The following is a 57671-nucleotide window of genomic DNA, read 5'->3' as shown; positions in this document are numbered from 1 at the left end:
TGCTGCTGGCCGATCGCTGGCTGGCCGGCGGCAACGGCAGCGCCGGCCTCGCCGCCTCCAGCACCGCCGGCGCGGCGGTGGCCACGCCCGCGCTGGTGGCGGCGGTGGCGCCGCAGTTCCGGGCCACCGCGCCGGCCGCGACCGCACTGGTGGCGACCTCGGTGGTGGTGACGGCGCTGCTGGTGCCGCCGCTCACCGCCGCCTATGCGCGCAGGATGGCGCGGAACGCGTCGCCGCCGGTGCCAGACGCCTGACCCGTGTGGCGATCCGCGACCGTGGCGGCGCGCTTTGCGCGACAATACGCGGATGCCGATGCACCCCACCACCAAAGCCCAGCTGCAAATCCATTTCTGCGTCCTGCTGTGGGGAATCACCGCGATTCTCGGCAAGCTGATCACCCTGCCCGCGCTGCCGCTGGTGTGGTGGCGGATGCTGATGGTGGTGGCCGCGCTGGCGCTGCTGCCGCGGGTGTGGCGCGGACTGGCGGCGCTGACGCCGAAACTGGCGCTGGGCTATGCCATCGTCGGCGCCCTGGTCGGCCTGCACTGGCTCACGTTCTACGGCGCGATCAAGCTGGCCAACGCCTCGGTCGCGGCGACCTGCATCGCGCTGGCGCCGGTGTTCACCGCGGTGATCGAACCCTGGGTGGCGAAAAGGCCGTTCCGCCCCAGCGAACTGGCCTTCGGCCTGGCGGTGCTGCCTGGCGTGGCCTTGGTGGTCGGCGGGGTACCGCACGGGATGCGCGCCGGTGTCGCCGTCGGCGCGGCGTCGGCGCTGCTGGTAGCGGCCTTCGGCTCGCTCAACAAGCGCCTGGTCGACCATGCCGATCCGCTGACCGTGACCGCGCTGGAACTGGGCGCCGGCACCCTGACCCTGACCGCGCTGGCGCCGTTGCTGCCGTTCGTGCTGCCGGCGTTGAGCGGGCCCTTGCTGGTGCTGCCCAGCCTGCACGACACCGCGCTGCTGCTGGCGCTGGCGCTGCTGTGCACGCTGCTGCCGTTCGCCCTGGCCCTGGTCGCATTGCGCCGGCTCAGCGCCTACGCGGTGCAACTGGTCACCAACCTGGAACCGGTCTACGCGATCGTGTTCGCGATCGTGCTGCTGGACGAGCAGCGCCAGCTCACCGGGCTGTTCTACCTCGGCGTGGCAGTGATCCTGGGCGCGGTGTTCCTGCATCCGCTGCTGACCCGCACGCGTCCGGTGCAGCACCCGGAGCTGCTGGCCACCTGCGAAGCGAAGAACGTGGTGGAGTGAGCGCGGGGGCGCTCACTTCGGGATTGGGGATTGCGGAGTCGGGATTGGCCCGGTCCTGCGCATTTGCGGCATGACCGCAGGCCCAACGCGAAAGGCGCAGCATGCTCGGGAACTAGCCCCTCTCCCCCCGGGAGAGGGGTTGGGGTGAGGGTACGGCGCGAAAGCATCTGCGTCGTCTGCGTTCGCGAGGCGACGCGCCTACCCCTGTGGGGGAATTTTTCCCGTAGAACAAGGAGGAACCTGAGGATCGTCCCGGAATGACGTGGCGTACTTACGCCGCCAGCGACACGCAGTCGCGGCCGGCACGCTTGGCCTGGTACAGGCCCTGGTCGGCACGCTTGAGCAGGTCCTCGGCGCTTTCGCGTCCCTGCAGCGTGGCCACGCCGATGCTGGCGGTGAGCGGCACGCCGAGCTGCAGCAGACTGGTGTCCTGGCGCAGGCGCTCGCAGGCGCGCATGGCCTGCGCCGCGTCCATCGCCGGCAGCAACAGCGCGAACTCGCCGCCGCCGTAGCGCGCCACGACGCTCTCGGGCGGCAGGCGCGCGCGCAGCATGTCGGCCAGCGCCAGCAGCGCCTCATCGCCCTTGTCGTGACCATGCAGGTCGTTGACGCTCTTGAAGTAGTCCAGATCCAGGATCGCCACGCTGAGCGGCGCCGAACCCGGCTGCGCTGCCTCGGCATGGATCATCAACGCGGTGGCGAAGGCGCGGCGGTTGAGCAGGCCGGTCAGCGGATCGGTGCGCGCCTGTTCCAGCAGTTCGGCGTTGAGCGATTCCAGCGATTCCTGGTACTGCAGCAGCTGTTGCTCGTACCAGGCGCGTTCGCGCAACTGCAGCGCCAGCGCATGGCTGCTGCGGCGCAGTTCGATCAGCTGCATCACCTGCCGCGACAGCGCCTGCAGCGCCGCCAGTTGTTCCGGCTGCAGGGTGCGCGGACGGTTGTCGAGCACGCACACCGTGCCGACCGGCAGGCCCTCGCGGGTCAGCAGCGGCGCGCCGGCGTAGAAGCGCACCCCGCCCTCGGTGACCAGCGGATTGTGCTGGAAGCGCGCATCGGCGGTGGCGTCGGCGACCACCATGACCTGCTCCGGGGTCAGGATGGTGTGCCCGCAGAACGACTCGTCGCGCGCATTGCTCAACAGGCAGACATTGCGCTGCGCCTTCAGCCACTGGCGCTCGTCGTCCACCAGCGAGATCAGCGCCGAGGGCGTGTCGCACAGCTTGGCGGCGATGCCGACCAGATCGTCGTAGGACGCTTCCGGTTCGGTGTCCAGGATCTGCAATGCGTGCAACGCCTGCAGGCGTGCGGCTTCGTTGTCGGGCTTGCGGGGCTTGATCACGGAATACCCGGCGGCGGCGATGGTTCGCATTGCGCAGTATGGCCAAATCCGCGACGGACGCCAGCCCTGGCGGGCGCGCCGCCTGTACGGTTGGGCCGCGCGGCGTCAGCCGAACGCCGACACTGCGACGTGGTTACCACTCCTGGCGCTGCGGCAGCAGGCCGCGCAGTTCCTGCTCGGTGAGATTGCGCCACTGGCCCGGCTTCAGCGCGCCGAGCTTGATGTTGTCGATGCGCACGCGGCGCAACTGGGTGACGCGGTAGTCGAACGCCGCGGCCATCAAGCGGATCTGCCGGTTGAGTCCCTGCTCCAGCACGATGCGGAAGCCGAACTTGGCGATCCGCGCGGTGCGGCACGGCAGGGTCATCTGGTCGTGCACGCGCACCCCGCGCGCCATGCCGCGCAGGAATTCGTCGGTGACCGGCTTGTTCACCGCCACCAGGTATTCCTTCTGATGGCGGTTCTCCGCGCGCAGGATCTCGTTGACGATGTCGCCGTTGCTGGTCATCAGGATCAGCCCCTCGGACTCCTTGTCCAGGCGCCCGATCGGGAAGATGCGCTGCTCGTGGCCGACGAAGTCGACGATGTTGCCCTTGACCGCGCTCTCGGTGGTGCAGGTCACCCCGACCGGCTTGTTCAGCGCGATGTAGACGTGGCGGCGCCCGCTCTTGGCCTTGGCCCGCGCGCGCAGCGGCTGCCCGTCGACCTTGACCTCGTCGCCCTCGCCCACCACCGAACCGACCCCACCCGGCTGGCCGTTGACGGTGACCCGGCGCGCGGCGATCAGCCGATCGGCCTCCCGGCGCGAGCAAAAACCGGTCTCGGCGATGTGCTTGTTGAGGCGGACGGACATGGGCTGGGAGCTGGGAATGGGGAATGGGGAATGGCAACAGCGGGCTGCTGCCGGCTGGGCCATGGCTAGCGTCGGGAACGACAGCAGGGAGCGGCAGCGGGGACGCCCCCCATTCCCGATTCCCTACTCCCTATTCCCGGCCTCTCAGCGCTTCGGCGGCCCCTTGCGCGGCGGCCGGTCGGCGGCGAAGCGGCCGGCCGGGCGCGGTCCGGCGGCGTTGGGCTTGCCGCCGGGCTTGCCGGTACGGGCGAACTTCGGCTTGAACGGCGCGCCGCCGGCATCGTCGCCCTCGAGCTTGCGCATCTGCAGTTGCTGGCCGGACACCCAGACCTTCTTCAGGTGCGTCAGCAATTCGCGCGGCATGTCCGCCGGCAGGTCCAGCACCGAATGGTCGTCGTGGATGTCGATGCGGCCGATGTACTTGCTCTCCAGCCCGGCTTCGTTGGCGATCGCGCCGACGATGTTGGCCGGCTTGACCCCATGCTGGTGGCCGACCTCGATGCGGTAGGTCTCCATGCCCACTTCCGGCGCGCCGCGCGGCGCTTTCGGCGCCTTGTCGCGGCGCGGCGCCTCGAAGCTGCCGACGTCGCGGTGGTAGTCGAAATCCTCGCCACGCGCGGCCGGGGCCGGACGCGCCGGGCGCTCGCCGTCGTCGCGACGCGGCGCACGCGGCTCGCGCTCGAACTTCGGCTCGAACCGGGGACGGTCCGGGCGCTCGCCCCGCTCGGGCCGCTCGCGGCGCTCGAAACGCTCGCCCTGCGGCGGACGCGGACGGTCCGGGGCCAGCAGCAGCGGCGTCTCGCCCTGCAGCAGGCGCGCCAGCGCCGCGGCCACTTCCACCATCGGCACGTTCTTCTCGGCCTCGAACTTCTGCAGCAGGTCGCGGTACATGTCGATGCCGCCGGCGGCGATGGTCTCGCTGATCTTCTCCATGAAGCGGCTCACGCGCTGGTCGTTGACCGCGTCGACGCTGGGCAGCTGCATTTCCTCGATCGGCTGGCGGGTGGCGCGCTCGATCGCGCGCAGCATGCCGCGCTCGCGCGGGCTGACGAACAGGATCGCTTCGCCGCTGCGCCCGGCCCGGCCGGTGCGGCCGATACGGTGCACGTAGCTTTCGGTGTCGTAGGGGATGTCGTAGTTCAGCACGTGGCTGATCCGCTCCACGTCCAGGCCGCGCGCGGCCACGTCGGTGGCGACCAGAACGTCGAGCTTGCCGTCCTTGAGCTGCTGGATCACCCGCTCGCGCTGCGCCTGCTGGATGTCGCCGTTGATCGCCGCCGCGGCCAGGCCGCGCGCCTGCAGCTTCTGCGCCAGCTCGTCGGTGCCGGCCTTGGTACGGGCGAAGATGATCATCGCGTCGAACGGTTCGACCTCCAGGATCCGGGTCAGCGCGTCGAGCTTGTGCAGCCCGCTCACCGCCCAGTAGCGCTGGCGGATGTTGGCCGAGGTGGTGGTCTTGGAGGCGATGATCACCTCGGCCGGGTCGTTCAGATAGGTCTGCGCGATGCGCTTGATCGCCGGCGGCATGGTCGCCGAGAACAGCGCCACCTGGCGCGATTCCGGCAGCTTCTTCAGCACCGCCTCGACGTCGTCGATGAAGCCCATGCGCAGCATCTCATCGGCCTCGTCGAGCACCAGCGTCTTCAGCTCGGACAGGTCCAGGGTGCCGCGGTCCAGGTGATCGATCACCCGCCCCGGGGTGCCCACCACCACGTGCACGCCGCGCTTGAGCGCCGACAGCTGCTGCACGTAGGGCTGGCCGCCGTACACCGGCAGCACCTGGAAGCCGGGGATCGCCGCGGCGTAGCGGTGGAACGCCTCGGCCACCTGGATCGCCAGTTCGCGCGTGGGCGCCAGCACCAGCGCCTGCGGCTTGCGCTGGGCGAAATCCAGCCGCGACAGGATCGGCAGCGCGAACGCGGCGGTCTTGCCGGTGCCGGTCTGCGCCTGGCCGAGCAGGTCGCGGCCGGTCAGCAGCGCCGGGATGGTGGCGGCCTGGATCGGCGACGGCGACTCGTAGCCGACGTCGGCGACCGCCTTCATCACAGCAGGGGAGAGGCCGAGATCTGCGAACAGCAGCGGCGCGGGGGTATCTTGGGACATGGGAGACTCCGGGGGCGCCGCAGAGAACCGGCAGGCGCAAAGAAGCCCCTATTGTGCGCCCTGCCGGGCCGCATGTCGAAAGCAGGTGAACGACACCGTTCAGGCGTGACCCTCTGCGCACTGCCGGACGCCGGCCACCGCGGCCGCCTCCAGCAGGCACGGCGCCGCGGGCTGCGGCAGCGGCGACAGCCCCCAGCCGCCGACATGGCGGGCGTTTTGCCCGCGAATGACCGACAATGGGCGCCGATTTCCGAGCAAGCCCCTAATGCAGACCATCGATCTCCAGCTAGAAAGCGACTACGTGGAACTCAAGCACCTGTTGAAACTGACCGGCCTGTGCGACAGCGGCGGCGCGGCCAAGGCCGTGATCAGCGAAGGCCAGGTGCGCGTGGATGGCGAGGTCGAACTGCGCAAGGCCTGCAAGGTGCGCGCGGGCCAGGTGGTACAGCTGGGCGACGTGCAGGTGCAGGTGCTCGGCAAGGCATGACCGCCATCGGCGCCCCTGGCCTGCCACTCGCCGGCCGGTGGCGCCGGACAGCGCGGATCGCCGCACGATGCTGATCACGCTGGGCATCCGCAACATCGCGCCATCTGCGGAAGATCCGCACCACGACGTGTACATCGCGCAGCTCGACCCCGACGCAGCGCAGCCGTTCCGCCTGGGCCAGTCCATCCGCGGCGGCCACGCGGAGCGCGGCGGCTCCATCTCCCTGGCGCTGGACGAACTGGAGGGCTGGACCGGCGACTGGCGCCAGCACCTGCGCCACGCCGGCTGCGCCTGGGCCATCGCCCCGATCGAAGCGGCGCAGCGCAGCGGCGACCTGCAGAGCGCCCTCGACGCGCTGGTCGCCGGTGCGGAACAGCGGCACGCCGACGCCAGCTAGCCGCCGCTGATATCGGGATTCGGGATTCGGGATTCGGGATTCGGAATTGAAAGCAAGCCGCGCCGAGCACCGATAGACACGCACGCATGCATCGGCACGACCGCCGCCTCAGCGCGCCATGGCCGCCACGCGCTGGGTCAGGTGCGCCGCGATGGCACGCTTGAACGGCGCGACCCGGTCGGCCACGCGCAGCGCGGCGCTGCGCAGCGCGCGCGCCGGCAGGCGGTCGTCGGTGTACAGCGCGGCAATCGCGTTGGTCGCTTCGTACAGCGGCCGCGTGGCCAGGCGGTGCCCGCGCTGGTAACCGGCCAGCAAGGCCGGCGCGGCGATGTCGCCGCCGCGCGCGACCGCGTCGTGCAGCGCACGCGCCAGCCGCGCCTGGCTCTGCAGGCCGAAGTTGAACCCATGCGCGGTCACCGGATGCATGCCCACCGCGGCGTCGCCGATCAAGGCATAGCGCTCGGCGACGAAGCGCTGCGCATAGACGGCCACCAACGGATACGCCTGCGGCCGCACCAGTGGCGTCATCGCGCCCAGGCGATGCTCGAAGCAGCTACTGATCTCCGCCCCCAACGCCGCCTCGTCCATCTGCAGCAGCGCCTGCGCGCGTTCCGGCGGCAGGGTCAGCACTGCCGAGGCCTCGTTGCCGTGCAGCGGCAGCAGCGCCATGGTGCGGCCGTAACCGAACCACTCCCAGGCGGTCTGATGGTGCGGGCGCTCGTGGCGCACCCGACACACCAGCATGGTTCGGCCGAAATCGCGCAACTGCGCGCCGATCCCGCTCATGCGCCGCGTGCTGGAAAAACGGCTGTCGGCCGCCACCACCAGCCGCGCCGCCACGCTGCGCCCGTCGGAGAGCTGCAACTGCGCCTGGCGCGCGTCGCGGCGCAATGCCTGCACCGAGACACCATCGAGCAAGGTCAGACCGGGCTGGTCCTGCACCGCGGCGAACGCGGCGCGGCGGATCAGATGATTGGGCACCAGCCAGCCGAGATCGCCACGGCCGCCCTCGCCCGCCGCGAAGGTCAGTGCGAACGGCGAGGAACCGTTCATCACCCGCGCATCGCGCAGCGGCGCGATCGCCTGCGGGTCGATCCGCGGCCACAGGTCCAACTGATCCAGCAATGCTCGCGAGGCATGGGTCAGGGCGATCTCGCGGCCGTCGAAGGCGGCCTCCGCCAGCGCCGCGCGCGGCTGCGGCTCGATCAGCGCCAGCGACAGGCCGCTGCCGGCCAGCGAGCGGGCGAAGCACAGGCCGGCAGGGCCGGCCCCGACGATGGCGATATCCACTTGCATGCGGCGACTCCGTGATCGGACCCGGCCAGGATACGACCGCCGCGCACCGCGTCCTTGATCTGGATCAGCGCTGCGACGATCGGTCGCAGCCCGCGGGGCTCAGAACAGCGCCCACACCAGCTGCAGGATCGCCCACAGCGACACCACCCACACCAGGCTGCGCACGTACGGCACGCCCGCCGCGTACAGCGGCACGTACGCCACACGCGCCCACAGGTAAATCTGCGCCGACAGCGCGGTGTGCGCATCGCCCTTGCCCAGCGCCGCCACCGCCACCGCCGCGGCGGCGAAGAAGGGGAAGGTTTCCAGGAAGTTGCGCAGCGCGCGGTCCAGGCGCCCGGCCACGCCGGCCGGCGGCGGTTGCGGCGCATCGCGCGCGCCGGCGTTCCACTTCAGCCCGCGCTGCGCGGTGACGAAGGCGGAGGCGAGCAGCAGTTGCGCGATCCCCAGCAGGATCGCCCAGGCCAGCATGCGGATTTCGATGGGCATCGGAGCCTCGGAGGAAAGGAAGACGGCGCGCAGCATGCCGCTCAATCGGGCATGGCCACGTGATAACCGACCAGGCGCCAGGTCTTGTCCTCGTCCAGCCGCAACGACACCAGCTCGCGCACCGGCTGCGGCGCATTGGCGAAGCGGCTGGGGAAGCTGATGTTGACGTAGGTGCCCGGCGGCACCTGCGAGCCGGCGGCGTACTGCACCCGCGCCACGCTGGCGACGCCGCGGCCGAGCAGCGCGCCCAGCCGCGCACGTGCGGCGTCGATCTCGCGCACGAACACCGCACGCGTCACCGCCTTCTTCGCCACAACAGAGGCGCCTTCCCACAGCTCGCCGGTGCGTCCGGCATCGACCAGTTGCGCGGCGCGCAGGCCGGCCTGCGCCATCTGCGCATCCTGCTTGGCCAGCGGCCCGGGTGCGGGTGCGGCAGCGGCGGCATGGCGCGGCGCCGGTTTCGGTGCCGCCGCAGGCGCGGCAGCAGGTGCGGCAGGTGCCGCTGGCGGGGCAGTCGTCGGCGCGGGCGCGGACGATGCCGGGGGCGCGGTCTGCGCGGAAGCTGCGCCAGCGACGAGGGCCAGCAGGACGAGCGTGAGGCGGAACGGGACGGAGATGGACAAGGACATCGCTCGGCAGCGGCGGTGGCAAGGGCCGCAGTCTACGCGGCCTGCGCGGGCCAGCGCAGCGGCCCTATGGCGTCTCCTCGCTCGCCACTACCGTATTCTCGCTCGCCACTCCCGCGGCCGCGGCTGGGGCGGCATAGCGCTGCCTGTGCCAGGCACGCCAGCTCGCCCACAGCGCCCACGCGGTCGCCGCCAGCAGGGCGAGCAGACTCAGCAGCGAGGCGGTCCGCGCCAGCCACGGCGCATGCAGGCCGTTGGCGAGGTGCAGCAGCACTTCGGCGATCGCGAAGCCGCCCAACGCCAGCAACGCCGGGGGCAGGTACAGCCGCAGCATCAAGCGGGTTCCGGCGGCCATGCGCGCGCTCCGGGATGGGATGCGGCGACGCTAGCCCCGCGTCCATGCCCGCCACGTGAATGGGCGGCACACGCCGCAGCGGCCGTTCAGGCGCCGGGCGAGGCCAGCGGCAGCGTCGCCACGTCGATCTCCGACAGCGGGCTTTCCGCCGGACAGGCCTGGTCCGGGAACCCGAAGCGCTGCTTCAGCGCCTGGCCGCAGGCGGTCAGGCTCTCAAGGTCCACGTCTTTTTTGGTCTTGCACTCCTGGTCGAAGGCGACCAGGAACGCATCCTTGCGCCGCACGAAATCGTCGCCGCACTTGCGCAACTGCTTGATCCGCTCCAGGTCGTCCTGCACCGCGTTGGTACCGTCGAGCCCGTACTGCTTGAGCTCGTCGCTGCTGAGCAGGCGCAGGCTACGGTTGGGCACGGTCATCATCAGGTCGGCCACCGCCACCGCCACGCCGTTGCGCTCCAGGTAGTCCTTGACGTTGCCATAGACCTCCTGCAACTCGCGGTTGAGTTCGGCGCGCGAGGTCGCGGTGGAGCTGATCCGCATCATCCGGTGGATGCCGACCTTGCCGGAGATCAGCCGGTTGTCGCCGGCGGCCAGCACGAATACGCAGGCGCTGTGGCAGACCGAGCCTTCGCGCACCCACACGGTCCAGCCAGACTCGCCGATCGCATCGCCGGCGCGGATCGCCGCCTCGACCTGGCCGCCGCTGGAATCCAGGTCGAGCACGCGCTTGCCGATGCCGGTCTGCCTGGCCACTTCGGCCAGGCGCCGCACCATCTCGGCGAAGCCGGCGTTGATCTTGCCGACATAGCGCACCCGCATCAGCCCGCGCTCGCGGCACGGCGCCAGCGCCGCTTCCACCGCTGGCCGATCCAGTCCAGCCAGCGGCTGGCCGTCGCCGGCCTCGGCGGCGTAGTCGGTGTCGCAACTGATGAAGGCCTCGCCGTTTTCCAGGGTGGCCTCGTCCCAGGCTTGCGGATCGCGCTTGGGGACGGCCGCGCGTGGTGGCGGTGCCGGCGGCGCGCCGATCGAGACCATGTGCTCGCCGTCGGCCGAAGGGCTGTCGGCGACGGTGCGCGGTGCCGACGCCGGCTGCTGCCCGCAGGCCAACAGGCCCAGGCAACACAGCGACAACCAGCAGAGTCTGAATGGAGCGGCCAAACGGGGATCCATTGGGAACATGAAAAAGACAGGCGCCAGGCGCCTGTGGACCTAGTCTAGTGCCGCCGCGCGGAACCTCCCCAACTGCGCCTAAATCGCGGGCACCGCGGCCACGCGACAGCCGCGGCATTGCTGTCCGAAAACGGCCAGTGCGCCGCGCCGGGGCCGACTAGACTGGCGCCATGCCTGCCCTCGCCGCCACCGACCACGCCCTCTACGACCGCGCCCGCCAGTCCCGCGACGCGCGCTTCGACGGCGTGTTCTTCACCGCCGTGCGCAGCACCGGCATCTACTGCCGGCCGGTGTGCCCGGCGCCGCCGCCCAAGCGCAGCAACGTGCGCTACTACCCCAGCGCCGCCGCGGCCGCGGCAGCCGGCTACCGGCCGTGCCTGCGCTGCCGCCCCGAACTCTCGCCGGAGGCGCAGCAGCACCTGGGCGAAGAAGTCGTGCGGCGCGCACTGGCGCTGATCGCCGAGGGCGCGCTGCAGGCCGCCAGCGTCGCCGCGCTGGCGGCCGAACTGGGCATCAGCGCGCGCCAGCTGCAGCGCCTGTTCGTGGCCCAGCTCGGCGCCACCCCGGCGGCAGTGCATGCGACCCGGCGCCTGTTGCTGGCCAAGCAACTGCTCACCGAAACCGCCTTGCCGATCACCCAGGTGGCGCTGGCGGCCGGCTTCAACAGCCTGCGCCGCTTCAACGCCGCGTTCCTCGACGGCTGCGGCATGCCACCCTCGGCGATCCGCAAGCAGCGCACCGACAGCCCCGGTGGCGATCTGGTGCTGCGCCTGGGCTACCGGCCGCCACTGGACTTCCCGGCGATGCTGGCGTTCCTGCGCAAGCGCGCGATCCCCGGCATCGAGCGCATCGGCGAGGCCAGCTACGAGCGCGTGCTCGGCCCCTGCGAGGCCTCCACCCGCATCCGTGTCGAGGCCGATCCGCAGCGCCACGAACTGCGCCTGCACATCGCCGCGGCCGATCCGCGCGCCATTCCCGACATCGTGCGCCGGGTGCGCCGCGTGTTCGACCTGGATGCCGACCTGCGCGCGGTGCACGCCACGCTCGGCGAGGATCCGCTGCTGGCGCGCGCCATCGCGCGGCGCCCCGGGCTGCGCGTGCCGGGCGGCTGGGACGGCTTCGAAGTGGCGGTGCGCGCGGTGCTCGGCCAGCAGGTCAGCGTGGCCGGCGCGGCGACCCTGGCCGCGCGCCTGGTGGATCGGCACGGCGCCGTGCGGCCCGGCCAGCCGCCGGGGCTGGACCGCGCCTTCCCGACCCCGCAGGCGCTGCGCGACGCACCGCTGGAAGCCATCGGCCTGCCGCGCTCGCGGGCGGCGACGATCCGTGCGCTGGCGCAGGCGGTGCTGGACGGCCGTCTGTCGTTCCGTGCCGGCCAGCGCCTGGACGACTTCGTCGCCCACGCCATCACCTTGCCCGGCATCGGCGCCTGGACCGCGCAGTACATCGCCCTGCGCGCGCTCGGCCAGCCCGACGCCTTCCCCGCCGGCGACCTGGTCCTGCAGCGCATGCTCGGCGCGGACGGCGCACGCCTGAGCGAACGCGCCACCGAGGCACGCGGGCAGGCCTGGCGTCCCTGGCGCGCCTACGCGGTGCTGCACCTGTGGCACCTGGCCAACGACCCTCCCGAGGAGACCCGCGCATGACCGCGCCCCCGCTGTCCTACGACCGTTTCGACACCCCGATCGGCCTACTCACCGTCGCTGTCGGCAGCGATGGCGTGCGTCACATCCTGTTCCCCGAGAACCGCTACGACGCCCGCGGCCGTGCCGACTGGGTGCACGATCCGGCCCCGGTGCGTGCCGCGCGCGAGCAGTTGCTGGCCTACTTCGCCGGCGAGCGCGAGCACTTCGACCTGCCGCTGGCGCCGCACGGCACCGACTTCCAGAAGCGGGTGTGGCTGGCATTGGCCGAGATCCCGTTCGGCGCGACCTGGAGCTACGCGCAACTGGCGCAGCATGTGGGCCAGCCGCGTGCGGTGCGCGCGGTCGGCGCCGCCAATGGCCGCAACCCGTTGCCGATCGTGCTGCCCTGCCACCGGGTGATCGGCGCCAACGGCGCGCTCACCGGCTTCGGTGGCGGCCTGCCGACCAAGGCCGCGCTGCTGGCGCTGGAGCGACGCGAGGGCGGCGACGCGGCCGCCGGCACCATGGCCCCGCTGTTCGGCTGAGCGTCGCAGCCTGCGGCGGCGACGCCGCGAGCGCTGCGGCATCGCGCGCCCCGGATAACGATGCACGCGCGCGGCAGGCGCTGTCTTCGCCACGTCACCGTCCGCGCCTTATGATGCCGCGATGATGTCCTCCGTCCTGCGCTCCACGCTCGTCTGCGCCACCCTGCTGCTCGGTGCCTGCGCCTCCGCCCCCTCCACGTCGCCGCACGCGACCGCCGCGGCCGCCGCACCCAGCGCCGCCGCACCGGCGAGGCTGCCCACGCCGGTGCTGCTGATCTCGATCGACGGCCTGCGCGCGGACATGCTCGATCGCGGCATCACCCCCAACCTGAGCCGCATGGTCCACGACGGCGTGCGCGCGCAGTGGATGACGCCCTCCTATCCGTCGCTGACCTTCCCCAACCACTACACCATCGCCACCGGCCTGCGCCCGGACCATCACGGCATCGTCCACAACAGCATGCAGGACCCGCTGCTGGGCACGTTCCAGCTCAGCGATCGCGCCGCGGTCAGCGATGGCCGCTGGTGGGGCGGCGAGCCGATCTGGGTCGGCGTCGAGAAGGCCGGCCTGCACGCGGCGACGTGGGCCTGGCCGGGCAGCGAGGCGGCCATCCAGGGCGTGCGCCCCAGCCGCCGCCAGGCCTTCGACGCGGACATGCCGCCGAACGCGCGGGTCGACCAGGTGCTGGGCTGGCTCGACGATCCCAGCGCGCCACGTCCGCAGCTGCTGACGCTGTACTTCGAACAGGTGGACGAAGCCGGCCACGAGCATGGCCCGGAGTCGCGGGAATACGCGCAGGCCGTCGCCAGGATCGATGCGGCGATCGGACATCTGCTCGACGGCCTGGCGCAGCGCGGCGAACTGGACCGGATCAACCTGGTGCTGGTCTCCGACCACGGCATGGCCGCGGTGCCGCCCAAGCAGGTGCTGGCGGTCGAGGAGATGGTCCCGCCGCAACAGGTCACGGTGATCAGCTACGGGCAGTCGGTGGGCATCGCCCCGCGCCCGGGCCAGGAGGCCGCGGCCGAGGCGCGCCTGCTCGGCGCGCATCCGCAGTACGACTGCTGGCGCAAGGGCGAACTGCCGGCGCGCTGGCACTACGGCAGCAATCCGCGCATCCCGCCGATCGTGTGCCAGATGCACGAGGGCTGGGATGCGCTGCCGCGTGCGCGCATCGCCGAGAAGCCGCGCAGCCTGCGCGGCTCCCACGGCTACGACCCGGCACTGCCGTCGATGCGCGCGGTGTTCGTCGCCCGCGGCCCGGCGTTCCGCCAGGGCGTCACCCTGGCGCCGATCGACAACGTCGACGTCTACCCGCTGCTGACCCGCCTGCTCGGCATTCCCGCCGCCCCCAACGACGGCGATCCGCAGGCGCTGCTGCCGGCGCTGCGCTAAGGCGGGCCACCACTCCCCGAGCATGCCGCGCCACGATTGCGCGTGCCTGTGGCAAGCGTCCACGCCCGCGCGATGACGCGACCACGGGCGCGCGCAAGCGCGGCCCTTCGGGTTGGGTCTGGCAGGCGCGCGGCATACTCGGGAATGGGTGACACGCCCTGAGCGCCACGACAACGGTCGCGGCGCGGCGACGCCCGCCCATGGCAACGCGTGCGACAATGGCGGCATGCATTCGCCCGACTCCGCGCAACCGCCGCGCCTGCGCCATCGTCTGCGCCCGCTGATCTCGCAGGAGAGCTGGAAGCAGCGCGCCGTGCTGTGGGGCGGCGCAGTAGCGGTGGCCCTGGTCTCCATCGTCTTCGCCAAGGCCAGCGACGCCGCCTTCCACGTGTTCCAGCGCATCACCGCGCATTCGCCATGGTGGGCGCTGCTGCTGACCCCGAGCGTGTTCGCCCTGCTGGCCTGGCTGACCAACGGCGCGCTGCGCCCCACCCGCGGCAGCGGCATCCCGCAGGTGATCGCCGCGCTGGAACGTCCCGACGACGGCTTCCGCCAGGCCAACCTGTCGCTGCGCGTGTCCGCGGGCAAGCTGATGCTGACCACCATGGCCCTGTTCGGCGGCGCCTCGATCGGCCGCGAAGGCCCCACCGTGCACGTCGGCGCCAGCCTGATGTACGTGTTCGGGCGCTGGTTCGGCTTTCGCGATGCGCGCCAGGCCAGCCATTTCCTGCTGGCCGGCGGCGCCGCCGGCATCGCCGCGGCGTTCAACACACCGCTGGCCGGCGTGGTGTTCGCCATCGAGGAACTGAGCGGACGCTTCGAGCACCACTTCTCCGGCACCTTGCTGACCGCGGTGATCGTCGGCGGCGTGATTTCGCTGGGCCTGCTCGGCGACTACACCTACTTCGGCCGGGTCGCCACCGCCGGCCTGCCGCTGGGCAAGGCGTGGCTGGCGATCCTGCTGTGCGGCGTGGTCGCCGGCCTGCTCGGCGGCGCCTTCGCGCGCATGGTGCTGCTCACCGTCGCCGGCAAGCCGCGCTGGCTGGGCGAGCTGCGCCGGCGCCAGCCGGTGCTGCTGGCCGCACTGTGTGGTCTGGCGCTGGTGCTGCTGGGCCTGATCTTCGGCGCCGGCGCGTTCGGCACCGGCTACGAGCAGGCGCGCAGCCTGGTGCAGGGGCACGCCAGCGTCGGCCATGAATTCGGCCTGATGAAGCTGCTGGCGAACCTGGTGTCCTACGTGGCCGGCATCCCCGGCGGCCTGTTCTCGCCGGCCCTGGCGGTCGGCGCAGGACTCGGCCACAACCTGGCCGTGCTGATGCCGGGCGTGGACCCGCGCATCTTCGTGCTGCTGGGCATGTGCGCCTATCTCACCGGGGTGACCCAGGCGCCGCTGACCTCGGCGGTGATCTCGCTGGAACTCACCGACAGCAGCGACATGCTGCTGCCGATCCTGGCCACGGTGCTGATCGCCCGCGGCGCTTCGGCGCTGGTGTGCCGCACGCCGATCTACCGCGGCCTGGCCGAACTGTTGCTGGTGGCGCCGCCGCCGGCACCCACGCCGCCCGCCGAAGAGGAAACGCCGACCTCGCTGGTGGCCGACCTGGCCGGCAGCGACCACGACGACCGCGACGACGGCCCCAGCGCGCCGCGTCCGCACTGAGCGGCGGCTCGCCCCGAGCGGCCGCGTGTCCTGAGCGACGAACGAACGACCGGGGAGTGCGCTTCCCGCTCCACCCTCCTCGCTGCAGGGCCATCTCTCTCCGCCTCACGGCGACCTCCAGGCATGGACGCCAGGCATAAAAAAACGCGGCGCAAGCGCCGCGTTCTTCGTCGCAACCGGTGGCTGGCTCAGCCGGCCTTGGCGACCGTCTTCTTGGCCACGGCCTTCTTCACCGCCGGCGCCTTGACCACCGACTTCTTCGCGGCCGGCGATGCAGCGCCCACGGCCACCTTGCTCACGCTGTGCGAGCGCGAATTGCCGTAGCTGGCGTTGTAGCGCTTGCCCTTGGCGGTCTTGCGGTCACCCTTACCCATGCTCATCGACTCCTGAATGTGTTTGCGAAAACCCCCGCGAGATGCACGGGGTTTGGCGAGGCCAACGCGGTCAGCGCCCTCGCGCAAGGGCGGCAAGCCTACCACGTGCGCTCAATGGGCGCAGCTTGCGTCGTGCACGTGGCCGTGGTTCAAGCGCAGGTTGAGCAGGTGCGCCAGGCCGACCAGGGTGCCGCCGAAGGTCATGATCGCCGCGTGCGGCGCCACCGCATGATGCAGCGCCGGCACCAGCAGCCCGGCCCATAGCGCCAGCAGGCCGAGGATGAGCAATCCCAGCGCCTGCCACACGCGGTGCCGGCGATACCCGAGCACCAGACTGAACAGGCCCAGGCAGGTCACGAACAGGACCAGGGTGCGCTCCACGCCCTCGCCCAGCCACATCGCCAGACCCAGCGAGGGCAGCACCGCCAACGCCAGCGGCAACACCGCGCAATGCACCGCGCACAACAGCGAACCGGTGGCGCCGAGGCGGTCGAGCGCGGCACGCAGATCGAACGATGAGGACATGACGGTCGGCACGGGTTGAAAGTGTTACGGAATAATATAACATTCGGCCGCCGGCGACCAGCGCGTCCCGCGCCCCTTCCCCGACCGTCCACCGCCGCTGTGCGGTGCCGGCAGCGCGCACGTCGCCCCCGACTGTCCCTCCTGATGGAATGCCCATGCCCTCTCCCCGTCCCGTCCTGCTCCGCCGTTCCGCCCTGTCCCTGGCCCTGCTTGGCCTGCTGAGCCCGTCGCTGGCCCTGGCCGCCGACCCGACCACCGCGACGACCGCGACCGACGCCACGCCGCCGGCCAGCGACAGCCGCCACGGCGCAGGCCACAGGCAGGACCGGCACGTGAAGGACATGGACCAGGTGGTGGTCACCGCCAGCCCGCTGCGCGATGCCGCCGGTGCACTGAGCCAGCCGGTGGACGTGCTGGCCGGCGAGCGCCTGGACGAGAACCGCGGCGCCAGCATCGGCGAGACCGTGGCCAGCCTGCCGGGCGTGCAGAGCTCCAACTTCGGCCCCGGCGTGGGCCGGCCGATCATCCGCGGCCTCGACGGCCCGCGCGTGGCGGTGCTCAACGACGGCCTGTCCTCGCAGGACGTGTCCACGGTCAGCCAGGATCATTCGCCTGCCGTTGAGCCGTTCCTGGCCGACCAGATCGAAGTGCTGAAGGGCCCGTCCACCCTGCTGTACGGCTCCGGCGCCATCGGCGGCGTGGTCAACGTGGTCGACGGGCGCATCGCCGAGACCCCGGTCGACGGCGTGCACGGTCGTGCCGAAGCGCGCTGGGAAGGCGGCGACAAGAGCGGCAACACCGACATGTTCCGCGTCGATGCCGGCAACGGCAGCGGCCTGTCGATCCATGCCGACGGCGTGTACCGCAACCTGAAGGACTACGACACGCCGCAGGGTCCGCAGCTCAACTCGTTCGTCAAGTCCAAGGTCGGCTCGATCGGCAGTTCGCTGGCCGGCGACTGGGGCTTCGTCGGCGTGTCGATCTCGCGCTTCCGCGACAACTACGGCAACCCCGGCGAGCCCGGCGATCCGGCCGCCGGAGAGCGCGGCGTGTCGCTGCAGCTGCACCAGGACCGTTTCGAGCTCAAGGGTGCGCTGAACGACCCGTGGGGCGACGGCAGCGCACTGCGCTACAGCTTCGGCCACACCGCCTACACCCACACCGAGTTCGAAGGCGCGGAAGTGGGCACCAAGTTCGACAAGCGCGCCAACGAAGGCCGCGTGGAGGCCTCCTTCGGCCTGGGCGGCGGCTGGCAGACCGCGGTCGGCGTACAGGGCAGCGACTCGACCTTCCAGGCCACCGGCGAAGAAGCCTTCGTGCCGAAGACCGACACCCGCGCCGTCGGCGTGTTCGCGCTGGCGCGCAACACCTGGGACCGCGTGCAGGCCGAGGTCGGCGCGCGCGTGGACAGGACCAAGTACGAGACCGACACCGGCGTGGACCGCGATTTCACTCCGAAGAGCCTGTCGCTGAGCGGCGGCTTCCGCTTCAACGAACAGTGGCGCCTGACCGCCAACCTCGACCACGCCGAGCGCGCCCCGGCCGAAGAAGAACTGTTCGCCAACGGTCCGCACATCGCCACCCTCGCCTACGAGATCGGCAACCCCGACCTGAAGACCGAGAAGGCCAACCAGGCCGAACTGGGCCTGATCTTCAAGAACGACTGGGTCGACGCCAAGGTGGCCGGCTACTACAACCGCTACGACGACTTCATCTACATCGTCGACACCGGCGGCCAGTGGTTCCACGAGGAGGACAACGATTTCCTGCCGATCCGCCAGTGGACCCAGGCCGATGCGGTGTTCCATGGTTTCGAGGGCGAGGCCACCTTCCACCTGGCCGACAACGACAGCGGCGCCTGGGACCTGCGCGTGTTCGGCGACACCGTGCGCGCACGCCTGAAGGACGGCGGCAACCTGCCGCGCATCGCGCCGGCGCGCTACGGCGCGCAGCTGCGCTGGGACGCGAGCAACTGGCGCGCCGCGCTGGGCGCCACCCGCTACCAGAAGCAGGACAAGGTGGCGGTCAACGAGACGCCCACCGCCGGCTACACCCTGGTCGATGCACATCTGGCCTATCACGTCGATGCCGGCAGCACCGCCTGGGAAGTGTTCCTGGACGGCAACAACCTGACCAACCAGGATGCGCGCGTGCATACCTCGTTCCTCAAGGACGACGTCATGCTGCCCGGCCGCAGCGCTTCCTTCGGCGTGCGCCTGTTCTTCTGATCGGGCAGGTTCGCTGCAGCATGACGAGGCCGCCTTCGGGCGGCCTCTTTTTTTGCTAATGCGGGGCACTGCGCGAGAACACGTTGATCACCACCACGCCGGCGACGATCAGCGCCATGCCGACGATCGCCGGCGGGTCCAGCGCCTGGCCGAACCGCCACCACGCCAGCAGCGAGATCAACACGATGCCGATGCCCGACCAGAGCGCATAGGCCACACCCACCGGCACGCTGCGCAGGGTCAGCGACAGCAGATAGAAGGCGATGCCATAGCCACACAGCGCCAGCAGCGTCGGCCACAGCCGGGTGAAGCCTTCGCTGGCCTTCAGCGCCGAGGTCGCGACCACCTCGGCGAGGATGGCCACCAGCAGGAACAGCCAGTTCCTCATTGCAGGACACTCCTGGACGCGCAGCGCGCCACGATAGCAAGCGGCGCGTGGCGACGATGGCGACGGCCCTTGTCCCGGATACATGCTGCGCAGGAGCGCGTCCCTCCTGCGACGCCACGCATGCCCACACGCATGACCAATCGAAGCGACGCCGCCCTGCGCAGCGCACGCCATAGGTTGCGGTGCAAGGCGACCTGCCTGGGCAACCTGTCACGCAAACGCGGCCGGTACCGCGCTGCACAACGCTCCGATCGCCCGACGGCGTTACAAAGGGCGCCGCGCGTCGCCCCCTGCTTCGCGCCGTACCGGCCGATGCGACGCGGCCGCGCGCTGCACGCGCGTGCCGCATCCCGGCCGATCGTTCCGAATGAAGAAAGGAGAGATTCTTCATGCATCTTGCGCCGCTTCGCCATCTGCTGCCCCTGTCCATCGCCGCCGTCCTGCTCGCGCCCCCCGCGCTGGCGCAGACCGCCGACGCACCCACCGCGCCGGCCACGCAACCCGACGCCACCACCCTGGATACCGTGGTCGTCAGCGGCACTGCGCGCTTCAAGGGCCTGCGCAAGCGCGACGCCAGCTTCTCGATCACCACCGCCACACCCGAGCAGATCCAGCAGGCGGTGCCGCAGAGCAGCGCCGACCTGCTGAAGATCGTGCCGGGCGTGTGGGCCGAGCCGAGCGGCGGCGGCACCGGCGCCAACATCTTCGTGCGCGGCATGCCCTCCGAAGGCGATGCGCCGTTCGTCACCTTCCAGCTCGATGGCGCGCCGCTGTTCCCGCCGCCAACCCTGTCGTTCCTGGAAAACTCCACGCTGTTCCGCACCGACGACACCATCGAACGCATGGAAGTGCTGCGCGGCGGTTCCAGCCCGATCTTCTCCAACGGCCAGGCCGGCATCACCGTCAACTTCATCCAGAAGAAAGGCCAGGACGAGCCGGAAGGCAGCGTACGCCTCACCGGCGGCAGCGATGCACTGCGCCGCATCGATCTGTTCGACAGCGGGCCGATGGGCAACGGCTGGTACTACAGCGTCGGCGGCTTCTTCCGCGAGACCGACGGCGTGCGCGACCCGCAGTTCCCCGCCGACAAGGGCGGCCAGTTCAGCGCCACCCTGAGCAAGCGCTGGGACAGCGGCGAACTGTCGTTCTATGCGCGCCATACCGACGACAACAACGCCTTCTACACCGCGATCCCGTTGCTGTCGCGCAACAACGGCAACGACCTGTCCAGCTTCCCCGGCCTCAATGCTCAGCGCGGCACGCTGCTGAGCGACGACTTCCGCAACGTCACCCTGCCGGTCGGCCCCAACGGCCAGACCATCCGGCGCGACCTCGGCGACGGCCGCGGCGTCAACATCGACGTGTTCGGCGGCGAACTGAACTGGGAGGTGGGCGACTGGACCGTCGCCGACCGTTTCAACGTGATGGGCGGCACCGCACCGACCTATGCGCTGTTCACCGGCGACGCGCCGCAGCGGCTGGGCGACTTCATCGCCGGCTACGGCAGCACCGGCAGCGCGCGCTATACCAACGGCGGCGGCGCGGTCGACCCGAACCAGCAGGTGCTGGAAGCCGGCTGGTGGTCGGTGGACAAGCGCCTGAACTCCTTCACCAACGATCTGCGCCTGAGCCGCGCGCTGTTCGCCGGCAATACGCTGACCGTGGGCAGCTATTACGCCAGGTACACCTCCCACGACACCTGGTACCTCGGCAATACCATGCTGCTGACCGCGCAGAACCATGCGCGGCGCATCGACGTGACCCTGGACGACGGCCGCCAGCCGACGCGCGACGGCTTCACCAGCACCGCCTTCCTGGCGCTGCGCGCGCATTACGAGGGCGAGAACGCCGCGGTGTTCGTCGCCGACGAATGGGAACTGGACGAGCGCCTGCGCCTGGACCTGGGCGTGCGCTACGAACGCCAGCACGTCACCGGCACCGTGCACGACACCGCCACGGTGGACCTGGACGGCAACCCGGCCACGCTCTACGACAACGCCACCTCGATCTCGCTGCCGAGCGCGCGGCGCATCGACCAGGACGACAACGCGCTGTCGTGGACGGCCGGACTGAACGTCAAGCTCGATGCGCACAACAGCGTGTTCGCTCGGGTCAATTCCGGGGTCAAGTTTCCCGGCTTCGACAATCTGCGCGACGGCCAGACCAAGGTGCAGGACATCCGGCAATACGAACTGGGATTGAAGTCCGGCGCGGCCAACTACGATCTGTACCTCACCGCGTTCTACAACACCTTCAAGAATTCGCCGTTCCAGGCCTTCCTGGCCAACGGCAGCAACTTCACCACGGTCGGCGATTCGCGTGCCTACGGCCTGGAGGTGGAAGGCGCGATCCGCCCGTTCGGCGGCTTCGAACTGGCCGGCACAGGGGTGTGGCTGGACGCCAAGTATCGCAACTACCGCGAATACACCGGCAACCAGGTCATGCGCCAGCCCAAGCGCCAGTTCCGGCTGACGCCGAGCTACTACTGGATGCTGCCGTTCGGCGACCTGCGCGTGTTCGCGACCTATTCCTACATCGGCGAACGCTACGCCGACCTGGCCAACAGCCAGCGCCTGCCGTCCTACGACATGCTCGACGTCGGCGCCAGCCTGCACAGCGGCGAGCACTGGGAGTTCACCGTCAGCGGCAGCAACGTGACCGACACGCTGGGCCTGACCGAAGGCAATGTACGCGTGCCCGGCGCGGCGACCGGCGGCGTGTTCATGGGCCGCCCGATCGCCGGCCGCCAGTATCAGGCGTCGGTGGCGTATCGCTGGTAGCGCCTGCCGCATCGCAGACGCACGCGGCGCCATCGCTGCACTGGCGTCGCGTGGCGCCGACCATGACAGGCGCAATCGCGCGCCTGTCGTGGCGGCGACGGCATCTGCGGGAGCGCATGCACGCGCATGCCGAGCCAGTACGGCCGCCCGTCCGTATCACTGCCTCGACACCCTCCCTTCGCGCCCTCTTCGCAGTCCCTTCGCGGTCCCGCCGCGATGCTCGCGCTCGGGTGCCGATGCGTGCCCGCACGTCGGCGTCGCGATGGCAGCGCCGCTACCCAGGTCGACTCGCTCCCTGCTGCGCCCCGGCGCGCGCGGTAGCGGTCCCCAGGCAGGAGAGACCGATGCAGCATGAGCCCCACCGTATCGATGACGCGTCCGGCGCTGCCGACAGCGCGCGCGACACCCCATTGAGCGAGGACGAAGCCGCACTGGCGCGCCGGCTCGGCATCAACGGCCTCTCGCGCCGCGAATTCCTCGCCCTGCTCTCGGCCGCCGGCCTCAGCAGCGCGGGCGGACAGATCCTCTTCAGCGAGGCCGCATTTGCCGCAACGGCCGCCAAGGCCGCGCCACCGCAGAACGCCTTGCCCGTGGTCCTGGAGGTCAACGGTCAGCGCCATGCCCTGCAGCTGGATCCACGCACCACGCTGCTGGACGCGCTGCGCGAACATCTGGCACTGACCGGCACCAAGAAGGGCTGCGACCACGGCCAGTGCGGTGCCTGCACGGTGATCGTCGACGGCGAGCGCCGCCTCTCCTGCCTGACCCTGGCCGCACAGGCCGAAGACACGCAGATCACCACCATCGAGGGCCTGGCCGACGGCGAGCGACTGCACCCGATGCAGGCCGCGTTCGTGCAGCACGATGGGTTCCAGTGCGGCTACTGCACGCCTGGGCAGATCTGCTCGGCGGTGGCGCTGTTGAACGAGATCAGGCGCGGCGATGCCAGCCACGTCAGCGCCGACGTCAGCCGGCCGGTCACCGAACTCAGCGACGCCGAGGTGCGCGAGCGGATGAGCGGCAACATCTGCCGCTGCGGCGCCTACCCGAAGATCGTCGCCGCCATCCAGGACGTGCACAGCGGTGGTGCGCCGCGGCCGCTGACCTGGCGCTATGTCGACCAGTCCGAACTGACCGCCCTGAAGATGGCGAAGGAGGTGGCCGATGACGCCGTTTAAGTACCAGCGCGCGACCTCGCCGGAGGACGCGGTGCGCCGTGTCGCCGCCAACCCGAACGCACGCTTCCTCGGCGGCGGCACCAACCTGCTCGACCTGATGAAGGAAGGGGTGACCGGTGCCGACGAGATCGTCGACCTGACCCGGCTCAAGGGCCTGGCCGAGATCGCCGAAACCGCCGACGGCGGCCTGCGCCTGGGCGCGCTCGCCAACAACACGCAGACCGCCAACCATCCGCTGGTGCGTCAACGCTATCCGTTGCTGAGCCAGGCGATCCTGGCCGGGGCCACGATGCAGTTGCGCAACATGGCCAGCAACGGCGGCAACCTGCTGCAGCGCACGCGCTGCGGCTACTTCTACGACACCGCCCTGCCCTGCAACAAGCGCGAACCCGGCAGCGGTTGCGGCGCGCGCGAGGGGCTCAACCGCACCCACGCGATCTTCGGCCACAGCGCGCATTGCGTGGCGGTGCATCCGTCGGACATGTGCGTGGCGCTGGCCGCGCTGGACGCGACGGTGCAGGTGCGTACGCCGGCCGGCACCCAGCGCGAGATCCCGTTCCCCGAATTCCACCTGCTGCCCGAGGCGCGCGCCGATGTCGACAACCAGCTTGCGCATGGCGAACTGATCGAGTCCATCACCCTGCCGGCGCAGAGCTTCGCCGCGCACAGCCACTATCTGAAGGTGCGCGACCGGGCCAGCTACGCGTTCGCACTGATCTCGGTGGCCGCGGCGCTGGCGCTGGAACCGGACGGGCGTATCCGCGACGCGCGCATCGCCATGGGCGGGGTGGCGCACAAACCCTGGCGCGCGCGTGCCGCCGAACGTGCGCTGGTCGGGCAGCGGGTCGGTGAAGACGCCTTCGCTGCCGCCGCGCAGGCCGAGATGGCCGCGGCGCGGCCACTGGCGCACAACGCCTACAAGATCCCGATGGGCACGCACGCGATGATCCGCGCCCTGCACCGCGCCAGCGGCAGCGACGCCGCGTGAGCGGCCAACCGGAGAACCGGCAATGAACTACATCGGCAAGGAAATGCGCCGCGTCGACGGCTACGCCAAGGTCACCGGCAAGGCGCGCTATGCGGCAGAGTTCCAGATCCCGCATCTGGTCCACGGCTACATCCTCACCAGCACCATCGCCAAGGGCCGCATCGTGCGCCTCGACACCCGCGCCGCCGAAGCCGCGCCGGGCGTGATCAAGGTGCTGACCCATCTCAATGCGATCAAGCCGGTCTCCGACGCGGTCAAGAAGAAAGGCGAGGATCTGTCGTTCCGTGCCCTGGTCGACGACCGCATCCATTTCAATGCGCAGCCGATCGCCGTGGTGGTGGCCGCCACCTTCGAGCAGGCGCGGCATGCGTCGCGGCTGATCCAGGTGGAGTACGCCACCGAAGCCGCGCACACCGATTTCGACGCGCTGCTCGACCAGGCGCACGATCCGACCCCGGAAGACTCGCCGAAGCCGCGCGGCAACCCAGCCGCCGCGTTCGCCGCCGCGCCGGTGAAGCTGGAGGCCGCGTACACGATGCCGGTCGAGCACCACAATCCGATGGAGCCGCACGGCGGCATCGGCTACTGGATCGGCGACACCCTGACCGTGGTCAACAAGAGCCAGAACGTCTACCAGGACCGCGAACAGCTGGCCGGCTACTTCGGCATTCCGGTGGACAAGGTCAATGTGGTCTCGCTGTTCGTCGGCGGCGCGTTCGGCTCCTGCCTGCGTCCCAACTACTACACCTTCCTGCTCGGCGCGGTGTCCAAGGCGGTCGGCCTGCCGGTGAAGATCGTCTACACCCGGCGGCAGATGTTCAGCGGCCATGGCTACCGCCCCTACTACCGCGTGGAACTGGGGCTGGGCGCCGACGCCGCCGGCACGCTGCAGGCGATCCGCTACCGGCACGTGCTCAACACCTCGCGCATCGAGGCGTTCAACGAGGCCTTCTTCCGCAACGCGCGCTCGCTGTACGCCTGCCCCAACGTGGAGGATCGCTTCGAGGTGGTGGAGACCGACCTGCCGACGCCGCAGGCGATGCGCGCGCCCGGCACCATCAGCCAGATGTTCGGCATCGAGTGCGCGATGGACGAACTGGCCTACGCGCTGAAGATGGATCCGCTGGAACTGCGCCTGGCCAACTACGCCGAGACCGATCCGGAGAGCGGCAAGCCGTTCTCGAGCAAGGCGCTGCGCGAATGCTACGCGCTCGCCGCCGAGACCTTCGGCTGGAGCAAGCGCACGCCCGAGCCGCGCTCCATGCGCGACGGCCGCCTGCTGGTCGGCTGGGGCATGGCTACCGGCACCTGGGCGTCGATGCAGATGCCGGCGCTGGCTCGGGTGGTGCTGAAGGCCGACGGCAGCGCCCGCGTCGGCAGCGCCACCTCCGACATCGGCCCCGGCACCTACACGGTGATGACCCTGATCGCCGCCGAGTACCTGGGCATCGACGCCAAGCGCGTGCAGTTCGAACTCGGCGATACGCGTCTGCCCAAGGCGCCCGCGCAGGGCGGCTCGTGGACCACCGCCAGCGTCGGCAGCGCGATCCACGGCGCGGCGCGCGAGATCCGCGGCAAGCTGCTGGAACTGGCCAGGCAGGATGGGCAGGCCGCATTCAGCGGGCTGGATATGGATGCGGTGGAACTGGTCGATGGCCAATTGCGCCCGACCGGCAAGCCCGACGCCGGCCTGGACGTCGCCAAGCTGATGCGCCAGCACGGCCTGCAGGAGCTGGAGGTGGTGCACGAATCCAAGCCCTCGGCAGAGCGCAAGCAGTACGCCACCGCCGCGCACGGCGCGCAGTTCATCGAGGTCAAGGTCGATCCGGACACCGGCATGGTGAAGGTGACGCGGGTCATCGAAGCCACCGCCTGCGGCAAGATCATGAATCCGCTGACCTCGCACAGCCAGGAAATCGGCGGCGTGGTGATGGGCATCGGCATGGCGCTCAGCGAAGGCACCGAGATCGACCACCGCTACGGGCGCATGCTCAACGCCTCGCTGGCCGACTATCACGTGCCGGTCAACGCCGACGTGCACGAGATCCAGACCATGTTCGTCGAAGAGGACGACACCATCGTCAACCCGCTCGGGGTCAAGGGCATGGGCGAACTGGGCATGGTCGGTATTCCCGCTGCCATCGCCAACGCGGTATTCCACGCCACCGGCAAGCGCATCCGCGACCTTCCGATCACCCCGGACAAGTTGATCGGCTGAGCACGAGCGCCGCTTGCCGCGCCGTTCGCCCTATCCCTCGTGGGAGCCGCTTCAGCCGCGACAGACGTCACCCATAGCGCCTGTCGCGGCTGAAGCGGCTCCTACGACATCGCTTCCGTAGTCATCAGAGGTGGCATTCCGTTGCAAAGAGCAAAGTAGGACGCATCCAACGTCGACCGTTGTCTGACGGAAGCCTTCGCTGCATCTATCGCATCCCGCAGCAAGTCCTGCAGGAACCATCGCTACGTCGCGCCCTGTGGCGACCGCTATGGATCCAGCCACCCTTTCGCCACCGCCGCCTGTACATCCTCCGGCGTGTCCAGGTCCAGCGCCAACGCCGGCGCGACGATGCAACCGAGGCTGTCCGGTGCCAGCGTCGCGAACAGCGTGCGCAAGCCCTGGTCGCCGCCCAATGGCAGCGCGCGCCAGCGGTGCTGCGCCACCACCGCGGGCATGCCACGCACGCCGGCGTAGGCGCTCACCGCGCAACCGGACGCCGCCCGTGAGGCCGCCGCCAGCAGATCCTGCAGATGCGCCGCGGCCAACGCCGGCTGGTCGCAACCGAGCACCAGGCTGTGGGTGATCGCGGCATCGTCGCCTACCGCCGCACGCAGGCAGTCCAGGCTGCCGCCCATGCCGGTGGACCAGTCCGGATTGCGCACGCATTCCACCGGCAATCCCTCCAGCAACGGGCGCAGCGCCTCGGCCTGCGCACCCAGCACCACCACGCAACGCGCCGGCGCCGTGGACAGCGCCAGGCGCACGACCTTGCGCAGCAGCGGCTCGCCGTCGCTGGTCAGCGTCTGCTTGGGACGGCCGAGGCGGCGGCTGCCACCCGCGGCCAGGATCAGCGCCGCGTGCGCCTGCGCCATCACCTGGCACCCTCAGCCAGCAATCGCGGCGCTGCCGTGAGCGTATCGCGGTGCGATCGCCGCGGCCTGTCGCTCGCCTGCGCGACCGCACTCAGCCGCGGCGGCGCCGCCCGGCTGGCCTGCAACTGCGCGGCGATGCTCAGCGCGATCGCTTCTGCGCCATTGCCTCCCAGGCGCAGCCCGATCGGCGAATGCAGGCGCGGCGACAACTGCGCGCGTTGCGTCGGGCTCAGCAAACGGAACAGGTCCTCGCGCCGCCGCACCGGTCCCAGCAGGCCGAGGAACGGGATCGCGCTGCCGGCCAGCGCGTCCAGCGCTTCACGATCCAGTTCGAAATTGTGGTGCATCACCAGTGCCGCGTCGCTGCCGTCACAGTCGGCCATTGCGCGGGTCGGCGTACATGCCAGGGCGCGGTCGGCCAGCGCCGCCAACGCAGACCAGCGCGGCCGCTGCTCGACCAGGGTGGTCATCCAGCCCAATTGACGTAGCAGCGGCAGCAACACGGTGGTTTCCGGGCCGGCACCGAAGACGCTGACCCTCGGCGGCGGCGGCACCTGCACTTCGCCGGCGCGCGGCGGCGGCGCAGACAGCGTGTGCCAAGGCAGGCACCACCGCAACGCCTGCGCGGCCACGCTGGCGGCGATGCGACCGTCGGCCTCCAGCACCAGGGTCAATCCACCGCGCCCCTGCAGCCAGGCCTGGGCCAGCCCGTCGAAGCCCGGCAAGGCGAGCAGCGGCAGCAAGGCCAGGTGCAGGCGGCCCCGGCAACCGGCTGCCGAACCCGACAGCAGGTCCTCGTCCTCGCGCGTATCGATCTCCATCCACACCGGCATGCCGGCGACGGCGGCCTCCGTGGCGCAGCGCGCGATCTCCGGCTCCAGGCACCCGCCGCTGAGCCAACCTTGCTGCGCACCATCGGGGCCGAACAAGGCCATCGCCCCGGCGTGCGCGTAGGTAGAGCCTTCGCGGGCCATCGCCACGGCCAGGACCGCGGGCGTGCCGCGGCGGCAGGCGTCGATTGCAGCATGGAGACAGTGTCGGGCAGCGGACATGCGGCGGCACAGGCAACGTGGGAAACCCGAGCCTAAGCGGCAGCCTGTGGTCGCGAGGTGACCCTGGCCGCCGCATGTGGGCGTCGCGTTCGCGGCGACGGCAGCGCAAGGAGGCGGCAACCGGCCTATGCATGCGATCGGGGATGCGCGGCACCATCTAGAAGTCCGGCGCTGCGCCGCGGATGTCGTTGGCGCGAGTTGTGCCGCCGCAAGCCATACCTTGCGGCGGCAGCATCCGGCTACAGCAGATGGAAGCGTTCGAACCGCTGCAATGCTGCGTCGATCGTCGCCTGCAACGCCGGTCGCCGCGGTTCCAGCCAGGTCCATTGCTGGATCAGCAGGCGGCCGGCGCGACGGTCCATCTTCAGGTCGAGCGCGGTGACGATACGGTCGCCGACCAGCACCGGCAGTGCGAAGTAGCCCAGCACCCGTTGCGGCGCCGGCACATAGGCCTCGAAGCGATGGGTATAGCCGAAGAACTGCTGCAACCGTTTGCGCTGGATCACCAGCGGATCGAACGGCGACAGCAACCGCGCCCGCGTCGGATCCGGTGGCGGCGGTGTACTGTCCAGCAGCTCCGGCTCGGCCCACAGGGCCACACCTTCCTGGCCCTGCAGATGCACCGGGATCAGGCGCTTGCGCGCCACTTCCGCGGCGATCAACGCTCGCACCGCCGGTTTGGCGGCGGTCTCGCCATAACAGACCGAGTCCACGCCGACGATGCCCTGCGCGCGCAGCGCACGCTGCAGCAGGTAACGCGCGTACTGCGCGTCGCCAACCGCACGCGGTCGCTGCCGCCAGCCGAAATGCCGCGTGGCCAATTCGTAGGTCTTGAGCATGCCGCTGCGCTGGCTGACCACCAGGTCGCCGCTGAAGAAGCCGTACTGCAACGCAGCCCGCGAGGGCTTGCGGCTGCCCCACGGGTGGGTCTTCTCGACCAGCACCTCGTCGTCGATGTCGCGGATCGACAACGGCCCCTCGCTCCGGATGCGGCGCAACAGCCGCGCATAGTCCTGCGCATCCACCGTGCCCCTGACGTCGGCCTGTGCACGTCGGCGCGCCATCTGCGCCACGTACATGCGGTAGTCGGCGACCGGCACGTAGGCCAGCGCATGCGTCCAGTACTCGAACAGCGACTTGTCCTGCGACTGCGCCTGTTCCAGATCCCGTTCGCGGTACTCGGGAATGCGCGTGTACAGCACGTGGTGGTGGCTGCGCGCGATCACGTGGATGGTGTCGATCTGCACATAGCCCAGGTGCGCGGTCGCCTGCCGCACCGCTTCGGCACCGCTGCCGAACGGCGCCGGCGTGGTCAGGCGCTGCGCATGCAGCCACAGCGCACGTGCCCGGTCGGGCGCGATCGGGACGGAAGCGACGGGAGTGCGCATCGGAACGACCTTCCTGGCAATGCGGTAGCGCCGATCAGAATAGCAACCCGGGACGCGCAACGCGGTTCTCAGGCACTCGCTGTGGGGCTCCGCTTCGCCGTCGCTCCGATTTCCAGCGCGGCAACGCCGCACCGGAACGCGTTTAGCACGCTACCGCCACACGTCACGGCGGACAGGACGTGCCCGCGTTGCGGTGATAGCAGGCATTGCCGACAGCTATTCAGCCAGGCTCAGATCAATCGGATGCCATGTCCCGCAGGCCTGCAACGTATCGCAATGTCGGCACGGAGCTCAGCCCGCGCACTTCGCGCACAGCCCGTGCACTTCCAGGGTCTGTGCCTGCGGCTGGAAGCCCAGGGCCTTGGCGCGCTGCTCCAGCTGGCTGACCACGTCGCGGTCCTCCAGCTCCACCGCGCTGTGGCAGCGGTCGCAGATCAGGAACGGCACCGAATGCTGGGCACTGCTCGGATGGTGGCAGGCGACGAAGGCGTTGACCGACTCGAGCTTGTGCACGAAGCCGTTGGCCATCAGGAAATCCAGCGCGCGGTACACAGTGGGCGGCGCGTCGGCGCCCACGCCCTTGCCTTCGCGCACCCATTCCAGCAGGTCGTAGGCCTTGACCGGGCGCCCGGCCTCGGCGATCAGCCGCAGCACGTTGGCGCGGATCGGGGTCAGGCGCAGACCGCGCTCGCGGCTCACCCGCTCCACCACCTTGACGAAGTCGGCAGCGTCGTGGACGTGGTGGTGCGGCTCGGTGCAGGCGGTCTTCTTGCTGGACATGGCGGTCTCCCGGGAATCAGCTTCCCGCTGGGATCTTGATGAGCGCGGCGTCGATGCGTTTCAAGGCCTCCTCGCGACCGGCCAGGTACACGGTCTGCGAGATGTCCGGGCTGACCTGGGTGCCGGTGATGGCCACGCGCAGCGGCTGCGCCACCTTGCCCATGCCGATCTCCAGGGCGGCGGCGGTGTCGTGCAGCGCGGCGGCGACGCCGTCCAGGTTCCACTGCGGCAGCGCCGCCAGCAGCTCGCGGGCCTTGCCCAGCGCCAGTTCGGCGCCCGGCTTGAAGTGCTTGGCCACCGCCGCGTCGTCGTAGCGGGTCAGCGGGCGATACCAGACCTCGGCCTTCTCGGCCATTTCCTTCAGCGTCTGCACGCGCTCGCGTAGCGCCACCACCACCTCGGCCGCGGCCGGGCCGGCGGCCGGGTCGATGCCGAGCTTGCGCAACTGGAACTCCAGCTGCGGCGCGATCGTCGCCGGGTCGTCGCTCTTGAGGTAGTGCTGGTTGACCCAGCCGAGCTTGGCCATGTCCAGGCGCGCGGCCTTGGAATTGACGTCCTTGACGTCGAACAGGTCGATCAGCTCCTGGCGCCCGAACAGTTCCTGGTCGCCATGCGACCAGCCCAGCCGCGCCAGGTAGTTGATCAGCGCGTGCGGCAGGTAGCCGGCGTCCTTGTACTGCATCACGTCGGCCGCGCCGGTGCGCTTGGACAGCTTGGCGCCCTGCTCGTCCAGGATCATCGGCATGTGCGCGAACTTCGGCACCGGCGCGCCCAGCGCCTGGTAGATGTTGATCTGCCGCGGGGTGTTGTTGATGTGGTCGTCGCCGCGGATCACCTCGGTGATGCCCATGTCCCAGTCGTCCACCACCACCGCGAAGTTGTAGGTGGGGTAGCCGTCGGGGCGGAAGATCACCATGTCGTCCAGCTCGCTGTTGGCGATCTCGATGCGGCCCTTGATCAGGTCGTCGAACGCCACCACGCCCTCGGTCGGGTTCTTGAAGCGGATCACCCGGTTGGGATCGTCGCGGTGCGGCAGGTTCAGCTCGCGCGCGGCGCCGTTGTAGCGCGGCTTTTCCTGCCGCGCCATCGCCGCTTCGCGCATGGCGTCCAGTTCCTCGCGGGTCTCGTAGGCGTAGTAGGCCTGGCCCTGCGCCAGCAACTGCTCGGCGACCTCGCGGTAGCGGTCCAGGCGCCGGGTCTGGTAGATCGGGCCTTCGTCATAGTCCAGGCCCAGCCACTCCATCGCCTCCAGGATCGCGTCGATCGCCGCCTGGGTGCTGCGCTCGCGGTCGGTGTCCTCGATCCGCAGCACGAATTCGCCGCCGCGGTGGCGCGCCTCCAGCCAGCAGTACAGCGCGGTGCGCGCGCCGCCGATGTGCAGATAACCGGTGGGACTGGGGGCAAAACGGGTGCGGCAGGCCATGGAACGCTCGAAACGACGGTAATCGGGCGATTTTACCTTGCCGGGGCGGCGCCTGCTGGCGCCGCGGGATTGGGGATTGGTGATTCGGGATTGGTAAAGCAGCGTCTCGCCCCGGGAACAGGGCATGGCACGCCGAGGCGCGGCACGTTGCGGGAAACGCTCCTATGCGAAGCGGCTCAGCTCCGCGCGCAGCACGGCCGGCGCCAGTTGCCCGCGCCAGTCGCGGTCGTTGGCCACTTGCGCATTGGCGCGGCTGGCCTCGAACGCGGCGAAATCCAGTTCGGCGATCGCCCAGACCTGCTCGCCGCGGGTCTGCGCAACGATGCCGTCGGCCGGGAAGCCGGCGTCCATCGGCGCGTACAGCGTGGCCTCGCCGGTGTTCACGTCCAGCGCCGGGCTCCACTCGGCGACGCCGGCGGTCACCGACTGGGCGACGAAGATGCGGTTCTCCAGCGCCCGCGCCAGGCAGCCCACGCGCACGCGGGTGGCGCCGGCCTCGGTGTCGGTGCAACTGGGCACCACCAGCAGGCGCGCGCCGGCCTCGTACTGGGCACGCACCGGCAGCGGGAACTCGCTGTCGTAGCAGACCGCCACGCCGGCGCGCACGCCCTCGGCCTCGAACACCTTCAGCGCCTCGCCGCCGTCGATCAGGCCGGTGGCTTTTTCGAAGCCGGTCAGTTGCAGCTTGTCCTGCCAGCCGTGGCCGCCGTCCGGGGTGAACCAGTAGGCGCGGTTGCGGTAGCGTCCCTGGCCCATGTCGAGCAGGAAGCTGCCGGCGACCACGTGCAGGCGATGGCGCTGCGCCAGGTCGGCGAACAGGGCCAGGTAAGGCGCATGCAGTGCCTGGATCGCCGCCAGCGAGGCCGGCAGCCGCGCCGACACCTCGGCGCCGAAGGTGGCGGCCAGTTCCAGCGACAGATACTCGGGCAGCACCGCCAGCTGCGCGCCGGCCTGCGCGGCCTCGCCCAGCAGCGCGGCCTGCTTGTCGGCGAAGGCGGCGAAATCGGCGGGCGCGCCGATCGGATACTTGGCGACGGCGACTTTCATGCGGCAGGCTCCAGCGCGCGGGTCCAGAAACCCAGGGTATGCGGCGTTTCGCCGCGGTCGACCTCGTTCCACGGCAGATGCATGCGCAAGGCAGCCTGCGGCTGATAGCCGCGCTTGCGCCAGAACACGTCGTTGCCGCGGTACTCCGGCGGCCGCCGCGGGTCGTCGGGCGCCCGCTCCACCGAACAGAACGCGGTCAGGCGGAAGCGACCGAGCGCGCGCGCATGCGCCTCGCGCTCGTCGAAGAAGGCATGGCCGGCGCCGCGCCCGCGGTACTGCGGCAACAGCACCGACTCGCCGAAATAGAACACCTCGGCCGGGTCGATGCCGCTGCCGGCGAAGGCCGCGGCGAACGCCTCGGTGTCGTCGACCAGCGGCAGCCCGGTGGAGGCCCCGACCACCTGCTCGCCGTCGCGCGCCAGCACGAACACGCTGTCGGGCGACGCCGAATAGGCGGCCAGGTACTCGCGTTCGTAGCCCAGGTCGCCGTCGTAGAGGTAGGGCCAGTCGCGGAACACCACGATGCGCAGTTGCGCGACCGCGTCCAGGAACGGCACGATCCCGGCGCCGCGCAGGCGCTGAATGGAGAGCGGAGAGTGCATCCGTGCACTCTACCGCAAGCGTTTCCCTGGCGCTGCCTGCCTGGCGATGCCCTTGCATGTGCCTCCTTGCCGCGTCCTTGCGCGGGCGTCCTGCCCGTCCTGTGGCGCACGCGCTTCCTTGCCCTGCTCGCGGCGCCTTGGCGTGTGCGCCCTTGCCGCCTCCCTGCGTGGGCGCCCTGCCCGTCCTGTGACGCAAGCGCCTCCTTGCGCTAGCTGCCTGGGCGATGCGCTTGCGTGCGCCCTTGCAGCGTCCCTGCGTGGGCGTCCCTGCCCGTCCTGTGACCCGTGGCGGCATCCGTCCCGCCACCGTCGGTGTTTCTGCCGTCAATGGCCGATGACCATCCGACCGATCCGCCCGCCGTGGCAGCGATCGATGCGGGTGCCCTGCCTCAGCGCCACCAGCGGCACAGCAGCGCGGCCTGTGCCGGCAGCACCAGCAAGCGCGCGCGGCCTTCCGCTTCCCAGGTCACGAACCCCGGCGCAGGCGTGTCCCCGCGCCGCTCCACGTCCATCGCCCAGGCAGGATCCCGGCGCACCGCGCGCCAGGGGCAGTAGCGCCACGGCGCGGCATCGCCCGGCAAGGCCGCACGCGCCTGCAGCGCGCCGGCCAGGAACGCCACCGCGTCGCCGGCCAGGGCGGCGCGGCTGCGTTCGCTCAGGCGCAGCCACAGGGCCCCGCCGCGGTCGGCGGCGGTGACCAGCGCGGCCTGCGCGCTGCGCGCGAGCGCCCCCGGCAGGTTGCCGGGATGCAGGCCATGGGTCTCCAGGGCGGGCGGCAGCAGCGCCTGCAGACGCCGATGCAGATGACGATGACGATGCGCGACCATGTCCGGTTCTCCCCCGACGGCTCAGCGCAGCGACGCGCCGAGTTCGTACCAGTCGATCCGGCGGGTGATCCACATGATCGCGCCGAGGATGCCGAACAGCAGCAGCGAGCCCATCAGCAAGGCGTTGTCTTCCGAGGCCAGCAGGCCGTACAGCGCGCCGTACAGCACGGTGAGCATGCTGGCGAAGCCGGCCGCGCGCAGGCGGCTGCGCAAGACCCCGGACAGGTAGAAGAACTGCAGCCCGATGCAGGCCACCGCCGAGACCAGATACGCCTGCCAGAACGGGATGTGCTCGGACAGGCTGAGCAGCAGCAGGAAGAAGATCGCCAGCGCCAGGCCCACCAGCAGGTACTGCAGCGGATGGATCGGCAGGCGCTTGATCAGCTCGAACAGGCCGAAGGCGACGAAGGTCAGCACCACGAACAGCAGGCCGTACTTGCTGGCACGCTCGGCCTGGGTATACACGTCCACCGGGTCGACCAGGTCCACGCGCAAGGCGTCGAGATCCTGTCCGCCGGAGGCCAGCTGCGCCTGCGCGCCGGTCGCCAGCGACGACAGCGCCCAGCTCGCCTGGAACCCCTGCGCGGTGATGCGGCGCTCGTTGGGCAGGAAGCGGCCGCCGAACAGCGGATGCGGCCACGGCGAGTTCAGCGCGATCTGGTTGTCGTCGCCGACCGGCACGATCGACAGCGCCTGGGTGCCGTCGAGCACGAATTCCATCTGCACGTCGTGCAGGTCGGTCAGCCGGCCCTGCTGCGTATCGCGCAATGCCGGCAACACCGCGTGCACGCCCTTGGAGATGTTGGACAGCCCTTCCGAGCCCGGCTGCAGCGGCAGCGCGCGGCCGTCGGCGCGCAGATTCGGCGTGCCGACCAGGCCGCGCACGTCCTGCAGGCCGATCGCCAGATACGGCGTGCCGTACTGGCGGCGATCGACAGCGGCATAGTCGAGATCATCGAACTCGGCCTTGAGCCGCGCATGCCAGCTGTACACCTGCACCTTGAACAGGCCGATGTGGCGCTGCGCGGGCTTCAGTTCGCCTTCGACCTGCAGCCGCCGCGGCGCCTGCAGCACGTAGCCGGTCTCGGTCTCGCGTTTGGTCACCCGCTTGCCGTCGGCGTCGAGGACCGCGACGTCGCGTTCCTGGGTCCACGGGATCACCCGCAACGGGCCGAGCAGGCGCTGTTCGCCGGCCTTGCTCTGCGACACCCGTTCCACCGCCTCGTCGCGGTAATGCTGGCGGTCCTGCACGGTGCCGCGAATCATCAGCAGCGGGATCAGCAACAACAGGATCAATCCGCCGATGGTGGCGAATCGCAACAGCAGCTTCAGGGATTTCATGGCGACCTCTCGGTTGGGAGGGGCCAGCATGCGGCCGCTGCGTGGGTGGGGTTTGAGGCGAATTTGAAGTGGGTGTGAAGTGCGGGGAATGGGGAATGGGGAATGGGGATTGGAAAGCCGGCGTACTTGCGACGCGGTGTGCGCCCCCACTGTGGAAGGGACTTCAGTCCCGACGAGGGAACGCCGGCAGGCCGCCTCGGCGCGCCCGCGCACGAATCGATCCGGCTCAGGCCAGCGGCAACGCCAGGCAGGCCACCGCGCCGCCGCCGTCGCGGTTGCGCAGGCTGGCGTCGCCGCCGTGCAGGCGCGCCACCTCGCGCACGAACGGCAGACCAAGGCCGGAGCTGCGCTGGCCGGTGGCCGGGCGCGCCAGCGAGTAGAAGCGCTCGAACACCCGCTCCAGCGCGTAGTCGGGAACGCCCGGGCCGGCGTCCTCCACCGTCAGCAGCACGCGCGCATCGGCGCCGCGTTCGGCGCGCAGCACGATGCTCGCGCCCTCCGGCGAAAAGGCGATGGCGTTGTCGAGCAGGTTGTGCAGCGCCTGCCGCAGCAGGTAGGGATCGCCCGACACAACCAGGGCCGGGTCCAGCACCTGGACCTGCAGTTGCAGACCGCGCGCCTGCAGTTGCGGCGCCAGCGCTTCGGCCAGGTCCGCGCACAGCGGCGCCAGCGCCACCGGTTCGCGCCGCTGCAACCAGCCGTGCTGTTCCACCTCGGCCAGCGCCAGCAGCTTGTCGATGGTCTCGGTGAGGCGCTGCTGCTGCTCGGCGATGTTGCGCACGAAGCGCTGCCGCTCCGGTTCCGGCAGCGGCTCCTGCAGCAGTTCCGCCGCGCCCCGGATCGCGGCCAGCGGGCTCTTCATCTCGTGGGTCAGCGACTGCACGTACTGCTCGACGTACTGCTTGCCCTCCAGCTTGCGGCGCATGGTCTCCAGCGCACGGCCGAGATCGCCGATCTCGTCGCGGCGCGGCGGCGGCGGCGGCACCGGCGCACCGGCACTGACCGCCTGCGCATAGCGGTTGAGCCGGCCGATGCCGCGCAGCAGGCCCCAGGTCATCAGGATCCCGATCAGCGCCGAGATGCCGATCAGCCAGGCGCCGCGCAGCAGGATGCTGCGCTGGCTGGCGACGATGAACGGCTCGATGCTGCGGTTGGGCTGGGACAGGGTCAGCACGCCGATCAGCCGCTGCGGCTCGGCCGGATCGTAGACCGGCGCGGCCACGTGCATCACCGTGTGATTGGGGTCGCCGTCGGCCTCGGGACTGGAGCGGGCGCCGTACTCGCCGCGCAGGGTACGGTACACGTCGTTCCAGCGCGAATTGTCGCGGCCGATGTCCTGCCCGCGCGAATCGAACACCACGATGCCCGCCGCATCGGTGAGGGTGACGCGGTAGTCGACGCTGTGCTTGGGGAAACGCCAGACCATCGCACGCGGATCGCGCCGCTGCGCCGCGGCCAGGTCGCGGGCGAAACGGCCGCTGGCGATGCGCCCGTCCTTGAGATCCTGCGCGGCCATCTGCGCCAGCACGTTGGCCGCGTCCACCAGGGTCGATTCCATCGCCTGGCGCACGCCCGGCTTGACCTCGTTGACGAACACCCGCATCACGAAGAAGGCGGCCACGCCGACGATCAGGAAGAAGCCCAGGAACAGCTTCAGCCCCAGCCGCACCTCAGGCCTCCAGCGCGTAGCCGAGGCCGCGGTGGGTGCGGATCGGATCGTCGGTGGCGCCGGCCGCGCGCAGCTTGGCGCGCAGGGTCTTGATATGGGTGTCGACGGTGCGGTCGGCGCTGTCGGCGCTGCTGTCCCAGCCGCGGTCCATCAGTTGCGCGCGACTGAGGATGGCGCCGGGCCGCTGCAGCAGCGCTGCCAGCAACGCGTACTCGTAGCGGGTCAGGTCCAGCACCGCAGCGCGCCAGCGGATGCGGCGGCCGTCGCGGTCGATGGCGAAATCGCCGTGCTGCTGCCAGCCAGCCTCGGCATCGCCGACGACCGCCGCGGGGCGCCGCAGCCGCGCCCGCACCCGCGCCACCAGCTCGCGCGGCGAGAACGGCTTGGCCATGTAGTCGTCGGCGCCCAGTTCCAGGCCGAGCACGCGATCGATCTCCTCGTTGCGCGCGGTCAGGAACAGCACCGGCACCTGGCTGAAACCGCGCAGCGTGCGGCACACCTCGAACCCGCTCAGGTCCGGCAGGCCGACGTCCAGCACCACCACGTCGATGCCGCCCTCGCGCAGCTGCGCCAGGGCCTCGCGCCCGAGCTGGCAATGCCGCACCGCGTAGCCCTCGCTGCGCAGCGCGTACAGTACGGTGTCGGCGATGGCGGATTCGTCCTCGACCACGAGGACACTGGCGGCGGCAGGCGTGGACATGGCGCGCAGCATAGCCGTCGCGCGGGCGCCGCGGCAGTCCGTCCGGCCATTCCGCGGCACCGCTCGTGGATCGGCACGGAACCCGACGCGCACCTGCGGCGCGTCAGCTGTCGCTGCCGCCGCGCGCGTTGGCCGCGCCCGGCGCCGACGCCAGTTCCACCCGGTTGCGGCCGCCGTGCTTGGCCCGGTACAGCGCGGCATCGGCGCGCGCCAGCAGCGCCTGGCTGCTCTCGCCGGCGCCGGCCTCGGCGACGCCGATGCTGACGGTCAGGCGCAGGCCCGGCACGACCGCGTCGAACGACTGCCGCTCCAGCACCTCGCGCAGCAGCCCGGCCAGCTCCCGTGCCTCGGCGCAGGTGGCACCGGGCAGCAACGCCAGGAACTCCTCGCCGCCGGTCCGGCCGAAGCTGTCGTTCCTGCGCAGGCTCTGCCGCAGGGTCGTGGCGACCAGCCGCAGCACCTGGTCGCCCGCGGCGTGGCCGTGCTCGTCGTTGATCCGCTTGAAGTGGTCCACGTCCAGCGCCAGCACCGACAGCGGCATGCGTCCGCCGCGCGGCAACGCCGCCAGCGCGGTGTCCAGTTCGCCCAGGACCTGGCGCCGCGAGGCGACGCCGGTAAGGCTGTCGATCCGCACTTCGCGGCGGGCGCCGCGCAGGCGCCCTAGGGTCAGGAACAACACCCCGACGAGCACCGCCAGCAACAGCAGCGCCGCGCCCAGCAACGCGCGTCGCAGGGTCGCCTCGCGCTCCATCGCCTGCAGCCGGTTACGCTGGGTTTCCGCCTTCTGCGCCAGTTGCAGCGCCGCCAGATCGCGCTCGCGGCTTTCCGATTCGGCGATGAGGAACTGCGATTGCTCGCGCTGCATGCGCGTATCCAGTTCCTGCTGCACGCGCATCTGCGCCTCGCGCGCATCCAGTGCCTGGCGCCAGGCGGCCAGCGCGCGCAAGGCGGTGGCCTTGAGGTCCAGCACGTCGCTGAGGCTGCGCAGGTCGCCGTTGGCGCGATAGCCCTGCTCGGCTTGTTCGGCCAGCGCCAGCGCGGCCCGCGCATCGCCGCTGCGCTCGGCGATCAGCGCATCGACGTAATCGCGGCGCGCGCGCATCAGCCGCGTGGCGCCCATCGCGACCAGTTGCGCTTCGGCCTGCTGCCGCTGTGCCCGCGCCTGCGGCAGGTTGCCCAGCAACGCGTTGACCCGGGCCGCGCGCAGCAACAGCGACGCCTGCGACCCCTCCAGCGGATGCCGGCCATGCAGCTCGGCCGCGCGCAGGTAGGCGGCCAGCGCCGCCGGCAGATCGCCGCGTTGCTCGGCGATGGCGCCTTCGCGCTCCACCGCCAGCGCCTGCATGTAGCCGCCATCGCCCTGCCTGGCCCGCTGCAGGACCTCGGCGACGACCTGGTGTGACAGGTCCGGCAGGCCCATGTCCAGGTAGGCGTCGGCGATGCCGATCAGGGTCAGCAGTGCGACCCAGCCGCCATCGCGCTGTTCGTCGAGCCGGCGGAGTTCCTGCAAGGTACGCAGCGACTGCGCGTAGTGGCCGGCGTCGCGCTCGGCGAAGGCGCGCATGCGCAGGGCCGCCGCGCGCAGGCGCGGGAACCGCTGCGCACCGGTCAGCGCCAGGATCGTGGTGGCGGGCCGCAGATAGGCCGGGCGCTGGCCGTCGTTGTAGAGCGCATAGGTCTCGCACAGCAGGTACTCCAGGCGGACCTGCACATGGGCGCGCGCGATCGCGCCGCGCTCGCCGCGCCGCGCCTGCTCCACCGCCGCGGCCGGGCCCTGCGGAAAATGCTGGCAGTCGAAGGCGTCCAGGCGCGCCCGCCGCACCGGGTCGCCGGCGGGCAGCAGCGCCTGCAGGCGCGCATGCGCGACGCGGTAGGCCTGCTCGTCGGCGGCCATGTCCTTGCCGTGCGCACCGACATCCTCGATCAGCGCATCGAACGCCGCAGCTTGCGCTGCGCCCGAGGGCGCGGCTTCGGCACGGGAGGCACCGCAGGCGGCGAACGGCAGCGCCAACGCCAGGACACCGAGCAACAGGGGAGAAGACATGAGCATGCGAACCGTGGACCCGCCGGCCGCCCACGCGGTATCGGCACTGCGCACCCGAACGCTCCGACGACGCCTGCGCCCGGATGCACAGGCCCATCGTCCACACCTTCCGGCCTCATGCCCGGCAGGCGCCGTGCGGCCGCCAGCGGTCGCCCGGCTAGTGTACCGCGGCCGCGGACCCGCCCCGCCCGGCACCTCGGCAGGCGTGGCCGGCCGGCGTGGCGCCCCGTACACTGCGCGGATGAATTACCGCCACGCCTTCCACGCCGGCAACCATGCCGATGTCCTCAAGCACATCGTGCTGCTGGCGCTGCTCGATGCGTTCAAGCGCAAGGACAGCCCGTTCTTTGTGCTCGATACCCACGCCGGGCGCGGCCGCTATCTGTTCGCGGCCAACGAGGCGCGCAAGACCGGCGAGGCCGCCGCCGGCGTGCTGCGGTTGATGGGCCAGCCGACCCTGCCCGACGTGGTGGAGCGCTACCTGCGCGCGGTGCAGGCCGACAATCCGGTCGGTGCCCTGGTCGCCTACCCTGGCTCGCCGCTGCTGGTGGCGCAGGCGCTGCGCGCGCAGGACCGGCTGGCCGCCTGCGAGCTGCAGACCGAGGAAGCCGCCGAACTCAAGGCGTTGTTCGCCCACGACCGCCGCGTGCAGGTGCATGCCGGCGATGGCTATGCGGCGATCAAGGCGTTCCTGCCGCCGAAGTCCGGGGCCAACCGGATCGGCCGCGGGCTGGTGCTGATCGATCCGCCCTACGAAGCGCAGGACGCCGAGTACCGGCTGATCGTGGCCGCGCTGCGCGAAACGCTGAGCCGCTGGCCACAGGCGGTGTGCGCGGTGTGGTATCCGATCAAGCAGCGGCGTAGCCTGCAGCCGTTCTTCCGCAAGGCCGCGGCGTTGCCGGTGGCCTCGGCGCTGGTCGCCGAACTGCAGGTGCGCCCGGACGATTCGCCGCTACGGCTCAACGGCAGCGGCATGCTGCTGCTCAATCCGCCCTGGCAGTTCGAGCAGACGCTGGCGCAGGCGCTGCCGCCGCTGAAGGCGCACCTGGGCGAAGCCGGTGCCAGCACGCGCCTGGAATGGCTCAAGCGCGAAGCGTAAGGTACGCGGGGCGGCGCACGCGCGCGCTCAGAAGCAATCCCAGTTGTAGGCGATGCGGCTGAAATCGCCGCGCCGCAGGTCGTCCGGATCGATGAAGAAATTGGCGACGCCGCTGTCGCCCCACATCATCTCCTCGTCGCTGTCCAACTGCAGCAGCAGGACCTGCTTGTCCTGCAGGGTTCGCGGGTCTTGCTGGGTGAACTCCGGGTAGCCGCCGAGCTTGTTGCCGCCACGGCTCAGGGCATCGAACAGCGCGTCGTCCACCGCATCCTGCGACACCGCGTGGCGCTTGGCGTAGGCGGCGGCCACCTCCTCCAGTGGTTTGCCCAGCACCTGCTCGAAGCGCACATCGCTGCTGCCGATGGTTTCCTCGCCGGCGTCGAACCGCATCGCCCGCGGCCGCGCCGGATCGAACGGCAACGTGTCGGCCGCCGGCAACGGCACCTCGGCCTGCCGCGCCGACGCCTTCGGCTGCGGCCAGTACACCACGCGGAAATTGCGTTGTTCGCTCAGCGCGGCCAGGTCGCTGCGCGCGCCACCGAAGTTGGCGCCATAGAAATCGTCGCCGCCGATGAAGAACTGCAGCATGCCCTGGCGCGGGTAGCCGGGCAGCGGCGGCATCCGCGCCAGATCGATCTGCGCCAGCAGCGCCAGCGGCTGGCCGTCGGCCGCGTGCGGATACGGCTTATCACCGGTCCAGTAGGGGCGCCCGCCGACCTTGCTGGCCAGGCGATCGTCCTGCGTCATCGGCTGCAGTTGCACCTGCAGCACCGGCCGGCGCGTGGCCTGCAGGCGCGCCTGGTACGGGGCCAATGCCTGCGTCGCCAGCTGCTCCGCATCGGCGACTGGAGCGGCGGTGGTGGCGGTCGGCGTGTCGTGGTGCTGCGCGCGCAGCAGCCACCTGCCACCGCCCACCAGCAGCCCCACCAGCAGCGTGGCCAGGCCCAGCCCGATCGCCGCGGAGACGGCCACGGCATGCGATGTCTTCATCGTCGCGCATTCCCTTGAACGAAGCGCCACTCTAGCAAGACCACCCGATCGGCACATCGGCAGGACGCTGCGTTCACGGGCGTAAGGTTTTGGCAATGCGAGAATCCAGGCTTCGTCGAGGATCATACGGCCATGGCTACCCGCAACCGCATGCCTCCGTGGCATGAAACCTTCACCCTGCCCAGCGGGCGCGAACTGCTGATCCGTCCGATCCGGCCGGAGGACAGCGCGCCGCTGCAAGGTGCCTTCGGCCTGCTCGGGCCGACCGAGATCCGCGAGCGCTTCCTGCATTCGACGCAGGAACTGACCGAGGACATGGCGCAACGCCTCACCCATCCCAATCCGAAGTCGGAACTGATCCTGGTCGCCGCCGAGCCGCTGCCGCCTGGCGAAGCCGTGGTCGGTGCGGTGGCGCGCGCCGCGATCAACCCGGGCACCCGCGAGGCGCAGTACGCGATCCTGGTCAGCAGTTTCGTTTCCGGCCAGGGCCTGGGCCGGCAATTGATGCGCAAGCTGGTCAAGTGGGCACGCCGCAAGTATCTGGACCGACTCTACGGCGATGTGCTCGAACGCAACGTGCCGATGCTGCAGTTGGCCGAGTCGCTGGGCTTCCAGCGCATGCCGCATCCGGACAATCCGGACCTGGTGCGGGTGGTGCTGGAACTGGGCAGCTGAAAACTCGGGACCCGGGACCCGGGACCCGGAAAAGCCAGAGCTCCGCAGGCAGCTTCAGCTCCTGCTCTTACGTGTCCCCGGTCCCGGGCCCCGGGTCCCGACCTTGCTAAACTAGTTGGTCCATGCCGCCCCTTCCCTTCCCCGTTCCGCCGCTGCCCAAGTCCGGCCAGTTCCGCGCGCACTGGCGCGCCCCCGCGTCCTCCACCGCTCTGGCCTGGCACATCGCCTGCGCCGCGTCCGCGCACCGCGGGCCGTTGCTGGTGGTCGCACGCGACAACCAGAGCGCGCATCAGCTCGAAGCCGACCTGCATAGCCTGCTCGGGGAGGATCCGAGCCTGCCGGTGGTGCCGTTCCCGGATTGGGAAACCCTGCCCTACGACCAGTTCAGTCCGCACCCGGACATCGTCAGCCAGCGCCTGGCCGCGCTGCACCGGCTGCCGACGCTGACCCAGGGCATCGTGGTGGTGCCGGTGCAGACGCTGATGCAGCGGGTGGCGCCGCTGCGCTACATCGTCGGCGGCAGTTTCGACCTGCGCGTGGGCCAGCGCCTGGACCTGGACGCGGAGAAGCGGCGGCTGGAAAGCGCCGGCTACCGCAACGTGCCGCAGGTGATGGACCCGGGCGATTTCGCCGTGCGCGGCGGCCTGCTCGACGTGTATCCGATGGGCACCGACGCGCCGCTGCGGATCGAACTGCTGGACGAGGACATCGATTCGATCCGCGCCTTCGACCCGGAATCGCAGCGCTCGCTGGACCATGTGCAGGCGGTGCGCATGCTGCCCGGTCGCGAAGTGCCGATGGACGACGTCAGCGTGGAGCGGGTATTGACCGCGCTGCGCGAACGCTTCGACGTGGACACCCGGCGCAGTGCGCTGTACCAGGACCTGAAGGCCGGGCTGGCGCCGTCGGGCATCGAGTACTACCTGCCGCTGTTCTTCCAGGACACCCGCAGCAGCGGCGCACGCGAGGCCACCGCCACTCTGTTCGATTATCTGGGCGAGCACGTGCTGCCGCTGATCGCCCCGGGCGTGGGCGCCGCGGCCGATGCGTTCTGGGCGCAGACCCAGGCCCGCTACGAGCAGCGCCGCCACGACGTGGAGCGCCCGCTGCTGGCGCCGGAGGAGCTGTACCAGGCGCCGGACGCGCTGCGCGAGCGCCTCAACGGGCTGCCGCGCATCGACGTGTGGGCCGCCGACCACCCGCGCATCGACGAGGCACAGGCGCTGGGCGACCAGCCGCTGCCGCCGCTGCCGGTGGCGGCCAAGGACGCCGCGCCGGGCGCGGCGCTGAAGAGCTTCCTCGATCACTACCCGGGCCGGGTGCTGATCGCGGCCGATTCGCCCGGCCGCCGCGAGGCGCTGCTGGAAGTGTTGGCGGCCGCGGAGTTGAAGCCGGAGGTGCTGCCGAACTTTGCGGCGTTTGTTTCTTCTCCCACCGGGAGAAGGTGGCGCGAAGCGCCGGATGAGGGTGCGGCGTCTGCGCGGCCGGGAACCAAGAAGGCGGGTGCTTCGGCAAGTTCCACGGTTGCGCAGACGAACTCCACTAGCGGTCTGACCCTCACCCCAACCCCTCTCCCGGAGGGAGAGGGGCTTTCTGCTGCACGTTTCGCTATCGCGGTTGCGCCGCTCGACGACGGCTTCGCGCTGGAGGAGCCGCGGATCGCGGTGCTGACCGAGCGCCAGTTGTTCCCCGAGCGTGCCAGCCAGCCGCGGCGCAGCCGACGTGTGGGGCGCGAGCCGGAAGCGATCATCCGCGACCTGGGCGAGCTCTCCGAGGGCGCGCCGATCGTGCACGAGGACCACGGCGTCGGCCGCTACCGCGGGCTGATCGTGCTCGATGCCGGCGGCATGCCCGGCGAGTTTCTGGAAATCGAATACGCCAAGGGCGACCGGCTATACGTGCCGGTCGCGCAGTTGCACCTGATCAGCCGCTACTCCGGCGCCTCGGCCGAGACCGCGCCGCTGCATTCGCTGGGCGGCGAACAATGGACCAAGGCCAAGCGCAAGGCCGCCGAGAAGGTGCGCGACGTGGCCGCGGAGCTGCTGGAGATCCAGGCGCGCCGGCAGGCCCGCGCCGGGCTGGCGCTGCAGGTGGACCGGGCGATGTACGAGCCGTTCGCCGCCGGCTTCCCGTTCGAGGAAACCCCCGACCAGTTGGCCGCGATCGACGCCACCTTGCGCGACCTGGCCAGCAGCCAGCCGATGGACCGCGTGGTCTGCGGCGACGTCGGCTTCGGCAAGACCGAGGTCGCGGTGCGCGCGGCCTTCGCCGCGGCCAGCGCCGGCAAGCAGGTGGCGGTGCTGGTGCCGACCACGCTGCTGGCCGAACAGCACTACCGCAACTTCCGCGACCGCTTCGCCGACTACCCGCTCAAGGTCGAGGTGCTGTCGCGCTTCAAGAGCAGCAAGGAGATCAAGGCCGAGCTGGAGAAGGTCGCCGCCGGCAGCATCGACGTGATCGTCGGCACCCATCGCCTGCTGCAGCCGGACGTGAAGTTCAAGGACCTGGGCATGGTCATCGTCGACGAGGAGCAACGCTTCGGCGTGCGCCAGAAGGAAGCGCTGAAGGCGCTGCGCGCCAACGTGCACCTGCTGACCCTGACCGCCACGCCGATCCCGCGTACCTTGAACATGGCCATGGCCGGCCTGCGCGACCTGTCGATCATCGCCACGCCGCCGCCGAACCGGCTGGCGGTGCAGACCTTCGTCACCCAGTGGGACAACGCGCTGTTGCGCGAAGCCTTCCAGCGCGAACTGGCGCGCGGCGGCCAGCTGTACTTCCTGCACAACGACGTGGAGAGCATCGGCCGCATGCAGCGCGAGCTGAGCGAACTGGTGCCGGAGGCGCGCATCGGCATCGCCCACGGGCAGATGCCCGAGCGCGAGCTGGAAAAGGTGATGCTGGATTTCCAGAAGCAGCGCTTCAACGTGCTGCTGTCGACCACGATCATCGAATCGGGCATCGACATCCCCAACGCCAACACCATCGTCATCAACCGCGCCGACCGCTTCGGCCTGGCGCAGTTGCACCAGTTGCGCGGCCGCGTCGGCCGTTCGCACCATCGCGCCTACGCCTACCTGCTGGTACCGGACCGGCGCAGCATCACCCCCGATGCGCAGAAGCGGCTGGACGCGATCGCCTCGATGGACGAGCTGGGCGCCGGCTTCACCCTGGCCACCCACGATCTGGAGATCCGCGGCGCCGGCGAACTGCTGGGCGAGGACCAGAGCGGGCAGATGGCCGAGGTCGGCTTCAGCCTGTACACCGAACTGCTGGAACGCGCGGTGCGCAGCATCCGCCAGGGCAAGCTGCCGGACCTGGATGCCGGCGAGGAAGCGCGCGGCGCCGAGGTGGAACTGCATGTGCCCGCGCTGATCCCCGACGACTACCTGCCCGACGTGCATACCCGTCTGACGTTGTACAAGCGCATTTCCAGCGCCCGCGACAGCGACGGCCTGCGCGAACTGCAGGTGGAGATGATCGACCGCTTCGGCCTGCTGCCGGATCCGGTGAAGCACCTGTTCGCGATCGCCGAACTGAAGCTGCAGGCCAATGCGCTGGGCATCCGCAAGCTGGAACTGGGCGAACACGGCGGGCGCCTGGTGTTCGAGGCCAAGCCCAACGTGGATCCGATGACCATCATCCAGATGATCCAGAAGCAGCCCAAGCTGTATGCGATGGATGGCCCGGACAAGCTGAAGCTCAAGCTGCCGCTGCCGGAAGCGGCCGACCGCTTCAATGCCGCGCGCGGCCTGCTGACCGCGCTGTCGCCACGCTGAGCGACGCGGGCGCGTCCGCCCGCGCCGGCTCCCGCACGCGGCCGGCTGTCGCGACCCCGCACCCTCTGCCCCGCCCCCGCCCCGGACCGCCACAACGTTCGGTGGCGTATGGGCGCTCGCACCGCTGTGTTCCCTGGCCTGCAGCGGTCTTCACGTGAAGACCGCCGCCACGTCGCACGTATGGCGCGGCTTTTTGACGCCTTCCCGTTGCCGCGACTGGCACGGCGCGTGCAGAGACGTAGGGACCGACCGCATCGGCGCGGTTATGGGATCCGCGTCCTGGCACCGGCCTGAACCACTCAGGCTCGCGTGCGGCCTGCGAGACAAATGCTTCACGCAGGCTAAATATTTCTAAATATTTCCCGTCCGCGCCGATATCGCTGGTACCCAGGCCTGCACACGCCCTTCACGGCGTGGCGCCGGCTTTCCACTCGCCACTGCCGGAGACCCGCCATGCGCTCGACGCCCCCCGACGAACAGGATCCGCCGCTGCAGTTGATCGTGGACGGCGACATGACCATCCGCCATGCGGCCGAATTGAAGCCGCTGCTGCTGCCCGCGCTGGAGCATCCCGGCGGCCTGCGCCTGCAGGTGCAGGCGGTGAACGACATCGACGCCACCGGCGTGCAACTGCTGCTGGCCACCCAGGCCGCGCTGCGCGCGCTGGGACGGCCATTCCAGCTCGAGGGCTGCACCAAGGCGGTCGGCGACGCGCTGGACCTGCTCGGCCTGGGCGACGCGTTCGAGCGCGTCGGCGACGACACTCTTCACTAATCGGCAGCACGACATGAACATGGATCAATTGCTGCAGACCTTCATCGCCGAGAGCCGCGACCTGCTCGAGGACATGGAACGCAACCTGCTGGAAGCCGAGCGCGGCGAAGCCGGTCCCGACGCGGTCAACGCGATCTTCCGCGCCGCCCATACCATCAAGGGCTCCGGCGGCCTGTTCGATCTGGCGCAACTGGTCGGCTTCACCCATGTGGTGGAGAGCGTGCTGGACCTGGTGCGCGAGCAGGCCGTCGCGCTGGATTCGGAGCTGATCCAACTGATGCTGGCCTGCTGCGACCATATCCGCACCCTGGTGGAAGCGGCCGCCGGCGCCGAGGCGGACGAAGCCACGCTGGCCACCGACGGTGCGCCGCTGCTGGAACGCCTGCAGACCTACCTGCACCCTGCTGCCGCGCCGGCCGCGAAGGCCAGCGCCGCCGCAACGCCCGCGGCGCCGGCGCAGACCGGCTACTGGCGGATCTCGCTGCAGTTGTTCACCGATGCGCTGCGCTTCGGCAACTCGCCGCTGCACCTGATCCGCTGCCTGCGCAGCCTCGGCAGCCTGGAAGCGGTGCGCACCCGTCACGAGCGCGTACCGGCATTGCCGGAACTGGATCCGGAGGCCTGCTACCTGGGCTTCGACATCCTGCTGCGCAGCGACGCGCAGCAGGCCGCGATCGAGGACATCTTCGAATTCGTGCGCGACGACTGCGACCTGCAGGTGCTGGCGGTGGACCCGCACGGCGACGCCGCCAACCTGGACCTGCCGCTGCTGGTGGCCGAGGCCGGCAGCCAGGCCAGCGCCGACGACTTCGCCGGGTTCGAGAGTGCCGCCGCACCGGCGGCCGCGCCGGCTGCAGCCGCGCCGGCCGTGCCGAGTGCGCCGGCCGCGGCAGCGGCCCCCGCCGCCAATGCCGGCCCCGCCAAGGCCGCCGGCGCGCGCGGCGAAGGCGGCTCGATCCGCGTCGACGCCGACAAGCTCGACCGCATGATCGACCTGGTCGGCGAGCTGATCATCGCGGTCGCCAGCACCGGCGCCAACGCGCAGCGCACCGGCGATGCGCAGCTGCTGGAATCCACCTCGATCCTCGCCGGGTTGGTCGAGGAGGTGCGCGAAAGCGCGCTGCAACTGCGCATGGTGAAGATCGGCGGCACCTTCAGCCGCTTCCACCGCGTGGTCCACGACGTGGCCCGCGAACTGGGCAAGGACATCGCGCTGGTAGTCAATGGCGAGGACACCGAGCTGGACAAGTCGGTGGTGGAGAAGATCGCCGATCCGCTGACCCACCTGGTGCGCAACGCCATGGATCACGGCATCGAACCGGCCGAGGTGCGCCAGGCGCGCGGCAAGCCGGTGCGCGGCACGGTGCGCCTCAACGCCTTCCACGATTCCGGCAGCATCGTCATCCAGATCAGCGACGACGGCGGCGGCCTCAACCGCGACCGGATCCTGGCCAAGGCGCTGGAGCGCGGCCTGATCGAACCCGGCCGCCAGCTCTCCGACCGCGAGGTGTTCGCGCTGATCTTCGAGCCGGGCTTCTCCACCGCCGAAAAGGTCACCAACCTGTCCGGCCGCGGCGTCGGCATGGACGTGGTCAAGCGCAACATCGCCGCGCTGCGCGGCAGCGTCGACATCAGCAGCCAGCAGGACGTCGGCACCACCATCTCGGTGCGGCTGCCGCTGACCCTGGCGATCATCAACGGCTTCCAGGTCGGGGTCGGCAAGTCGGTGTTCGTGGTGCCGCTGGACGTGGTCGAGGAATGCGTGGAGTTCGCGCCGAACTACCAGAGCGAGTACATCGACCTGCGCGGCAACGTGCTGCCCTACGTGCGCCTGCGCTCGCTGTTCGCCATCGCCGGCGCGCCGCCGGCGCGCGAGAGCATCGTGGTGATCCGCCAGGGCGCGCAGCGGTTCGGCCTGGTGGTCGACACCCTGCTGGGCGAGTGGCAGACCGTGATCAAGCCGCTCTCCAAGGTCTTCGCCCAGGTCAAGGGCATCAGCGGCTCCAGCATCCTCGGCAGCGGCGGGGTCGCCCTGATCCTGGACGTGCCGTCGCTCATCGGCCAGTTGCAACCCGGCACCGAATCGCTGGCGGCCTGAACCGTCGCATCGCCTGCCGTCATTCCTACGTCACGCCATCAACCAGGAATCGCCGTCATGTCCCAGAACCGGACGCCCCTTACCACCCTGCCGACGGCCGCGGTCGTCGCCGTCGCCCTGCCCGCCGCCGCGGCCGTCGCGGCGCTGGCGCTGCCGCTGGCCGGCGGCCTCGCCTGGGCTGCGGTCGCCGTGGCCACGCTGGTCGCTGGCCTGGTGCTGGGCGGCAGCGTGCGCGCGGCGCAGCAAACGTCCGCTGCCGCGCAGCGCGAACTGGATCTGGCCCGCACCGGTCTGCAGGCGCTGGCGCAGGGCGAACTGGACCGCGTGGACGCGACCGCCGGCGGCAGCGAGATCGGCCAGGCCCTGCTCGCCGCGCAGCGACCGCTGCGGCAGTTGCAGGCCGACGTCGCGCACATGACCCGCGCGCACGCCGCCGGCGACTGCGACGTGATGCTGGATGCCGCGCAGTCCAGCGGCGCCTATCGGGCCGTGGCCGGCGACATCAACCAACTGGTCGGCGCCCACATCGGCGTCTGCAAGCAGGCGATCGATTGCGTGGGCGAGTTCGGCCGCGGCAACTTCACCGCGCCGCTGGCCGCGTTCCCGGACAAGAAGGCCTACATCAACGACACCATCGAGCAGGTGCGGCGCAACATGCTCGGCCTGATCGCCGAAATGCGCCGCGTCTCCGAGCAGCACGAGGCCGGCGAGATCGACGCCAGCATCGACAGCGCGCACTTCCAGGGCGACTTCCGCAGCATGGCCGACGGCATCAACCGCATGGTCGGCAGCCACATCGCGGTCAAGAAGCAGGCGATGGGCGTGGTCGCCGAGTTCGGCCGCGGCAACTTCGACGCGGGCATGCCGCAGCTACCCGGCAAGAAGGCCTTCATCAACGACACCATCGAGCAGGTGCGCGGCAACTTCAAGCGCCTGATCGGCGAGATCGCGCGCATGTCCGACGAGCACGACAAGGGCGACATCGACGTGCAGATCGACTGCACCCATCTGGACGGGGAATTCTGCGCGATCGGCAAGGCCATCAACCGCATGGTCGCGGCGCATATCGCGGTCAAGAAGCAGGCGCTGGGCGTGGTCGCCGAGTTCGGCCGCGGCAACTTCGACGCGCCGATGCCGCAGCTGCCGGGCAAGAAGGCCTTCATCAACGAGATCATCGAACAGACCCGCGGCAATCTGCGCAGTGTCGGCGACGTGATCAAGGTGATGGGCGCGATGGCCGAGGGCGACCTCAGCCGCCAGGTGCAGGGTCACTACGAAGGCGCCTTCGCCGACATGCAGCGCTACGTCAACGCCACCATCGACAAGCTCACCAGCATCGTCAACGAGGTCAACGGCAACGCCGTGACCCTGGCCAGCGCCGCCGAGGAACTGTCCTCCACCGCGCAGTCGCTGAGCCAGGCGGCCAGCGAGCAGGCCGCCGGCGTGGAGGAGACCAGCGCCTCGCTGGAGCAGATGACCGGCTCCATCGCGCAGAACGCGGAGAACGCCAAGATCACCGACGGCATGGCCGCCAAGGCCTCGCGCGAGGCCGCCGAAAGCGGCGAGGCGGTCCGCGCCACCGTCTCGGCGATGAAGGAGATCGCACGCAAGATCGGCATCATCGACGACATCGCCTACCAGACCAACCTGTTGGCGCTGAACGCGGCGATCGAGGCCGCGCGCGCCGGCGAGCACGGCAAGGGCTTCGCGGTGGTCGCCGCCGAGGTACGCAAGCTGGCCGAGCGCAGCCAGGTCGCCGCGCACGAGATCGGCGACGTCGCCAGCACCAGCGTGAACCTGGCCGAGACCGCCGGGCGCCTGCTCGGCGAGATGGAACCGTCGATCCGCCGCACCTCCGACCTGGTGCAGGAGATCACCGCCGCCTCCGAAGAGCAGAGCTCCGGCGTCGGCCAGATCAACACCGCCGTGGTGCAGCTCAGCCAGACAACACAGCAATCCGCTGCCAACGCTGAAGAATTGGCCGCCACGGCCGAAGAAGTAAGCAGCCAGGCCGAACAGTTGCAAACGCTCATGAGCTTCTTCACCACCGGCGCCACACCCACCCCGGCACCGGCCCCGCAGCCGCGGCGGCTGCCGACGCCGATGCAACGCGGGCCACGCGCGCGCAGCTTCGGCGGGCCTGCCGCCACGGCGCAGGCCGCACGCCTGGAAGAAGCCGCGTTCGTCTCGTTCTGATCCATCTCCGCACCGGCCCGGCAGGCCGGTGCCTCTCTATCCCGCACAGGTACCACGGCATGTCCAACTCCCTTTCGCTGTCATCCAAGCTGTGGAGCGGCTCGGCCATCGCCATCGTGCTGCCATTGGCCGCCGCCGTGTGCGGGTTCGCCCTCGGCCTGCCCGCCGGGCAGACCCTGGCGCTGGGCATCGGCGCCACCGTGCTCGCCGCCGCGGTACTGGCCTTTACCGTCCACGCCATCACCCGCTCGCTGCGGATCGCCACCACCACCCTGGCGCGCTTCGCCACCGGCAACTTCGAGGTGGTGATGCCGACGGTGCGCAACGACCAGGCCTGCGAGGTGCTGCTGGCACTGCGCCAGGTGCAGACCGGCATGCGTCAGATCAACGACGAGATCGTGCGCATGTCGCGCGAGCACGATGCCGGCGACATCGACGTGGTGATCGAGAGCCATCGCTTCGAGGGCGAGTTCAAGGTCATCGCCGAAGGCGTCAACCGCATGGTCGGCGATCACATCGCCACCAAGAAGAAAGCGTTGGCCTGCGTGGCCGAGTTCGGTCGCGGCAATTTCGATGCGCCGCTGGAGACGCTGCCGGGCAAGAAGGTCTTCATCAACGAGATCATCGAGCAGGTGCGGCGCAACATGCAGGGACTGATCGCGCAGATGAAGCACATGTCCGCGCAGCACGACGCCGGCGACATCGACGTGGTGATCGAGAGCCACCGCTTTGAAGGCGATTTCCGCAGCATGGCCGACGGCATCAACCGCATGGTCGGCGACCACATCGCCACCAAGAAGAAGGCGATGGCCTGCATCGCCGAATTCGGCCGCGGCAACTTCGACGCGCCGCTGGAAGCCCTCCCGGGCAAGAAGGCGTTCATCAACGACACGATCGAGCAGGTGCGTTCCAACCTGCGCGCGCTGATCCGCGACACCAGCCTGCTGGTCGACGCCGCCGCGGCCGGCCGTCTGGACGTGCGTGCCGACGGCAGCCTGCACCATGGCGACTTCCGCCGCATCGTCGACGGCGTCAACCTGACCCTGGACACGGTGATCGGCCCGCTGAACGAAGCCCGCGCCGTGCTCAAGGCGATCGAGGCCGGCGACCTGACCCGGCTGGCGGACGTGCAGTGCCAGGGCCAGCTGAAGGAACTGTGCGACAGCATCAATGCCACCGTCGCGCGCCTGGCGCAGGTGGTCGGTGAGGTCAACATCAACGCCGACGCCCTGGCCAGCGCCTCCGAGCAGGTCAGCGCCACGGCGCAGTCGCTGAGCCAGGCGGCCAGCGAACAGGCCGCCGGCGTCGAAGAGACCAGCGCCTCGCTGGAGCAGATGACCGCCTCCATCGCGCAGAACACCGAGAACGCCAAGGTCACCGACGGCATGGCGGCCAAAGCCGCGCGCGAAGCCAACGAAGGCGGCGATGCGGTGCGCTCGACGGTGGCGGCGATGAAGCAGATCGCGCAAAAGATCGGCATCATCGACGACATCGCCTACCAGACCAACCTGCTGGCGCTGAACGCGGCGATCGAGGCCGCGCGCGCCGGCGAGCACGGCAAGGGCTTTGCGGTGGTCGCCGCGGAAGTGCGCAAGCTGGCCGAGCGCAGCCAGGTGGCCGCGCAGGAAATCGGCCAGGTCGCCGAGTCCAGCGTGGAGCTGGCCGAGAACGCCGGCAAGCTGCTGGAGCAGATGGTGCCGTCGATCCGCCGCACCTCCGACCTGGTGCAGGAGATCACCGCCGCCTCCGAGGAACAGACCTCCGGCGTCGGCCAGATCAACGCCGCGGTCGGCCAGCTCAACCAGACCACCCAGCAGGCCGCGGCCAACTCCGAGGAGCTGGCCGCCACGGCCGAGGAAATGAGCGGGCAGGCCGAGCAGTTGCAGCAGTTGATGAGTTTCTTCCGTACCAACCAGGTCGTGGCGCCGCGGCGTCCGAAGGCAGTCACCGCCGGTCCGTCCCGCAGGGCGGCGCCGGCGCGCAAGCGTGGGTTCGGCGAGGTCGGCCTGGCACTGGTGTCGGGGCCGGACGAAGCCCATTTCGATACGTTCTGACATCCACTTTCACGACATCACATCCAGGGGGATCACGATGTTCCAGCACATGAAGATCGGCACGCGCATCGGCATCGGCTTCGGCCTAGTGTTGCTGCTGCTGTTGGGGACCGGCATTTTCGCCACGATGCAGATGGCCAGGATCAACGGCTCGTCCACGGAGCTCGCAACCAACTGGATGCCCAGCGTGCGCAACGTCGAGGAGATGAGCGCGAACTTCAACAAGCTGCGTCTGCTCGAGTTGCAGCGGGTCGTCGCCACCAGTCCAGCCGAGATGCAGGATTACGACACGCGCATGCTCAAGACACTGGAGGCGTTCGAGAACAACAGGAAGACCTATGTCCCGCTGATCTCCTCGCCCGAGGAGCAGGCGCTGTACGCGGATTTCGCCAAGAACTTCGATCGCTACACCGAATTGCACAAGCAATTGCTGGCGCTCACCGCGCAGGGCAAGACCCAGGAGGCGACGGCCGTGCTGAACGGTGAGCAGCGGCAGATCTTCCGCAGCACCGCCGACGCGATCGACAAGCTGGTGGACCTGAACGTCAAGGGCGGCCAGGACGCCAGCGACCGCGGCGACGAACTCTATGCGTCCGCGCGCTCACTGATCATCGCGACCATCGTGGCGGCGGTGCTGCTGGGCGCGGTCGTGGCGTTCTTCATCGTGCGCATCCTCACCCGCCTGCTGGGCGGCGAGCCGGCCTATGTGGCCGAGATCGCCAACAAGGTGGCGCAGGGCGACCTCAACCTGGAGGTGGCGGTACGCGCCAACGACAGCGGCAGCGCGCTGTATGCGATGCGAACCATGGTCGAGCGGCTGAAGCTGGTGATCGACGGCCAGCGCCGTGTGGTCGCGGCCGCCAACCGCGGCGACTTCTCCGAGCGGATCGCGCTGGATGGCCTGGCCGGGTTCCAGCGTGAGATGGGCCAGGGCCTGAACGATCTGGCGACCACGACCGGCGGCAGCATCCAGGACGTGGTGCGGGTGATGGGCGGCCTGGCCGAGGGCGACCTGACCCAGAGCATCGACAAGCACTACGACGGCGCCTACGCCGAAATGAAGAACTACATCAACGACACCATCGCGCGCCTGTCGCAGGTGGTCAGCGAGGTCAACGGCAATGCCGAATCGCTGGCCAGCGCGTCGGAAGAGGTCAGCGCCACCGCGCAGTCGCTGAGCCAGGCGGCCAGCGAGCAGGCCGCCGGCGTCGAAGAGACCAGCGCCTCGCTGGAGCAGATGACCGCGTCGATCTCGCAGAACACCGAAAACGCCAAGATCACCGACGGCATGGCCAGCAAGGCTTCCAGCCAGGCGCTGGACGGCGGCGAATCGGTGCGGGCGACCGTGCAGGCGATGAAGCAGATCGCGCAGAAGATCGGCATCATCGACGACATCGCCTACCAGACCAACCTGCTGGCGCTGAACGCGGCGATCGAGGCCGCGCGTGCCGGCGAGCACGGCAAGGGCTTTGCGGTGGTCGCCGCGGAAGTGCGCAAGCTGGCCGAACGCAGCCAGATCGCGGCGCAGGAGATCGGCGACGTCGCCAGCTCCAGCGTGGAACTGGCCGAGAACGCCGGCAAGCTGCTGGACGAGATGGTGCCGTCGATCAAGCGCACCTCCGACCTGGTGCAGGAGATCACCGCCGCCTCCGAGGAGCAGACCTCCGGCGTCGGTCAGATCAATGCCGCGGTCGGCCAACTCAACCAGACCACCCAGCAGGCCGCGTCCAACTCCGAGGAGCTGGCCGCCACGGCCGAGGAGATGAGCGCGCAGGCCGAACAGCTGCAGCAGTTGATGAGCTTCTTCAAGGTGCAGGGCGCCCCGCCGGCCAGGACCGCGGCGCGACGTCCCGGCGCCGGGCGCGGCCGCAACGGGCAGGCCGGTCCCAAGCCGATCGCGCGCGTCGCCAACGGCCAGCTGGTCCTGGCGGATTCGCTCGACGAAGCCCACTTCGAAACCTTCTGAGACATGGCCATGAACGCTCCCGCTTCGCTCTCACCCTCCGACGCCGGCGACCTGGCCACGGACCAGTTCCTGACCTTCCTGCTCGGCAAGGAAATGTTCGGCGTCGGCATCCTCGGCATCAAGGAGATCATCGAGTACCGCACGCCGACCGACGTGCCGATGATGCCGCCCGCGTTGCGCGGGGTGATCAACCTGCGTGGCGCCGTGGTGCCGGTGGTGGACCTGCAGCAACGCTTCGGCCGCGCGCCCAGCGAGATCAGCAAGCGCACCTGCATCGTCATCATCGAGGTGGCCAGCGGCGAGGAACGCCAGGTGCTGGGCCTGCTTGTGGATGCGGTCAGCGAGGTGCTGGAGATCGCCACCGCCGACATCGCGCCGCCGCCGGCCTTCGGGACCGGCATCCGCCGCGATTTCATCCACGGCATGGGCAAGGTCGGCGAGCGCTTCGTGATCCTGCTCGCCGCCGATGCGGTGCTGGCGCCCCAGGAGTTCGCCAGCATGACCGCGCTCGACGCCCACCTGGAAGAAGGCATCGCCGCCTGAGCGGCCGTTGCCACTTAGCGCCCCGCCCTTTCCTCGAGACGGATTTCGCATGCCCACGTCCCCCGACACCGCCGCCCTGCACCACTTCGGCACGGTCCTGGTGGTCGACGACAGCCAGGTCCAGCGCGAACATGCGCTGGCCCTGTGCCAGCGCATGGGGGCGGTGGCGGTGGAAGGCGCGGCCGACGGCCATGCCGCGCTGGCACGGGTAACCCAGGGGCCGCCGCTGGGGCTGTTGATCGTGGATCTGGAAATGCCCGGCATGGACGGCGTGCAATTGCTCGACGCACTGGCCCGCTGCAGCGTGCGCGTGCCGATCGTGGTCGCCTCGCAACGCGGCGCGGCCCTGATCGACTCGGTGCTGCAGGTCGGGCGCAGCAACGGCCTGCAGGTGCTGGCGGGGCTGGAGAAGCCGCTGCGCGCCGCCCAGCTCGCGGCCGCGGTGCGCGCCCACGCGCCGAGCGCACCGGCACCACGTGACGACGCCGAGGCGCCCGGCGAGGCGACCATGGCGGCGATGCTGCGCGAGGCACTGCAACGCGGCGAGATCGAGGTGGCCTATCAGCCCAAGGTGGACATGCGCAGCGGCCGGGTCGGCGGCGTGGAAGCGCTGGCGCGCTGGCGCCATCCCAGCGCCGGGCCGATCGCGCCGGACCGCTTCATCGCCGTGGCCGAGCGCGAAGGCCTGATCCATGCGCTCACCGCCTGCGTCGCCGACCAGGCGATGGCACGGCTGGCGGCGTGGAAACAGGACGGGTTCCAGCTGACCCTGGCGTTGAACCTGTCGCCGAGCATGCTGCAGGACCCGAACCTGCTCGACGAACTGCTCGGGCTGCTGCGCCAGCATGGGCTGGCGCCGTCGGACCTGGTGCTGGAAATCACCGAAAGCTCGCTGGTCTGCGGCAGCGCACTGGGCATGCTGGCACGGCTGCGGCTGCAGGGCTTCGGCCTGTCGCTGGACGACTACGGCACCGGCTTCTCCTCGCTGCAGCAGCTCACCCGCATCCCCTTCACCGAACTGAAGATCGACCGCATCTTCGTCCACGACGCGCACCGCAGCCGCAACCTGCGCACGGTCCTCGAATCGGCGCTGGGCATGGCCCAGCGGCTGGGCCTGAGCACCGTCGCCGAGGGCATCGAAACGGTGGAGGACTGGACCCTGCTGCAGGAGCTGGGCTGCGACTTCGGCCAGGGCTACCTGCTGGCGCGCCCGCTGGGCGGCGGCGCGCTGCACGCCTGGCTGCTGGAGCACCAGCGCCTGCTGCAGGAACACGGTCCCAGCGGCAACGCCAGCATCCCCGCTCCCGCCCCTCCCCACTGACCGACCGGCCATGACCATGACCAGCCACGACACCATCACCGAGCAGGAATTCGGCCGGTTCCAGCGTTTCATCTTTGACGCCGCCGGCATCACCATCTCGCCGGCCAAGAAAGCCATGCTGTGCGGACGCTTGGGCAAGCGCCTGAAGGCGCATTCGCTGC

48 protein-coding genes (2 of these 48 only partly in view) are annotated in these 57671 nt (G+C 70.3%); 24 read left to right on the top strand and 24 right to left on the bottom strand.

Annotation, left to right across the window (positions count from 1 at the left end; translation table 11 throughout):
- Window positions 1-254, top strand: the final stretch of a protein-coding gene (locus SLW52_RS05715) for a 2-keto-3-deoxygluconate permease (protein WP_267084750.1). Its footprint begins 721 nt before the window's first position; the window shows 254 of its 975 coding nt (coding positions 722-975); the start codon falls outside the window, past its left edge; it ends in the stop codon at window positions 252-254.
- A gap of 52 nt (window positions 255-306) precedes the next feature.
- Entirely contained in the window at window positions 307-1254 is a 948-nt protein-coding gene (locus SLW52_RS05710; RefSeq protein ID WP_267117848.1) for a DMT family transporter, read from the top strand.
- Window positions 1255-1525: 271 nt separating this feature from the next.
- Here SLW52_RS05710 and SLW52_RS05705 read toward each other — a convergent pair whose 3' ends face one another.
- The 3 genes from SLW52_RS05705 to SLW52_RS05695 form a co-directional block, all read right to left on the bottom strand.
- Window positions 1526-2623, bottom strand: a complete 1098-nt coding sequence (locus SLW52_RS05705) for a sensor domain-containing diguanylate cyclase (RefSeq protein ID WP_295968266.1) — start codon at window positions 2621-2623, stop codon at window positions 1526-1528.
- Between the two features lie 103 nt (window positions 2624-2726).
- Window positions 2727-3446: a pseudouridine synthase gene (locus tag SLW52_RS05700; protein ID WP_010343505.1), complete on the bottom strand. Its 720-nt coding sequence runs from the start codon at window positions 3444-3446 to the stop codon at window positions 2727-2729.
- A 144-nt stretch (window positions 3447-3590) separates the two neighbouring features.
- Window positions 3591-5549: a DEAD/DEAH box helicase gene (locus tag SLW52_RS05695; protein ID WP_153751941.1), complete on the bottom strand. Its 1959-nt coding sequence runs from the start codon at window positions 5547-5549 to the stop codon at window positions 3591-3593.
- 265 nt (window positions 5550-5814) lie between these two features.
- Between SLW52_RS05695 and SLW52_RS05690 the strand changes: the two genes are divergently transcribed.
- Window positions 5815-6036, top strand: coding sequence for an RNA-binding S4 domain-containing protein (locus SLW52_RS05690; RefSeq protein WP_017909138.1), 222 nt, complete (start codon window positions 5815-5817; stop codon window positions 6034-6036).
- Between the two features lie 67 nt (window positions 6037-6103).
- Complete coding sequence (locus SLW52_RS05685; protein WP_043095855.1) at window positions 6104-6433, top strand: hypothetical protein; 330 nt, start codon at window positions 6104-6106, stop codon at window positions 6431-6433.
- Between the two features lie 108 nt (window positions 6434-6541).
- Here the strand turns inward: SLW52_RS05685 and ubiM are convergent, their stop codons facing one another.
- The 5 genes from ubiM to SLW52_RS05660 all read right to left on the bottom strand — a co-directional run bounded on the left by ubiM (window position 6542) and on the right by SLW52_RS05660 (window position 10329).
- Window positions 6542-7729 carry a 5-demethoxyubiquinol-8 5-hydroxylase UbiM gene (gene ubiM / locus SLW52_RS05680; protein WP_148829040.1) on the bottom strand — a complete coding sequence of 396 codons (1188 nt, stop codon included), beginning with the start codon at window positions 7727-7729 and terminating at the stop codon, window positions 6542-6544.
- Window positions 7730-7828: 99 nt separating this feature from the next.
- A complete protein-coding gene (locus SLW52_RS05675; RefSeq protein WP_026143987.1) occupies window positions 7829-8218 on the bottom strand; it encodes an MAPEG family protein in 390 nt (129 codons plus the stop codon).
- 41 nt (window positions 8219-8259) lie between these two features.
- Window positions 8260-8847 (bottom strand): DUF4019 domain-containing protein, encoded by a 588-nt coding sequence (locus SLW52_RS05670; RefSeq protein ID WP_320694186.1) that lies wholly within the window; start codon window positions 8845-8847, stop codon window positions 8260-8262.
- A 64-nt stretch (window positions 8848-8911) separates the two neighbouring features.
- Window positions 8912-9199, bottom strand: a complete 288-nt coding sequence (locus tag SLW52_RS05665; RefSeq protein WP_267118262.1) for a hypothetical protein — start codon at window positions 9197-9199, stop codon at window positions 8912-8914.
- A gap of 86 nt (window positions 9200-9285) precedes the next feature.
- Window positions 9286-10329 carry a hypothetical protein gene (locus SLW52_RS05660; RefSeq protein ID WP_320739171.1) on the bottom strand — a complete coding sequence of 348 codons (1044 nt, stop codon included), beginning with the start codon at window positions 10327-10329 and terminating at the stop codon, window positions 9286-9288.
- A gap of 209 nt (window positions 10330-10538) precedes the next feature.
- On the opposite strand from SLW52_RS05660, the gene SLW52_RS05655 reads away from it, so the two are divergent.
- From SLW52_RS05655 to SLW52_RS05640, 4 genes are all read left to right on the top strand, one after another.
- On the top strand, window positions 10539-12011 hold the full coding sequence (locus tag SLW52_RS05655; protein ID WP_267084754.1) for a DNA-3-methyladenine glycosylase 2: 1473 nt from the start codon (window positions 10539-10541) through the stop codon (window positions 12009-12011).
- Window positions 12008-12535: a methylated-DNA--[protein]-cysteine S-methyltransferase gene (locus SLW52_RS05650; RefSeq protein ID WP_295920197.1), complete on the top strand. Its 528-nt coding sequence runs from the start codon at window positions 12008-12010 to the stop codon at window positions 12533-12535. The genes SLW52_RS05655 and SLW52_RS05650 overlap by 4 nt, the downstream gene beginning before the upstream one ends.
- A gap of 124 nt (window positions 12536-12659) precedes the next feature.
- The gene (locus SLW52_RS05645; RefSeq protein WP_267094156.1) at window positions 12660-13931 is read left to right on the top strand and encodes an ectonucleotide pyrophosphatase/phosphodiesterase; all 1272 of its coding nucleotides are present in this window, start codon (window positions 12660-12662) and stop codon (window positions 13929-13931) included.
- Window positions 13932-14157: 226 nt separating this feature from the next.
- Window positions 14158-15591, top strand: coding sequence for a chloride channel protein (locus SLW52_RS05640; protein ID WP_148829034.1), 1434 nt, complete (start codon window positions 14158-14160; stop codon window positions 15589-15591).
- Between the two features lie 188 nt (window positions 15592-15779).
- Here the strand turns inward: SLW52_RS05640 and SLW52_RS05635 are convergent, their stop codons facing one another.
- Together SLW52_RS05635 and SLW52_RS05630 are read right to left on the bottom strand one after the other, a co-directional pair.
- Window positions 15780-15965 (bottom strand): 30S ribosomal protein THX, encoded by a 186-nt coding sequence (locus SLW52_RS05635; protein WP_017911843.1) that lies wholly within the window; start codon window positions 15963-15965, stop codon window positions 15780-15782.
- Window positions 15966-16076: 111 nt separating this feature from the next.
- A complete protein-coding gene (locus SLW52_RS05630) occupies window positions 16077-16490 on the bottom strand; it encodes a MerC domain-containing protein (protein WP_017907253.1) in 414 nt (137 codons plus the stop codon).
- A gap of 155 nt (window positions 16491-16645) precedes the next feature.
- Here SLW52_RS05630 and SLW52_RS05625 point away from each other — a divergent pair, with 155 nt between their 5' ends.
- Window positions 16646-18718 carry a TonB-dependent receptor gene (locus SLW52_RS05625; protein ID WP_320739175.1) on the top strand — a complete coding sequence of 691 codons (2073 nt, stop codon included), beginning with the start codon at window positions 16646-16648 and terminating at the stop codon, window positions 18716-18718.
- Between the two features lie 55 nt (window positions 18719-18773).
- On the opposite strand, the gene SLW52_RS05620 is transcribed toward SLW52_RS05625, so the two are convergent.
- A complete protein-coding gene (locus tag SLW52_RS05620) occupies window positions 18774-19106 on the bottom strand; it encodes an SMR family transporter (RefSeq protein ID WP_320739177.1) in 333 nt (110 codons plus the stop codon).
- A 389-nt stretch (window positions 19107-19495) separates the two neighbouring features.
- Between SLW52_RS05620 and SLW52_RS05615 the strand changes: the two genes are divergently transcribed.
- From SLW52_RS05615 to SLW52_RS05600, 4 genes are all read left to right on the top strand, one after another.
- Window positions 19496-21886, top strand: coding sequence for a TonB-dependent receptor (locus tag SLW52_RS05615; protein ID WP_320739178.1), 2391 nt, complete (start codon window positions 19496-19498; stop codon window positions 21884-21886).
- 344 nt (window positions 21887-22230) lie between these two features.
- Window positions 22231-23064, top strand: a complete 834-nt coding sequence (locus tag SLW52_RS05610) for a 2Fe-2S iron-sulfur cluster-binding protein (RefSeq protein ID WP_320739179.1) — start codon at window positions 22231-22233, stop codon at window positions 23062-23064.
- Window positions 23051-24052 carry a xanthine dehydrogenase family protein subunit M gene (locus tag SLW52_RS05605; protein ID WP_320739181.1) on the top strand — a complete coding sequence of 334 codons (1002 nt, stop codon included), beginning with the start codon at window positions 23051-23053 and terminating at the stop codon, window positions 24050-24052. Before SLW52_RS05610 ends, SLW52_RS05605 begins: the two co-directional genes overlap by 14 nt.
- Before the next feature lie 22 nt (window positions 24053-24074).
- The gene (locus tag SLW52_RS05600) at window positions 24075-26270 is read left to right on the top strand and encodes a xanthine dehydrogenase family protein molybdopterin-binding subunit (protein WP_320739183.1); all 2196 of its coding nucleotides are present in this window, start codon (window positions 24075-24077) and stop codon (window positions 26268-26270) included.
- Window positions 26271-26536: 266 nt separating this feature from the next.
- Here SLW52_RS05600 and SLW52_RS05595 read toward each other — a convergent pair whose 3' ends face one another.
- The 12 genes from SLW52_RS05595 to SLW52_RS05540 all read right to left on the bottom strand — a co-directional run bounded on the left by SLW52_RS05595 (window position 26537) and on the right by SLW52_RS05540 (window position 40015).
- Window positions 26537-27142, bottom strand: coding sequence for a nucleotidyltransferase family protein (locus SLW52_RS05595; RefSeq protein ID WP_320739185.1), 606 nt, complete (start codon window positions 27140-27142; stop codon window positions 26537-26539).
- A complete protein-coding gene (locus SLW52_RS05590; protein WP_295943221.1) occupies window positions 27142-28194 on the bottom strand; it encodes an XdhC/CoxI family protein in 1053 nt (350 codons plus the stop codon). Before SLW52_RS05590 ends, SLW52_RS05595 begins: the two co-directional genes overlap by 1 nt.
- Window positions 28195-28433: 239 nt before the next feature.
- Window positions 28434-29582, bottom strand: coding sequence for a crosslink repair DNA glycosylase YcaQ family protein (locus tag SLW52_RS05585; RefSeq protein ID WP_320739186.1), 1149 nt, complete (start codon window positions 29580-29582; stop codon window positions 28434-28436).
- 291 nt (window positions 29583-29873) lie between these two features.
- Entirely contained in the window at window positions 29874-30362 is a 489-nt protein-coding gene (locus tag SLW52_RS05580; RefSeq protein ID WP_017907264.1) for a transcriptional repressor, read from the bottom strand.
- 16 nt (window positions 30363-30378) lie between these two features.
- Window positions 30379-31785: a glutamate--tRNA ligase gene (gene gltX / locus SLW52_RS05575; RefSeq protein WP_295943213.1), complete on the bottom strand. Its 1407-nt coding sequence runs from the start codon at window positions 31783-31785 to the stop codon at window positions 30379-30381.
- 162 nt (window positions 31786-31947) lie between these two features.
- Complete coding sequence (locus tag SLW52_RS05570) at window positions 31948-32832, bottom strand: carbon-nitrogen hydrolase family protein (RefSeq protein WP_267123601.1); 885 nt, start codon at window positions 32830-32832, stop codon at window positions 31948-31950.
- Complete coding sequence (locus tag SLW52_RS05565; protein WP_267123602.1) at window positions 32829-33434, bottom strand: GNAT family N-acetyltransferase; 606 nt, start codon at window positions 33432-33434, stop codon at window positions 32829-32831. Before SLW52_RS05565 ends, SLW52_RS05570 begins: the two co-directional genes overlap by 4 nt.
- Window positions 33435-33823: 389 nt before the next feature.
- Entirely contained in the window at window positions 33824-34261 is a 438-nt protein-coding gene (locus tag SLW52_RS05560) for a hypothetical protein (protein WP_320739188.1), read from the bottom strand.
- Between the two features lie 21 nt (window positions 34262-34282).
- Window positions 34283-35602, bottom strand: coding sequence for a cell envelope integrity protein CreD (gene creD / locus SLW52_RS05555; RefSeq protein WP_150410342.1), 1320 nt, complete (start codon window positions 35600-35602; stop codon window positions 34283-34285).
- 226 nt (window positions 35603-35828) lie between these two features.
- Entirely contained in the window at window positions 35829-37271 is a 1443-nt protein-coding gene (gene creC / locus SLW52_RS05550) for a two-component system sensor histidine kinase CreC (protein ID WP_320739190.1), read from the bottom strand.
- 1 nt (window position 37272) lies between these two features.
- On the bottom strand, window positions 37273-37983 hold the full coding sequence (creB, locus tag SLW52_RS05545; RefSeq protein ID WP_320739191.1) for a two-component system response regulator CreB: 711 nt from the start codon (window positions 37981-37983) through the stop codon (window positions 37273-37275).
- A 91-nt stretch (window positions 37984-38074) separates the two neighbouring features.
- Window positions 38075-40015, bottom strand: coding sequence for a GGDEF domain-containing protein (locus SLW52_RS05540; protein WP_267115194.1), 1941 nt, complete (start codon window positions 40013-40015; stop codon window positions 38075-38077).
- Between the two features lie 241 nt (window positions 40016-40256).
- Here SLW52_RS05540 and rlmJ point away from each other — a divergent pair, with 241 nt between their 5' ends.
- Window positions 40257-41114 carry a 23S rRNA (adenine(2030)-N(6))-methyltransferase RlmJ gene (gene rlmJ, locus SLW52_RS05535; protein WP_295968217.1) on the top strand — a complete coding sequence of 286 codons (858 nt, stop codon included), beginning with the start codon at window positions 40257-40259 and terminating at the stop codon, window positions 41112-41114.
- Between the two features lie 27 nt (window positions 41115-41141).
- Here the strand turns inward: rlmJ and SLW52_RS05530 are convergent, their stop codons facing one another.
- The gene (locus SLW52_RS05530; protein WP_267084773.1) at window positions 41142-42104 is read right to left on the bottom strand and encodes a YwqG family protein; all 963 of its coding nucleotides are present in this window, start codon (window positions 42102-42104) and stop codon (window positions 41142-41144) included.
- 132 nt (window positions 42105-42236) lie between these two features.
- Between SLW52_RS05530 and SLW52_RS05525 the strand changes: the two genes are divergently transcribed.
- The 10 genes from SLW52_RS05525 to SLW52_RS05480 all read left to right on the top strand — a co-directional run.
- Window positions 42237-42779, top strand: a complete 543-nt coding sequence (locus SLW52_RS05525; protein ID WP_017909572.1) for a GNAT family N-acetyltransferase — start codon at window positions 42237-42239, stop codon at window positions 42777-42779.
- Window positions 42780-42901: 122 nt separating this feature from the next.
- Entirely contained in the window at window positions 42902-46558 is a 3657-nt protein-coding gene (gene mfd, locus SLW52_RS05520) for a transcription-repair coupling factor (RefSeq protein ID WP_320739194.1), read from the top strand.
- A 453-nt stretch (window positions 46559-47011) separates the two neighbouring features.
- The gene (locus SLW52_RS05515) at window positions 47012-47332 is read left to right on the top strand and encodes an STAS domain-containing protein (RefSeq protein WP_017908422.1); all 321 of its coding nucleotides are present in this window, start codon (window positions 47012-47014) and stop codon (window positions 47330-47332) included.
- Between the two features lie 13 nt (window positions 47333-47345).
- The gene (locus SLW52_RS05510) at window positions 47346-49430 is read left to right on the top strand and encodes a chemotaxis protein CheA (protein WP_320739196.1); all 2085 of its coding nucleotides are present in this window, start codon (window positions 47346-47348) and stop codon (window positions 49428-49430) included.
- A gap of 57 nt (window positions 49431-49487) precedes the next feature.
- Entirely contained in the window at window positions 49488-51626 is a 2139-nt protein-coding gene (locus tag SLW52_RS05505) for a methyl-accepting chemotaxis protein (RefSeq protein ID WP_295959370.1), read from the top strand.
- 59 nt (window positions 51627-51685) lie between these two features.
- Window positions 51686-53680, top strand: a complete 1995-nt coding sequence (locus SLW52_RS05500) for a methyl-accepting chemotaxis protein (RefSeq protein WP_295973413.1) — start codon at window positions 51686-51688, stop codon at window positions 53678-53680.
- A gap of 37 nt (window positions 53681-53717) precedes the next feature.
- The gene (locus SLW52_RS05495; protein ID WP_148829994.1) at window positions 53718-55646 is read left to right on the top strand and encodes a methyl-accepting chemotaxis protein; all 1929 of its coding nucleotides are present in this window, start codon (window positions 53718-53720) and stop codon (window positions 55644-55646) included.
- Window positions 55647-55655: 9 nt separating this feature from the next.
- Window positions 55656-56189, top strand: a complete 534-nt coding sequence (locus SLW52_RS05490) for a chemotaxis protein CheW (protein WP_026143817.1) — start codon at window positions 55656-55658, stop codon at window positions 56187-56189.
- A gap of 49 nt (window positions 56190-56238) precedes the next feature.
- Entirely contained in the window at window positions 56239-57510 is a 1272-nt protein-coding gene (locus SLW52_RS05485) for an EAL domain-containing response regulator (RefSeq protein ID WP_320739199.1), read from the top strand.
- 16 nt (window positions 57511-57526) lie between these two features.
- Window positions 57527-57671 carry the 5' portion of a CheR family methyltransferase gene (locus SLW52_RS05480; RefSeq protein WP_295943246.1) on the top strand. Its footprint extends 662 nt past the window's final position, so only the first 145 of its 807 coding nucleotides appear in the window; it begins with the start codon at window positions 57527-57529; its stop codon lies beyond the right edge, outside the window.

Source organism: Xanthomonas sp. LF02-5 (assembly GCF_034105325.1).
GTDB lineage: Bacteria > Pseudomonadota > Gammaproteobacteria > Xanthomonadales > Xanthomonadaceae > Xanthomonas_A > Xanthomonas_A sontii.
The sequence above is the reverse complement of the archived record's forward strand: the minus strand, read 5'-3'. Positions and strand labels throughout refer to the sequence as shown.

Bases quoted from the DNA above. Each gene is read 5' to 3' on its own strand.
- SLW52_RS05635 (WP_017911843.1), bottom strand. From the start codon at position 15,965: ATGGGTAAGGGTGACCGCAAGACCGCCAAGGGCAAGCGCTACAACGCC.
- SLW52_RS05505 (WP_295959370.1), top strand. From the start codon at position 49,488: ATGTCCCAGAACCGGACGCCCCTTACCACCCTGCCGACGGCCGCGGTC.
- SLW52_RS05585 (WP_320739186.1), bottom strand. From the start codon at position 29,582: ATGCGCACTCCCGTCGCTTCCGTCCCGATCGCGCCCGACCGGGCACGT.
- SLW52_RS05540 (WP_267115194.1), bottom strand. From the start codon at position 40,015: ATGTCTTCTCCCCTGTTGCTCGGTGTCCTGGCGTTGGCGCTGCCGTTC.
- SLW52_RS05565 (WP_267123602.1), bottom strand. From the start codon at position 33,434: ATGCACTCTCCGCTCTCCATTCAGCGCCTGCGCGGCGCCGGGATCGTG.
- gltX (WP_295943213.1), bottom strand. From the start codon at position 31,785: ATGGCCTGCCGCACCCGTTTTGCCCCCAGTCCCACCGGTTATCTGCAC.
- SLW52_RS05610 (WP_320739179.1), top strand. From the start codon at position 22,231: ATGCAGCATGAGCCCCACCGTATCGATGACGCGTCCGGCGCTGCCGAC.
- SLW52_RS05665 (WP_267118262.1), bottom strand. From the start codon at position 9,199: ATGGCCGCCGGAACCCGCTTGATGCTGCGGCTGTACCTGCCCCCGGCG.
- SLW52_RS05570 (WP_267123601.1), bottom strand. From the start codon at position 32,832: ATGAAAGTCGCCGTCGCCAAGTATCCGATCGGCGCGCCCGCCGATTTC.
- SLW52_RS05625 (WP_320739175.1), top strand. From the start codon at position 16,646: ATGCCCTCTCCCCGTCCCGTCCTGCTCCGCCGTTCCGCCCTGTCCCTG.
- SLW52_RS05710 (WP_267117848.1), top strand. From the start codon at position 307: ATGCCGATGCACCCCACCACCAAAGCCCAGCTGCAAATCCATTTCTGC.
- SLW52_RS05645 (WP_267094156.1), top strand. From the start codon at position 12,660: ATGTCCTCCGTCCTGCGCTCCACGCTCGTCTGCGCCACCCTGCTGCTC.
- SLW52_RS05620 (WP_320739177.1), bottom strand. From the start codon at position 19,106: ATGAGGAACTGGCTGTTCCTGCTGGTGGCCATCCTCGCCGAGGTGGTC.
- SLW52_RS05560 (WP_320739188.1), bottom strand. From the start codon at position 34,261: ATGGTCGCGCATCGTCATCGTCATCTGCATCGGCGTCTGCAGGCGCTG.
- creB (WP_320739191.1), bottom strand. From the start codon at position 37,983: ATGCTGCGCGCCATGTCCACGCCTGCCGCCGCCAGTGTCCTCGTGGTC.
- SLW52_RS05600 (WP_320739183.1), top strand. From the start codon at position 24,075: ATGAACTACATCGGCAAGGAAATGCGCCGCGTCGACGGCTACGCCAAG.
- SLW52_RS05515 (WP_017908422.1), top strand. From the start codon at position 47,012: ATGCGCTCGACGCCCCCCGACGAACAGGATCCGCCGCTGCAGTTGATC.
- SLW52_RS05485 (WP_320739199.1), top strand. From the start codon at position 56,239: ATGCCCACGTCCCCCGACACCGCCGCCCTGCACCACTTCGGCACGGTC.
- mfd (WP_320739194.1), top strand. From the start codon at position 42,902: ATGCCGCCCCTTCCCTTCCCCGTTCCGCCGCTGCCCAAGTCCGGCCAG.
- SLW52_RS05675 (WP_026143987.1), bottom strand. From the start codon at position 8,218: ATGCCCATCGAAATCCGCATGCTGGCCTGGGCGATCCTGCTGGGGATC.
- SLW52_RS05595 (WP_320739185.1), bottom strand. From the start codon at position 27,142: ATGGCGCAGGCGCACGCGGCGCTGATCCTGGCCGCGGGTGGCAGCCGC.
- rlmJ (WP_295968217.1), top strand. From the start codon at position 40,257: ATGAATTACCGCCACGCCTTCCACGCCGGCAACCATGCCGATGTCCTC.
- SLW52_RS05605 (WP_320739181.1), top strand. From the start codon at position 23,051: ATGACGCCGTTTAAGTACCAGCGCGCGACCTCGCCGGAGGACGCGGTG.
- SLW52_RS05495 (WP_148829994.1), top strand. From the start codon at position 53,718: ATGTTCCAGCACATGAAGATCGGCACGCGCATCGGCATCGGCTTCGGC.
- SLW52_RS05685 (WP_043095855.1), top strand. From the start codon at position 6,104: ATGCTGATCACGCTGGGCATCCGCAACATCGCGCCATCTGCGGAAGAT.
- SLW52_RS05510 (WP_320739196.1), top strand. From the start codon at position 47,346: ATGAACATGGATCAATTGCTGCAGACCTTCATCGCCGAGAGCCGCGAC.
- SLW52_RS05500 (WP_295973413.1), top strand. From the start codon at position 51,686: ATGTCCAACTCCCTTTCGCTGTCATCCAAGCTGTGGAGCGGCTCGGCC.
- SLW52_RS05650 (WP_295920197.1), top strand. From the start codon at position 12,008: ATGACCGCGCCCCCGCTGTCCTACGACCGTTTCGACACCCCGATCGGC.
- SLW52_RS05630 (WP_017907253.1), bottom strand. From the start codon at position 16,490: ATGTCCTCATCGTTCGATCTGCGTGCCGCGCTCGACCGCCTCGGCGCC.
- creD (WP_150410342.1), bottom strand. From the start codon at position 35,602: ATGAAATCCCTGAAGCTGCTGTTGCGATTCGCCACCATCGGCGGATTG.
- SLW52_RS05590 (WP_295943221.1), bottom strand. From the start codon at position 28,194: ATGTCCGCTGCCCGACACTGTCTCCATGCTGCAATCGACGCCTGCCGC.
- SLW52_RS05690 (WP_017909138.1), top strand. From the start codon at position 5,815: ATGCAGACCATCGATCTCCAGCTAGAAAGCGACTACGTGGAACTCAAG.
- SLW52_RS05695 (WP_153751941.1), bottom strand. From the start codon at position 5,549: ATGTCCCAAGATACCCCCGCGCCGCTGCTGTTCGCAGATCTCGGCCTC.
- SLW52_RS05615 (WP_320739178.1), top strand. From the start codon at position 19,496: ATGCATCTTGCGCCGCTTCGCCATCTGCTGCCCCTGTCCATCGCCGCC.
- SLW52_RS05640 (WP_148829034.1), top strand. From the start codon at position 14,158: ATGCATTCGCCCGACTCCGCGCAACCGCCGCGCCTGCGCCATCGTCTG.
- SLW52_RS05530 (WP_267084773.1), bottom strand. From the start codon at position 42,104: ATGAAGACATCGCATGCCGTGGCCGTCTCCGCGGCGATCGGGCTGGGC.
- ubiM (WP_148829040.1), bottom strand. From the start codon at position 7,729: ATGCAAGTGGATATCGCCATCGTCGGGGCCGGCCCTGCCGGCCTGTGC.
- SLW52_RS05700 (WP_010343505.1), bottom strand. From the start codon at position 3,446: ATGTCCGTCCGCCTCAACAAGCACATCGCCGAGACCGGTTTTTGCTCG.
- SLW52_RS05525 (WP_017909572.1), top strand. From the start codon at position 42,237: ATGGCTACCCGCAACCGCATGCCTCCGTGGCATGAAACCTTCACCCTG.
- SLW52_RS05490 (WP_026143817.1), top strand. From the start codon at position 55,656: ATGAACGCTCCCGCTTCGCTCTCACCCTCCGACGCCGGCGACCTGGCC.
- SLW52_RS05580 (WP_017907264.1), bottom strand. From the start codon at position 30,362: ATGTCCAGCAAGAAGACCGCCTGCACCGAGCCGCACCACCACGTCCAC.
- SLW52_RS05705 (WP_295968266.1), bottom strand. From the start codon at position 2,623: ATGCGAACCATCGCCGCCGCCGGGTATTCCGTGATCAAGCCCCGCAAG.
- SLW52_RS05670 (WP_320694186.1), bottom strand. From the start codon at position 8,847: ATGTCCTTGTCCATCTCCGTCCCGTTCCGCCTCACGCTCGTCCTGCTG.
- SLW52_RS05655 (WP_267084754.1), top strand. From the start codon at position 10,539: ATGCCTGCCCTCGCCGCCACCGACCACGCCCTCTACGACCGCGCCCGC.